This is a genomic window from Streptomyces sp. NPDC088261, from assembly GCF_044740805.1.
Classification (GTDB): Bacteria; Actinomycetota; Actinomycetes; order Streptomycetales; family Streptomycetaceae; genus Streptomyces.
Window position 1 is genome coordinate 134978 of record NZ_JBIURL010000017.1, and the last position, 44781, is coordinate 179758.

The window sequence follows — 44781 nt, forward strand, 5'->3', positions numbered from 1 at the left end:
CCTGGACACTCGCGAGAGGAGTGCCCCATGAAGCGACCGATGCCGCCACCGGAGCCCGATGAGCTCATCCGGTGGATGTTCAGGGCGACCACTCCAGAAAAGCTGTCCCTGATCCTTGAAAATCCCGGCGCAGGACCGGCTGACGAATATTTCCCGTGGGATAAAATCAGGCACAAGACCCCGCCGGATGGGCTCAACCACAAAGAGTGGTGGGCCGGCATCAAGTTCATCCGCCGTCAAATGAGTCGCAGCCTCCCCCTCACAGACGTTAAAGGTGAGCCGTTTACCTTTGCCCTCCCGGATAAAATCCTGAAAGCACTTGAGCAAATCACCCGTGACGCCAGCGGAAAAATCACAATCAGCGAAGAGGTGACCAATCCAGGAACAAGAGATCGCTATCTCGTAAATTCACTTATCGAGGAAGCGATCAACTCAAGCCAGCTTGAGGGCGCCTCTACCACTCGACGAGTCGCGAAGGAAATGCTGCGAGCAGGTCGCGCACCCCGCTCCCGCGACGAACGAATGATCGTGAATAATTACCAAGCCATGCGAATGATTGGAGAAATCAGAGACAGACCTCTAACTCCTGAGCTGATCTGTGAGATCCACAGGATCGTCACCGACGGCACGCTGGACAATCCAAGCGCGTCCGGAAGGTTCCAACTTCCGAACGAAGAGCGGGTCAGCGTCTACACCGACGACGGAGTCCTCCTGCACAGCCCTCCACCGGCTGAACTCCTGCCCGAGAGAGTGGCACGGTTGTGCCGGTTCGCCAACGGCGAGCTAGATGGAGGTGGCTACGTCCCACCGGTCCTTCGAGCAATGACCATTCACTTCATGATCGGCTATGACCATCCCTTCGAGGACGGGAACGGCCGTACCGCTCGGGCGCTGTTCTATTGGTCAATGTTGAATCAAGGATATTGGCTGACCGAGTTTGTTGTAATCTCACAGATCCTAAAGAATGCACCGGTCGACTATGCGCGGAGTTACCTACACAGCGAAGACGACGAAAATGATCTCACCTATTTCCATCTTTACCAGCTGCAAGTTCTTCGACGATCGATCGAGAATTTGCACAAATACCTTGCAGAAAAGACCAGAGAGGTGAAGGCTCTCCAGAAGAAAATCTCTCGTGCGGCCGAAGCGTTCAATCACCGGCAGATCGCACTCCTGGATTATGCGCTGAAAAATCCAGGCGCATCGGTGACCGCTCAATCTCATATGAGCAGTCACAATGTTGCCTACGAAACAGCTCGACAGGATTTGATCGGGCTTGAGAGCCGCGAGCTGTTCTTGAAGCGGCGCGCGGGCAGATCATTTACCTGGACGCCAGTTTCGGATCTCGATGTGAGGCTCCACCATCTGGACGACGCCTGAAAAAGGCCGCCACGATCGGATCTGAGAGCCGCAGCCGCAGGTCTGGGACTCGCCGCGCTCTACCGGGTGTCCGCTGGACGCCCCCGCGGCCCGGACTCATACGCTGAGGCGACGTCGACCAGAAGCGGAAGCTCAAGCCGCCCGTTCTCGGTGAAAGTCCACCGCCGTATCAATCACACCCGGATCATGACGGCAAGGTCCGACGGTACGGTCCGAGAGTTCAGCACTCTCGGCCCGTAGTCGTCAGACACATGGGATATAGCTGCTGGAACAGGGTTACAGGACCGGGAGGTTTTTGCGGAGTTCGAAGGCCGTTACCTCGCTGCGGTATTCCTCCCACTCCTGCTTCTTGTTGCGGAGGAAGAAGTCGAAGACGTGTTCGCCGAGGGTTTCCGCGACTAGTTCGCTGCGTTCCATCAGGGAGATCGCCTCGCCGAGGTTCTGCGGGAGGGGTTCGATGCCCATCGCGCGGCGTTCGGCGTCGGAGAGGGCCCAGACGTCGTCGTCGGCGCCGGCCGGGAGTTCGTAGCCCTCCTCCACGCCCTTGAGGCCCGCCGCGAGGAGGACCGCGTAGGTCAGGTAGGGGTTGGCGCCGGAGTCGATCGAGCGGACCTCCACGCGGGCCGAGCCGGTCTTGCCGGGCTTGTACATCGGGACCCGGATCAGCGCGGAGCGGTTGTTGTGGCCCCAGCAGATGTACGAGGGAGCCTCGCCGCCCGAGCCCGCGGTGCGGGTGGAGCCGCCCCAGATGCGCTTGTACGAGTTGACCCACTGGTTGGTGACGGCCGAGATCTCGGCGGCGTGCTTGAGCAGGCCGGCGATGAACGAGCGGCCGACCTTGGAGAGTTGGTACTCCGAGCCGGACTCGTAGAACGCGTTGCGGTCGCCCTCGAAGAGGGAGAGGTGGGTGTGCATGCCCGAACCCGGGTACTCCGAGAAGGGCTTGGGCATGAAGGTGGCGTTGATGCCCTGCTCCAGCGCGACCTGCTTCATCACCAGACGGAACGTCATGATGTTGTCGGCCGTGGAGAGCGCGTCCGCGTAACGGAGGTCGATCTCCTGCTGTCCCGGCGCGCCCTCGTGGTGGCTGAACTCCACCGAGATTCCCATGGATTCGAGCATGGTGATCGCCTGGCGGCGGAAGTCCATGCCGACGTTCTGGGGCGTGTGGTCGAAATAGCCGGAGTTGTCGGCGGGGGTGGGGCGCGAGCCGTCCAGCGGCTTGTCCTTCAGCAGGAAGAACTCGATCTCGGGGTGGGTGTAGAAGGTGAAACCCAGGTCCGAGGTCTTGGCGAGCATCCGCTTGAGGACGTACCGCGGGTCGGCGAAGGACGGCGAGCCGTCGGGCATCAGGATGTCGCAGAACATCCGCGCCGTGCCGGGGGCCTCCGCGCGCCAGGGCAGGATCTGGAAGGTGCCCGGGTCGGGCTTGGCGATCATGTCCGACTCGTACACGCGGGCGAAGCCCTCGATCGCCGAGCCGTCGAATCCCATGCCCTCGTCGAAGGCCTGCTCCAGCTCGGCGGGCGCCACGGCGACCGACTTCAGGAAGCCGAGCACGTCGGTGAACCAAAGGCGCACGAAGCGGATGTCGCGCTCCTCCAGTGTGCGGAGCACAAATTCCTGCTGCTTGTCCATATCGCTGTCCTACCCATCCTTGCTGGTCAGGCCACCTGCTCCCATGCCGAGGGGCACGTTGGGGCACACGAGCATCCCACCACACGATTTCCGGCGCGTTGCGAACCCCGGTCCAACGCCTTCCGTCGCGCGGATGTACGGGTCTCTGCCCATAGTGCCTGTTCGGCGGGTACGCCGGTACCTCCGGCGGCCGGTCGGTCCCCCGGTCCGGCCGTCGGCCGCTCGTCGCCTCAGCCGTCGGTCCGGTCGTCGGGCCGGTGGTGGGGGCGGTCGTCGGGTCGGTCGTCGGTCCGGTGGTGGGGTCGGTCGTCGCTCTGCCTCGTGTGGGTGTCCGACCAGCCCAGGGGGTACGGCTCCGAGTCCCCGACCGGAGCCGGAGGTTCCCCGCCCGCCTCGGTGAACGCCGTCAGCGCCGTGACCAGATCGGCGCGCTGTCCGGGTGGCAGCCGTTCGACGATGGCCGTGATCTCGCGGCGGCGGGCGGCCGAGACCCCGTCCACCAGCCGCCTGCCGTCCGGCGTGAGCCGCAGCAGGGTCTCACGGCGGCTGGCCGGGTTGCTCCGCCGGGCGGCGAGGCCCGCCGCGATCAGCCGGTCCAGCATGCGCATGGCGGTCGAGGGGTTCACGCCGAGCAGCTCGGCGACCTCCACGAGCTTGGCGTCGCCGTGGGTGTCGAGGACCACCAGCAGCCGGTACTGCGGGAGGGTCACCCGGTCCGGGACCGCCGCCAGCGCGCGTGCGGAGATGGCGACGAGCAGCCGGGAGGCGGCGAGCACGGCGTGCGTCACCGCGTCGACGTCCCCGGGGACCGCCTCGCGGGGGTCGGCGGCCGGCGCGGGGGTCGGGTCGGCGGTCCCGTCGGCGGCCGGATCAGCAGTCGGCGCGGCGGTCCGATCGGCGGCCAGGTCTGCGGCCGGGTCGGCGGCCGGTTCAGCGGCCCCACCGGCGGCCGGCGCGGCAGCCCGGTCGGCCGGTTTAGCGGTCCCACCGGCGGCTGGCGCGGCAGCCCGGTCGGCCATCGGGTCGCCGCCCGGATCCGGCCGCTCCTCGGCTCGGCGTGGTGGCTCTGCTCGGTCGGCCATGCCTCTTTGTACCGCGCCCGCGCCCGGTTCGTACCGCAACGGGTGGGCCCGTCGGCCCGATCCCCGGCCGGAAGCGGCTCCGCACTGCTGCTACCGGGGTGGTACGCACTACGATCTGCGCTCATGGGGGGAGCCCGCCGCACGCGCATCACGCGTCCCATGGCACTGCTGAGTGCCGTGGCGACGCTGTTCGCCGCGCTCTTCGTCTGTCTGGGTGCCGTCAACGGCCCCGCCGGGGACTCCGCCCGGGGCACCGGCTGGGAGAGCCACCACCGCGCCGCCGCCCCCTTCACCCCCGTGAACGAGCCCGTGGCACGGTACAGCTGCCCGTACGACGGCAACGACTGCGGATACTTCCCGCACCTGAGCCCGGCCGTGCTCACCGTACCGCCGCCGGCCGCCCCGCCGGCCGCCGGAGTCCCGCACGCACAGGTCGAGCCGGCGGCCCCCGATAGCCGGCTCCCCCGCCCCGGTGCGCGGGCCCGCGCGCCCGACCTCCACGTCCTTCAAGTACTGCGGACGTAGTCCACGACGCAGCCCAGCCGGGAACCCGGCGCCCCGGCGCGCGCGGGCTCCCGAGATCACCGCCACCCGTCACGTACGTACGCAGTCACCCCCAGAAGGACAGACACCATGGCTTCCAAGTCCCAGTCCGCCGAGCGCAAGGCCCGAATAGAGCAGATGCGCCGCGCCGAGCAGGCCCGCGAGCGGCGCAGTCGCATCATCACCATCTCGGTGAGCGCCGTCGTCGTCGCGGGTCTCGTCGCCTTCGGCGCCGTGATCCTGAACAAGGAGTCCGACCAGAAGGAACAGGAACAGGCCGCCGCCAAGGAGCCCGTGAAGGGCGAGAAGACCTGGGACGCCAAGAAGCTGACCCGTAACCACGTCACCGAAGCGGTCAAGTACCCGATGAAGCCGCCGGTCGGCGGTGACCACAACCAGGTCTGGATGAACTGCGACCGGAACGTCTACAAGGACGCGATACCGGACATGAACGCGGTGCACTCGCTGGAGCACGGCGCGGTCTGGGTCACGTACAACGACAAGGCCTCGGACGACGACGTCAAGACGCTGACCGACAAGGTCGAGAAGACCTCCTACACGCTGCTGAGCCCGTACAAGGACCAGGCCGGCACGATCATGCTGAGCGCGTGGGGCAAGCAGCTCACGGTCGACAAGGCGTCGGACCCGCGGGTCAACCAGTTCCTCACGAAGTACGTACAGGGCCCGCAGACCCCCGAGCCGGGCGCCGCCTGCACGGGTGGAATGGGCGCGCAGTGAGGCTCGGGGTCGTGGCCTCGGTGAACCGTACGCAGTGGGCGGCGATCGCGGCCGTCGTGCTGGCGCTGCTCTTCGCCGGCGCGGCGACGGTGGCCTCCGCCGGCCGGGACGACGGCGCGGGAGGCCCCCGTACCCCCTCGGCGGGTTCGCCGGACGCGGGCTTCGCGCGTGACATGGCGCTCCACCACCAGCAGGCGGTGGAGATGTCCTTCATCGTCCGGGACGGCACGGACGACGAGGACGTGCGCCGGCTGGCGTACGACATCGCCAACACCCAGGCGAACCAGCGCGGGATGCTGCTGGGCTGGCTCGACCTGTGGAAGCTGCCGAAGGTCGAGTCGGGCGCGGAGCCGATGGCGTGGATGCCGATGGACCTGCGGATGGGCACCGGGCACGCCATGTTCACGCCGCACGACGGCGCGCTGATGGAGGGCATGGCCACCACGGCGGAGCTGGAGCGGCTGCGCAAGGCGCGCGGCAAGGCGGCCGAGGTGCTGTATCTCCAGCTCATGACCGACCACCACAAGGGTGGCGTGATGATGGCGCGGGGATGTGTCGATCTGTGCGCGGCCGGTACGGAGCGTGACCTCGCGCAGGGCATGGTCACGGCGCAGGAGTCGGAGATACGGCTGATGGCGGACCTGCTGAAGGAGCGGGGGGCGAAGCCCCGGGCGTGACGGCGGCGCGGTGTCGCGGGGCGGGCGGGGGGCGGACGGGGGGCTTCTTCCTCGTCCGCCCGGCCCCGTACGGTCGCCTGCGCGGTCCTCCGTACGGTCGCGGTCGCGTCATCCGGACCGCCCCCGGAGAATGGTGTGTGGCTCGGGGAGTACGGCCAGGACACGCAGGAGGTACGACCCCATGACCACCGCCAAGGACATCATGCACCCGGGGGCCCAGTGGATCCCCGCCCACGAGACCCTCGACCGCGCCGCACAGCTCATGCGCGAGAAGGAGGTCGGGTCGCTGCTCATCGCCGACGAGCAGGAACGGCTCGCGGGCATCCTCACGGACCGCGACATCGTCGTCGACTGTGTGGCGAGGGGCCACGACCCGTCGAAGATCACCGCGGGCGATCTCGCCCAGGGCACTCCGCGCTGGATCGACTCGGACGCGGACGTGGGCGAGGTGCTCCGGGAGATGCAGACCCACCAGATCCGCCGGCTCCCGGTCATCCAGGACAAGCGGCTGGTCGGGATGATCAGCGAGGCGGACCTGGCCGGGCACCTGACCGAGGCGCAGATGGGCGCGTGGGTGGAGCAGGTGTACGCGCGGGGCTGAGGTCCCCGTGCCCCGCCCGGACACGGCTGAGATCTTCGTACGGTACGTGACCGGCCCGCCCGGCGCGGAGGCGGAACGCCCACCCCCGCCGGAGTGGGACCGGCCACCGGAGTGGGACCGGCCACCCGAGTGGGACCGGCCACACCCGCCCCTCCCCGCACGACATCGCGTCAGAAAGACGATTACACTGACACCGTGCCTCAACTACGCCTCGCTCTGAATCAGATCGACTCGACCGTCGGCGATCTCGCCGCGAATGCCGAGGCGATCGTGCACTGGACCCGGCACGCCGTCGAGCAGGGAGCGCATGTCATCGCGTTCCCCGAGATGGTGCTGACCGGCTACCCCGTCGAGGACCTCGCCCTGCGGTCGTCCTTCGTCGAGGCGTCCCGGGACGCCCTGCGCGCCCTCGCGGGCCGCCTGGACGCCGAGGGCTTCGGCGGGCGGCCGGTGATCGTCGGCTACCTCGACCGGTCCGAGAAGGCCCAGCCCCGGTACGGCCAGCCCGCGGGCGCGCCGCAGAACGCGGGCGCGGTGCTGTTCGGCGGGGAGGTGGTGCTGACGTTCGCCAAGCACCACCTGCCGAACTACGGGGTGTTCGACGAGTTCCGGTACTTCGTGCCGGGCAACACCCTTCCCGTCGTACGGGTCCACGGCGTCGACATCGCGCTGGCGATCTGCGAGGACCTCTGGCAGGACGGCGGGCGGGTCCCGGCGACCTGCTCGGCCGGTGCCGGACTGCTGATCTCCATCAACGCCTCTCCGTACGAGAAGGAGAAGGACGACACCCGCCTGGACCTGGTGCGCAAGCGCGCCCAGGAGGCCGGCTGCACCACGGCGTACGTCGCGATGATCGGCGGGCAGGACGAGCTGGTCTTCGACGGGGACTCGATCGTCGTGGACAAGGACGGCGAAGTCGTGGCGCGTGCGCCGCAGTTCGCGGAGGGCTGTGTGGTGCTCGACCTCGACCTGCCGGCCGCGCCCGCGGTGCCGCCGTCGGGTGTGGTGGACGACGGGCTGGTGATCGACCACGTGGTCCTCTCCGAGGAGCCGCTGCCGGCGTACGAGCGTGAGCTGTCCGGCGGGTACGCGGAGCGGCTGGAGGACGACGAGGAGATCTACTCGGCGCTGGTGGTGGGGTTGCGCGCGTACGCGGCGAAGAACGGCTTCCGGTCCGTCCTGATCGGGCTCTCCGGGGGCATCGACTCGGCGCTGGTCGCGGCGATCGCGTGCGACGCGGTGGGGGCGGAGAACGTGTACGGCATCTCCATGCCGTCCAAGTACTCCTCGGACCACTCGAAGGACGACGCGGCCGAACTGGCCCGCCGTACCGGCCTCCACCTGCGCACGGTGGTCATCGAGCCGATGTTCGACGCGTACATGGACGCGCTGGGGCTGACGGGTCTGGCGGAGGAGAACCTCCAGTCGCGGCTGCGCGGGACGACGCTGATGGCGGTGTCCAACCAGGAGGGCCAGATCGTGCTCGCGCCGGGCAACAAGTCCGAGCTTGCGGTGGGGTATTCGACGCTGTACGGGGACTCGGTCGGCGCGTACGGGCCGATCAAGGACGTCTACAAGACGACCGTGTTCCGGCTGGCGCGGTGGCGCAACCGCGCGGCGGAGGAGCGGGGGCAGACGCCGCCGATCCCGGAGAACTCGATCAGCAAGCCGCCGAGCGCGGAGCTGCGTCCTGGCCAGGTCGACACGGACTCGCTGCCGGACTACGACGTCCTGGACCGGATCCTGGAGCTCTACGTGGACCGGGACACGGGCAAGGACGGCATTGTCGCGGCCGGGTTCGAGGAGGAGCTGGTGACGCGGACGCTGCGGATGGTGGACGTGGCGGAGTACAAGCGGCGGCAGTACCCGCCGGGGACGAAGATCTCGGCAAAGGGCTTCGGCAAGGACCGCCGCCTCCCGATCACGAACCGCTGGCGGGAGTCCCCCTCAACCTGAGCCGGGCCCCCCGCCCGGGCCCACCCGGGTGCGGACTTTGTCCTCAAGCGCCGGACGGGCTGGATGCGGCCGCGCTCACGGCCTGGGGCGGGACGTCTGGCGCCTGGACGTTGGCTGGGGCGGGACGTTGGGCGCGGATCCGTCCGGATACCGGTTCGTCCTCAAACGCCGGACGGGCTGGAGGTGCTGGGAGGTGGCCGCGCGCGGGCTGCGGCGGGGCGGGGTGCGCCAGGCCCGCGGGCGAAGCCCGGGTCCGTCCCCGGTTGCGGTCTTGTCCTCAAGCGCCGGACGGGCTGGAGGTGGCCGCGCACGGCCTTCGGCGGGACCTCTTGCGCCGGGACGTCGGCCGGGACGAGACGTTGAGCGCGGATCCGTCCGGATGCCGGGCCGTCCTCAAACGCCGGACGGGCTGGGGGTGGCTGCGCCCGTTTTCTCGGGCGCGTTTTCAGCCCGTCCGGCGATTGAGGACGGAGGCGGCAGGTGTGACCGCGTCAACTTGACGGGGGGCGCGGCCCCCTGGAGCCCGTCCGGCGATTGAGGACGGAAGCGCCGGGCGTGGCCGCGTCACACTGACGGCCCGGGGGGGACCTTGAAGCCCGTCCGGCGATTGAGGACAGCAGGGGGACGGGGCGTCAGGGCGTGGTGAGGCGTTCGCGGGGGTGGGGGGTGCCCTCCGCCACCACGCGGGACGCGGGCGTGGGATCGGGGGTGTCCAGGTGGCCCGCTGTCAGGGCTATCGTCAGGCCCAGTACCGCCAGCACCGCCCCCACCAGCGTCGGCGACATCCAGCCCCAGCCCGCCGCGATCGCCGCGCCGCCCAGCCACGCGCCGCCCGCGTTCGCGAGGTTGAAGGCCGAGTGGTTGGACGCCGAGGCCAGCGTCGGGGCGTCCTTCGCCTTTCGCATGACCAGCATCTGGAGCGGCGTCGTCGTCAGGAAGCCCACCGCCCCCAGCACCACCACCGTCACCAGCGCCGCCCACCGCACGTGCGCCGTGAAGCGGAACGCGACCAGCACCACCGCGAGCGTGGCGAGCGACCCGTACAGTGTCGGCCGCAGCGCCCGGTCCGTCAGCGGGCCCGCCGCCAGCGCGCCCAGCGTCATGCCGATGCCGAACAGCGCCAGGACCACCGTCACCGACGACTCCCCGAAGCCCATGACCTCGGTGGTCATCGAGGCGAGGTACGAGTACACCGCGAAGACCCCCGCGAAGCCGAAGACCGCCGTGGCGAGGCCGAGCAGCACCTGACGGTTCCCCAGGGCGCGCAGCTCGCGCCCGAGGCTCTGGTGCGCGTCGACCGGTACGTACGGGACGAGCCGCGCCAGCGCGACCAGCGCCACCAGGCCGATCACGGTCACGACCAGGAACGTGGCGCGCCAGCCCAGGTGCTGTCCCAGCAGCGTCGCCGCCGGGACCCCCACGATGTTGGCGACGGTCAGGCCCAGGAACATCGTCGCCACCGCCCGCGCCTGCCGCCCCTCCTCCACCAGCCGCGACGCGACCACCGCGCCGACCCCGAAGAACGCGCCGTGCGGCAGCCCGGCGAGCAGCCGGCCCGCCAGCAGCCAGCCGAAGCCCGGGGCGAGCGCGGAGGCGAGGTTGCCGACGACGAAGAACCCCATGAGGAGCAGGAGCATCCGCTTGCGCGGGATCCGGGACCCGACGGCGGTGAGGAGCGGGGCGCCGAGGACCACCCCGATCGCGTACGCGGACACGAGATGGCCGGCGGTGGGCACGGAGGTACCGAGATCGTCCGCGACGTTGGGCAGCAGGCCCATCATCACGAACTCGGTCGTGCCGATGCCGAAGGCACTCACAGCGAGGGCCAGCAGCGCCAAAGGCATGGGGGGAGAGCCTTTCCGGGGAAGAAGGGAGTGGGTGAGGACGCGTTCGGTGAGTACTCGGCGGACACGCCCTAGTAAGTACCTCGACTGAACAAAGTCTCTCAGACGTTTTCTTCCCGCGGATGAACCGGCCGATGGACCAGCGGATGAACGCCCGGTTCCGGACCGGGGACCAGGTCCGCGTCTCAGCCCGCCCGCAGCTCCACCCGCGCCGCCACCGGCAGATGGTCGCTGTCCGTCCTCGGCAGGGTCCAGGACGCCGTCGGCTCGATGCCCTTCACCATGATCTGGTCGATGCGCGCCATCGGGAACGAGGCCGGCCAGCTGAACCCGTACCCGTCCCCCGCCGCCCCCTGCGTGGAGCGCATCTGGGACGTGACGGCGTTCAGGGAGCGGTCGTTCATCGTGCCGTTCAGGTCGCCGAGCAGGATGACCCGGCCGACGGGCTCGCGGCTGATGGCCACGCCGAGCGCGTCCGCGCTGTTGTCGCGCTGGTTGGCGGTGAAGCCGGCGTGCAGCTTGACCCGTACGGACGGCAGGTGCGCCACGATCACGCCGACCTGCCCCTCGGGCGTGGTGATCGTGGACCGCATCGCGCGGACCCAGCCCAGCCGGATGTCGACGGGACGGGTGCCGGACATCGGGTACTTGCTCCACAGGCCGACCGTGCCCTGCACGGAGTGGTACTTGTACGTCCCCGCCAGCGCCTTCTCGTACGTCGGTACGTCGGTCTCGGTCAGCTCCTCCAAGGCGAGGACGTCCGCCCCGGCCTCCGCGACCTCGCGCGCGGTGCCCGCCGGATCGGGGTTCTCCGCGTTGACGTTGTGCGTGGCGACGGTGAAGTCGCCGCCCCCGCCCGACTTGTCGGCGAGGAGGCCGCCGAAGAGGTTGACCCAGACGACGGCGGGCAGGAGGAGGGCGATCAGCGCGGTCGCGGACCTGCGCAGGAGGGCGAGGACGAGGATCACCGGAATGACCAGGCCCAGCCAGGGCAGGAAGGTTTCGGTGAGGCTGCCCAGGTTGCCGATGCGGTTGGGGATCTGCGCGTGCAGGATCATCAACAGCGAGGCCAGGACGGCGAGAACGGCGAGGACGATGCCGCGCCGCCAGACGTTCCGGCCATCACGCCATCGGGACAGCACGTTCCGGACCCGGGCTCCCGCACCCGCGCGCTGGTGTTCCGCGTCCGCGCCGGTCTCCACCGACTCCGCCGTGTACTCCTGCGTCATGTCCGCTGCCCTCACTGCCTTGCCGTGCACGCCCGCCCCCGACCCTAGGGGATACGCGGGCGCTTTCTCTGCCGTCCGGGACGGCCGTACTGCCACGAGGACGAAACCGGCGCGCGGAGGGGTTCCGATCACGGGCGGATCACGACCGGTTGTGACAGAACCCGCACGATTGTGGTGTTGCGAACGTCACGTGGGCGACCGGCGATCGGGGCGCCGTACGCCGTACCGGCGTCACGCCCCGAGCGGGCCGATGCCGCCCATCGCCGCCGCGATGATCTGCTCGGCCAGATCCTCGGGCAGCGGCGCGTCCGGGCGGTGCAACGTCCGTACGAGCATGGCGCCGGCCAGCAGGTCGTACATCAGGTCGACCGGGACGTCGTCGCGCAACTCCCCCTCGGCGACGGCGCGGTGGAGCACCGCGAGCGTCGCCTCGTGGCGGGGTTCGATGACGAGCCTGCGGTACTCGGCCCACAGCGCGGGCCGGCTCTTCATCTCCGCGAAGACGTTGTGGAGGAGCGCCGAGGAGCGCTGGGCGAGGCCGCGCGTGCGCAGGGACTCCAGCAGGGCCCTGAGGTCCGCGAGGGCGGACGTGCCGGGGAGGGTGGGCTCGGGGGGCTCCATGTCCCGTACGACGTCCACGAAGAGTGCCTCCTTGCCCTGCCAGCGCCGGTAGATGGTGGCCTTGCCGACGCCGGCCGTACGCGCGATGCGCTCGATGGAGAGCGTGCCGAGGGGCACGCCCTCCTCCAGGAGGGACACGACGGCGTCCAGGATGGCCCGTTCGGCCGCCTCGCTCCGGGGGCGTCCGCGCCGGTGCTCGGCGCCCTGTTCGTACTCCTGGTCCCGCACGTACGCCACCTCTCGCCGCCGGGCCCGTCCCCGGGCCCGGCCCAACCCCCGTCCGGCCCCCGATTCTCGCCCACCGGCGCGGACATGGCCGCCGGTCGCCGTACCGCGCGCGCCGACGGCGTCAGCCCCGTACCGCCGCCGTCATCAGCCGCCCGCCGGCAGCCGCGTACCGCCGCCGTCCAATCGCGAACCGCCCCCGGCCGGTCCCGTACCGCCGCCCGTCAGTTGCGGGCCGCCGGCTCCCGGTTCGAGGGGCGGTCCGACCGGGTGGGCTTCTCCGCCGGAGCGCGCCCCGGCAGGAACAGCGCGACCACCGCCACCCCGATCAGCGCCACCGCCGCCGAGCCGAGCGCGGTCAGGTGCATCGCGTGCAGGAACGCGTCGTGCGCCGACTCGACCAGCGGGCCGCCCGCCGGCCCCAGCTTGCCCGCGACCGTCAGCGTCGCCTCGATCGACTCCCCCGCCGCGTCCCGCGCCCCCGCCGGGAGCGCGCCGAGGTGGCTCTCGATGTCGCCGCGGTACGTGGCGGACAGCACCGACCCCAGGACCGCGACGCCCAGCGCGCCGCCCACCTGGCGGAAGGTGTTGTTGATCGCCGAGCCCGAGCCGGCCTTCTCGCGGGGCAGCGCCTGCATGATCGCCACGGTCACCGGCGGCATGATGTGGGCCATGCCCGTACCGAGCACGAAGTAGTCGACGCACAGCACCCACACCGGCGTGCCCGCCGTGAACAGGGCGAACGCCGCCAGGCCGCCGGCCACCAGCACCATGCCCGCCGTGCAGACGACCCGGGCGCCGAACCGGTCGACGACCAGCCGCGCGCGGGGCGCGAAGATCATCTGGGCGGCGGCGAGCGGCACGATCAGCAGGCCGGACTGGAGCGCGCTGTAGCCGCGCACGCTCTGGAGGTAGAACGCCGAGAAGAACGTGACGCCCATCAGCGCGAAGAACACCAGCGCGATCGCGGCCACGGCGGCGGCGAACGCCGGCTTCTTGAAGTACGTGACGTCGATCGCCGGGTGGCTGCTGCGCTTCTCGTGCCACACGAAGCCGGCCAGGACGGCGACCCCGCCCAGCAGCGGCGCCAGCACCGAGACCTCGGTGAAGTCGGCCAGCTCGCCGCCGCGGATGATGCCGTACACCAGCAGGACCAGTCCGATGATCGACAGCACCACGCCCACCGGGTCGAGCTTGCCCGGCCGGGGATCCCGGGAGTCCGGCACCAGCAGCACCATCGCGATCAGCGCCACGACCGCCACGGGCACGTTGACCAGGAAGATCGAGCCCCACCAGAAGTGCTCCAGCAGCAGACCGCCGGTGATGGGGCCGATGGCTATGCCGAGGCCGACGCTGCCCGCCCAGATGCCGATCGCCTTGGGCTGCTCGTCGCGCTCGAAGACGTTCATCAGGACGGCGAGGGTGGCGGGCATCACGAACGCCGCGCCGAAGCCCATCAGGGCGCGGTAGCCGATCAGTTCGGCCGGTGAGCCGGACATCGCGGCGAGCGCCGAGCCGGTGCCGAAGACGGCGATGCCGAAGAGCAGTACCTTCTTGCGGCCGACGCGGTCGCCGAGGAGTCCGGCGGTGAAGAGCAGCCCGGCGAAGACCAGCGTGTAGCTGTTGATCGCCCATTCGAGCTCGCTCTGGGTGGCGCCGATGCCCTCGGGCGCGGGGGCGGCGATGGTCTTGACCGCGACGTTCAGGATCGAGTTGTCCAGCACGACGATGAGCAGGCTGAACATGAGGACACCCAGGATCGCCCAGCGGCGGCGGTGGACGGCTTCGGGGACATGGGAGGCTGCGGCGGCGGCCGGCGCGCCGGAAGGTGTGGACATGACCAGCAGCGTAACGTCATTTCGATACGAGACCGTCTCGTATTGGAAAGTCTTTACCCGAGGCCGCCCGGGGTCCCACTTCCCGTGGACCGCTCCGGGATGCCACCATGGGTGTGGTCCGGGGACGCCGTCAGGGTGCCTCGAGATGACGAAAGGGCCATTGGCCATGACTGCTCAGGCTGCGCACAACCAGCAGGATCAGCAGGAACCGCGGAATCAGCGGGAAGAGCGGGATCAGCAGAACCGGCCGAAGAATCAGGCCGCTCCCGCGGGACGCCCCGGAGACGGCACCAAAACCCTCTACGGCGGTACGAGCTCCCGCCGCGTCACCGTGCACGACCTCTCCGCCGCCAAGGAGCGCGGCGAGAAGTGGCCGATGCTCACCGCCTACGACGCGATGACGGCCTCCGTCTTCGACGAGGCGGGCATCCCGGTCATGCTGGTCGGCGACTCCATGGGCAACGTCCACCTCGGGTACGAGACGACCGTGCCGGTCACGCTCGACGAGATGACGATGCTCTCCGCCGCCGTCGTACGGGGCACGAAGCGCGCCCTGATCGTCGCGGACCTCCCCTTCGGCTCGTACCAGGAAGGGCCCGTCCAGGCCCTGCGCAGCGCCACGCGCCTGCTGAAGGACGCGGGGGTCGGCGCGGTCAAGCTGGAGGGCGGCGAGCGCTCCCACAGCCAGATCGAGCTGCTGGTGCAGGCCGGCATCCCGGTCATGGGCCACATCGGGCTCACCCCGCAGTCCGTCAACACCCTGGGCTACCGGGTGCAGGGCCGCGGCGAGGAGGCCGCCCAGCAGATGCTGCGCGACGCCAAGGCCGTCCAGGACGCGGGCGCCTTCGCCGTGGTGCTGGAGCTGGTGCCCGCCGAGCTGGCCGCCGAGGTCACCCGCATCCTGCACATCCCGACGATCGGGATAGGCGCGGGGATCGAGACGGACGCGCAGGTCCTCGTCTACACCGACATGGTGGGACTGACCGGCGGCAAGGTGCCGCGCTTCACCAAGCAGTACGTGAACCTCCGCCAGACCCTCGGGGACGCGGCGAAGGCGTTCGCCGACGAGGTCGTCGGCGGGACGTTCCCGCAGGAGGAGCACACCTTCCACTAGCCACTGCCGCACGAGCGACGGCCCGCCGATCTTCCCCCGTCGGCGGGCTGTTGCGTGCCCGGGGACGCATGGTCGCCGAGGCGGAACGTTTCTGTCGGCGGAATGTCGGCCGCGCGCCGGGCGCCTGTCGGGAATCTGTCGGCGCGTTGTCGGTGGCACCTGGTCCCATAGGGACATGACGCGAATCGACAAGAACCCCAACGGCGGCCGCAGCGGCAACGCCGTCGAGGTGCGGGGGCTGGTCAAGCACTACGGCGACACGAAGGCCCTGGACGGCATCGACCTCGATGTCCGCGAGGGCACCGTCCTCGGTGTGCTCGGGCCCAACGGCGCCGGCAAGACGACGCTCGTCCGCATCCTCTCCACCCTCGTCCAGCCGGACGCGGGCACCGCCATGGTCGCGGGGTACGACGTGCTCCGCCAGCCGCGCCAGCTGCGCCGCACCATCGGGCTCACCGGTCAGTACGCCTCGGTCGACGAGAAGCTCTCCGGCTGGGAGAACCTGTACATGATCGGCCGGCTCCTCGACCTGTCCCGCGCGGACGCCCGCCGCCGCTCCGACGAGCTGCTGGAGCGCTTCTCGCTCACCGAGGCCGCGAAGAGGCCCGCGATGCAGTACAGCGGCGGCATGCGCCGCCGGCTCGACCTGGCCGCCTCGATGATCGGCCGCCCGGCCGTGCTGTATCTGGACGAGCCGACGACGGGGCTCGACCCCAGGACCCGTAACGAGGTCTGGGAGGAGGTGCAGCGAATGGTCGCGGAGGGGGCGACGGTCCTGCTCACCACCCAGTACATGGAAGAGGCCGAGCAGCTGGCGAACGAGCTGACGGTCATCGACCGGGGCCGCATCATCGCCAGCGGCGGCGTGGACGAGCTGAAGGCGCGGGTCGGCGGCCGTACGCTCCAGATCCGCCCGGCCGATCCGGCCCAACTCGCCCCCATGGCGCAGGCGCTCACCGACAGCGGACTGGTCGGCCTGGCCGGCGCCCAGGCCGATCCGGCCGAGGGGCTGGTGCAGGTGGCCATCCTGAGCGACGAGCAACTGACCGCGGTGATAGGCCTGCTGGGCGAGCGCGGCTTCGGCATCGCCAACATCGGGACCCATCTGCCCAGCCTGGACGAGGTGTTCCTGGCCATCACCGGCCAGAAGACCTCCCTCTCCGACGACACCACCAGCACCACCGATGCCGGCACCGGCACGACACCCGAGGAGGTCGCCGCATGAGCACCACCACGCTGCCCACATCCACCCCCGGGACGCCGGCCGCCGGACCGGGCGACCGGCTGCCGCGCGCCGCCTCGGCCGGTGTCGTGGACGACGCCCGGATCGGACTGCGGGCGAATCTGCGGCACATCGGCGCGCTCGTGCGCCGCAACGCGCTCCAGATCAAGCAGGACCCGGAGTCGATGTTCGACGTCCTGCTGATGCCGATCATCTTCACGCTGCTGTTCGTGTACGTCTTCGGCGGCTCCGTGGGCGCGAGCCTCGGCGGGAGCCGGGGCGAGTACGTCAACTACGTGATCCCGGGCCTGATGGCGATGATGGGCATGAACATCGCCATGGCCGTCGGCACCGGTGTGAACGACGACTTCCGCAAGGGGGTCATGGACCGGTTCCGTACGATGCCGATAGCGCGCTCGTCGGTCCTCATCGCGAAGATCGTCGTGGAGATGGGCCGGATGCTGGTCGCCACGGCCATCCTGCTCGGCATGGGCTTCCTGCTCGGTCTGGAGATCAAGTCCTCGGTGCTCGACCTGTTCGCGGCGATCGGGCTGTCCACGGTGTTCGGCGCCTCGCTGATGTGGATCTTCATCCTGCTGGGGCTGACGATGAAGACGGCGCAGGCGGTCCAGGGGACGGCGATGCTCGTCCTGATGCCGTTGCAGTTCGGCTCCTCGATCTTCGCCCCGCCGTCCACGATGCCGGGCTGGCTCCAGGCCTTCACGGACTACAACCCGCTGTCGAACCTGGCGGACGCGGCCCGGAGCCTGATCAACGACCAGCCGCTCGGGCACTCGGTGTGGATGACGCTGGCGTGGTCGGCGGGGATCACGCTGGTCTCGATGCCGCTGGCGGTGGCCAAGTTCCGCAAGAAGTCCTGAGGCGGGCGCGGGGCGGGGCGGTTAGGGGGACGCGGGGCGGGGCGGCTCCTGAGGCCGGGGTGGGGCGGGGCGGTCGTACGGGGCGAGGCGGCGCGGTCGTACGGGGCGGCCGCCTCCTCCCCCGTCCACCGGCCGCCCGCCTCGCCCCTCACACGCGGGCGACGGCCTCCTCCAGCGAGAGGCGGCCGCCTTCCGCGTACGCCGTCCCGAACGCGTCCTCGTCGCCGAGCGCGGCCAGCGCGGCGAGCACGGCCCGGCGCGAGGCGGCGAGCAACTCCCGTTCCGTCGGGGGCCGGAAGTGACCGGCGGGGGTCAGCGCATCGGACGCGCCGAGCAGCCGGGCCGCCTCGCGGGCCCGCTCCTTGTCGTCCCCCGCGAGGCCCGCCAGCGCCCACGCGGCCGTCGCCAGATAGCCCGCCGCCATGTGCGGGGCGACCATCTGGGACAGCACCGAGTGGGACTGCCGCAGCGCGTTCCGTATCTCTTCGAGCGCCTCCGCGTACCGGCCGTCCTCGCAGTCCAGCCAGGCGTACGTCCCCTGGATGAAGCCCTGGAACACGGCGAGCGTCTCGTGGCGGAAGGCCTCCGAGATCACGCCCAGATGCCACCTGGCCTCCTCCCCGCGCCCCGTACGGCCCAGCCGCAGCGCGAGGAAGAGCCGGGCCGCGATCAGCGACTCGTGCGAGACGTCGTGGCTGTCGTCCAGCACGGCGCGCAGTATCGCCTCGCCTTCCGCCGCGCGGTCGGTCTCGAACATGCTGCTCGCCATCCGGGCGCGCAGCACGGCGACCTGGCTCCGCGCGCCCAGGCTCTCGACGTGGCCGATCGCGGCGGCGAAATCGGCGACGGCGAGTCCGTACTCCCCGCGTCTCTCCCGCGCCTCGCCGCGCGCCGACAGCGCCTCGGCCCTGCCCCAGGCGTCACCGAGGGCGTCGTAGATGCGGAGGGCGCGGCCGGCGTCCCGGTCCGCGTCGTCGGCCCACGCGCCGCGGTTGGCGAGGATGTTGGCCCGCATCTGGAGTGCGCCGGCCAACTCCCAGTCGTAACCGAACCGTTCGCAGGCCGCCACGGTCTCGTCCAGTACGTGCCTGAGCCGTTCGTCGCCCCCGTGCATCAGGGTCGCGAAGAACCAGAGCGAGGCGGGGAACCGGCAGGTCTGGGGCAGCCCGGCCCGGTAGACGCGGGCGACGTTCCGCAGCCACTCCTGCCGTTCGGGACTCTCCCACTCGTCCTCGGCGTGCTCCAGGGTGACCATCTCGACGATCCGCACCTGGCGCCGGGCCTCGATCAGCTGGTCGTCGGCCATGGGCGGCGGGAGGTCCGTGCAGCGGAGGTGCAGGGGCGGGGCGGGTTCGGCGGGCGGGGCGAAGGGGTCGGGGCCGAGGGACGCGGCGGCGGCGGCCCACTGGCGGCCCTCGCCGCGCATGTCGCGCATCGACCAGAACCAGGCGAGCGACAGGACCATGCAGAGCACCTCGTGCTCGTCGCGGGCGGCGACGGCGCGGCGGAGGGCGGTGCGGAAGTTCTCGTGCTCCAGCTGGAGCAGGGCGATGGCGGCGAGCTGGCCGGAGCCGCGGAGGAGGGGGTCGGTGGTGCGGGCCAGCTCGCGGTAGTGGACGAGGTGCCGCCGCTCGGTGGCGGCCCGGTCACCGGCGTGGCCGCCGGCGTGGCGGCCGGCCTGGTCACCGCGCTGGTCACCCACCCCCTCACCCGCCTGGTCGAGGCGCTCGGCGGCGTACTCGGCGACGGTCTCCAGGAGCCGGTAGCGCATGTCGCCGTCCGGCGAGGGGGCGGCGACGACGAGGGACTTGTCGACAAGGGAACCGAGGAGGGCGGGGACGTCGGGGGAGCGTACGGGGTCGCCCGGCGTCGTACCGGCGCAGACCTCCTCCACCGCCGCCAGGCCGCAGCCGCCCGCGAAGACGGACAGGCGGCGCAGGACGGCGCGTTCGGCCTCGTCCAGCAGGTCCCAGGACCAGTCGACAACCGCGCGGAGGGTCTGCTGGCGGGGCAAAACCGTCCTGCTGCCGCTCGTCAGCAGTCTGAACCGGTCGTCCAGGCGGTCGGCGATCTGCCGGGGGGACAGCAACCGGAGGCGGGCGGCGGCCAGTTCGATGGCCAGCGGCAGCCCGTCGAGGCGGCGGCAGATCTCGGCGACGGCCGCCGGGTCGGCGTCCGGGTCGAAGTCGGGCCGCACGGACCGGGCCCGCTCGGTGAACAGCCGGTGCGCGGACCGGGGCGGCAACGGCTCGACGGGGCGTACGACTTCACCCGGCACCCCGAGCGGCTCCCGGCTGGTGGCGAGGACGGTCAGGTTCGGGCAGCGGGCGAGAAGTTCCTCGGCGAGGGTGGCGGCGGCGCCGATCACGTGCTCGCAGTTGTCGAGGAGGAGGAGCATGCGGCGGCGGGCGCAGTGTTCGGCCAACCGTACGAGCGGCTCACCGGCCTGCCGGTCGACGGCCCTGAACTCCTCGGCCCCCGCCCCGCGCAGCACGGTCTCCCGCGCCCCGAGCGAGGTCAGGACGGCGTCGGCGACGGTCTCCGGGTCGTCCACGGGGGCGAGTTCGGCCAGCCAGACCCCATCGGGCCAGGCCCCGGAGGCCCGTTCGGCGGCCTCCTGCGACAACCGCGTCTTCCCGGCCCCACCGGGCCCGAGAAGCGTGACGAGACGGGCACCGGAGAGGTCGGCGCGGATGGCGTCGATGTCCCCTTCCCGGCCGACAAAACTGGTGAGCCGGGCGCGGAGGTTGCCGGGAGCGGGGCCGCTGGGCGCGGCGACGCTGGGCGAGGGCGCGCTCAGCGAGGTGCCGCTCGGCGACGGCGCGGTGCCGCCGCGCTGCCGCCCCTGCCCGTGGCCCGGGCGCCCGCCCAGCCCCTCGCGCGGCCGATCGGGGGCCTGATGGCCCGACACCTGCCCACGCCCGAAGCCCGATCCGCCACGCCCCCCATTCCCATACGGCGACCCGTCGCCACCCGACGGGGCTTCGTCTGCCGGGGCTTCGTCCGCCCAACCCCCGTCCTGCCCACCCTCGTCCAACCGGTCGCCGCCAGACCGCCACAGGTCCGACCGGTCCGCACGCGACCCGTGTCCGTCCCACCCCACGTCGTCCGACCGGTTTCTGTCGGGCCGCCGCTGGTCCGACCAGGGACCGTCCGACGAGGCGTCGTCCCACCGGGCTTCTTCCGACCACCACTCGTCCGAGCCGGCCCTGTCCACCGCAGCCTCGTCCGACCGGGTTCTGTCCGACCCAGACCCATCCCGCCGGGCCTCCCTCGACCCGTATCCGCCTGGTCCGTATCCGCCCGACCCGCTTCCGTCCGGCCGCCGCCCGTCCGAGCGGGCGCTGTCCACCCCGGCCTGACCCTCCCCGGCCTCGTCCGACCGGGTTCTGTCCGACCCGGTCTCGTCCCGCAGGGCTCCGCCCGGCTGCACCTCGTCCGGCAAAGATCCGTCCGGCCGCCGCTCGGCCCACGGGGCTTCGCCCGACCCGGATCCGCCCGACCGGGAGCTGCCCGAGGGGGCTTCGGCCCACCGGGCCTTGTCCGGTCGGGTTCCGGCCGGGCGTCGCTCGGCCGGGTGGGCCTGAGGGTGGACGGGTTCCGGGGACGGCGAACCGTGGGGCTGTTGCCGCTTCTCGTCCCTCCTTTGCCGCGCCCGCCCCGTGTGGGGCTCCGGGCCCGTGTCCGCGCCGGTTGCCGGACCCGGTGCCGTACCGGACGGGCCCGGCGGGCTTCCGTACGGGCCGGGTTCCGGAGCCGGGGCCGTATCGCGACGGGGCGAACCCCGGCGCGGAGCCATGGCCGTGTCGCGTCGGCCGGAGGCCGGCCCGTGGCTCCCGTGCAGCAAGTCCTCGTGCAGCGCACGCAGTTCCGGGCCCGGGTCGGTGCCCAGGCGGTCCGCGAGGACGTGGCGGACCTCGTCGTACGCCGCCAGTGCCTCCGCCGTGCGGGACGCGTCGCGAAGGGCGCGGATGCGGAGCGCCTGGAGCGGTTCGTCCAGGGGGTACTCCTCGCAGAGCGCGGCCAGTTCGGGCAGGGTGTCCTCCGCGCGGCCCAGCGCGAGCGCGGCCGTCAGCCGGGCCCTGCGGGCCTCCAGCTGGCGGGTGTCCCAGCGCAGGGCCTCCGACGCCCGGTCGGGCAGATCGGCGAGCGCGGGCCCGTGCCACAGGGCGAGGGCCTCGTCCAGGAGTACGGCCGCCTTGCCCGCGTCCCCGTCCTCCAGCGCCCGCGCCCCCTCCCCCGCGAGGCGGCCGAAACGGTGCAGGTCCACGTCGTCCTCGTCGGCGGTCAGCCGGTACCCGCCCTCCGACGACACCACCGCGTCGCGCCCCAGCGCCCGCCGCAGGCGCCCGACCAGCGCCTGGAGCGCCGCGACGGCGTCCGCCGGCGGATCCCCGTCCCACACCTCGCCGACCAGCACCCCGACGGGGACGCTGCGCCCGGCCCGTAGCGCGAGCACGGTCAGCAACGCACGCAACCGCGCACCACCGAGCGCGACGGGGGTCCCGTCGTCCTGAAAAGCCTGGGCGGTGCCGAGGAGCCGGTAGCGCATCCCCCCATTGTCCCCGCCCGGCGCAATCCGCGACGTCGGCGGGGCCGCACCGCACCTCGCACCGCCCGCCCCTCGTACCCGCACCGCATCTCGTACCCGCACCGCACCTCGCACCCGCCGCCCGGCGCCCCCGCCCGCCCCGCGGGAACCGCCGTGCCCCGCGGAACGTTCCCCGGCCGTCACGAGTACGGTCGTTCCGCACCGGCAAGCCGCATCCGCGAGCACGCGTCCGCAAGCACCGGCTCCCACTCCCCAGGAGACCCACCCATGACCACCGCAGCCACCCGCAGCAGCGATCGGCGGATCTCCCCGGTCTTCCTCGGGATCGCCGCCGTCATGGCGGTGTCGGGATGGGCCGTGTGGACGGACTTCTCCGCCAACGCCGGGGTCGCCGTCTTCCTCTTCGTCACCGCCGCCTGGGTCGTCTCCCTCTGCCTGCACGAGTACGCGCACGCCCGCACCGCCCTGCACAGCGGCGACATCTCCATCGGCGGCAAGGGGTACCTCACCCTCAACCCGCTCAAGTACACCCACGCCCTGCTCAGCATCGTGCTGCCGGTGCTCTTCGTGATCATGGGCGGGATCGGCCTGCCCGGCGGCGCCGTCTTCATCGAGCGCAACCGCGTCCACGGCCGCTGGAAGCACAGCCTGATCTCGGCGGCCGGCCCCCTGACCAACGTCCTGTTCGCCGTCGTCTGCACCGCGCCGTTCTGGCTGCACGCGCTGGACGGCGTGCCGGCCACCTTCGTCTACGCGCTCGGCTTCCTCGCGCTGCTCCAGATCACCGCCGCGATCCTGAACTTCCTGCCGGTCCCGGGCCTCGACGGCTACGGCGTCATCGAGCCCTGGCTGTCGTACAAGATCCGCAGCCAGATGGAGCCGTACGCGCAGTTCGGACTGCTCGCCGTCTTCGGCATCCTCTTCATCCCGTCCGTGAACGCGGGCTTCTTCGACCTGGTCGACACCGTCCTGAGCGGCCTCGGCATCCCGGCCGACACGAACATCACCGCCTGCGGCCAGAACCTCTACCGCTTCTGGAGCGACCAGAGTCCGTTCTGCCAGCCGCAGTGAAGACAGCGAAAGACAGCGAGGGGCACGGCAGGGAAAGACGGCGCGGCGCGCCTCAGCCCGCCGCCGACACCCCGTCCGCCGCCCGCCGCGCCTTCGCGCGGCGCAGGTAGTACCACGCCATGTTGGACGAGAGCCCGGCCAGCAGCAGCCACACGACCCCGAGGAAGCTGCCCTGGACGAAGGAGACCACCGCCGCGATCACGGCGAGGGCGCAGACAGCGAGGGCGTACACAGCGAGGCGGGGCATGGCGGTCGGCTCCTGTCGGGGGCGAGCGGGGCGGTACTGCGGTACTGCGGTGCCGTACGTGTCGTACGTGTCGTACGTGGCCCAGTCTCCCCCACCCCGGGCCCGCACCCGGCTCCGGGGACCGTCAGACGTCCGTGACCCGCAGGCCCGCGTGCGCCTTGTACCGGCGGTTGACCGAGATCAGGTTCGCCACCAGCGACTCCACCTGGTGCGCGTTGCGCAGCCGCCCCGCGAAGACCCCCCTTATCCCCGGGATCCGCGCCGCCAGCGCCTGCACGATGTCCGTGTCCGCGCGGACCTCGCCCAGCACCATCACGTCCGTCGCGATCTCCTCGACCGCCGGGTCCTGGAGCAGCGGCGCGGAGAGGTGGTGGAAGGCGGCGGTCACCCGGGAGTCCGGCAGCAGGGCGGCGGCCTGCTCGGCCGCGCTGCCCTCCTCCGGGGTCAGGGCGTAGGCGCCCTTCTTGTCGAAGCCCAGCGGGTTCACGCAGTCGATGACGAGCTTGCCCGCCAGCTCCTCGCGGAGGGACGCGAGGATCGGGGCGTGCCCGTCCCACGGCACGGCGACGATCACCACGTCACTGCGCCGCGCGCACTCCGCGTTGTCGGCGCCCTCGACTCCGTACCCCAGCTCCGCCGCCGAGGCCGCCGCCCGGTCCGCCGCGCGGGACCCGATGATCACCTTCTGCCCGGCCCGCCCCAGCCGGTAGGCGAGCCCGCGCCCCTGGTCCCCCGTACCCCCGAGCACACCGACCACCAGACCCGACACGTCGGGAAGGTCCCAGGGGTCCTGGGCGGGGGGCTTGGGCGCGCTGCCACTGTCACTAGAAGTCATACGGCGGAGCCTACTTGTCGCACCGTCGACAACGGCTCCGGCCGGTCCGCGTCCCGTTCGGGTGAGGTGCGGCGGACCGGGGGCGGCGGGGGCGGAGGGTCGGGCAGGATGCGCCCCATGGATGCCGTGCGTGTCGCGCTGTTGCGTGAAGTCCTGGCCGGTACGGAGTGGTTGTCGGCGACCCGGCGGTTCGCGGGGACCCTGCGGTCCTCCGTCGTGCCGCACGGCGGGGGGCTGCTGCTGGTCGGGACCGAGGCGTACGAGCCGTGGCACCTGGCCGCGCATCTGGTGGACGAGGCCGCCTGGTCCGGGCAGCCCGAGCTGAATCCGACGCTCGTACGGCACCGGGTGCGGGACGGGGACCCGGCCCATCTGGCCGTCGGCCTGGGGCGGCTGGAGGCGGCGGGGCGCGGGGAGACGCTGCTGGTGGTGGCGCCGGAGCGGCCGGACGCCGGGCTGCTGGAGCGGGTGCACGACGCGCGGCGGGCGGGGGCGACGGTGCTGTCGCTCGACGGCGGGGACGTGGAAGTGCGCGGTCTGGCGCACGAGGCGCTGACGGTGGCGGCGGACGCGGCGCACGGCGTGGACCTGGACATCGTGCAGCACCTGGTGTCCGCGGCGGCCGGGGAGAACAGCCTGCCGGCCCAGCGGGGGAAGCGGCGCTTCCGCGACCGGCTGTCCCGGCTGGCCGACCAGCTGACGGCGCCGCCGCCGTCCCGTTGGTGAGATCCCGGGCGGCGGCGGGAGCGGAAGGCGGACCGGCCGCCGTAAACCGGTTGCCCTCTACAGGCTTCCGGCCGCAACATGGCCCCCTGTGACCAAGATGTTCGCCGCGCTCCTGCCGGATCTCTCCCCGCTCCGCTCCTCCCGGGACTTCCGGCTCCTCTGGGTCCAGGGGCTGGTGACGAACTTCGCGAGCTTCATGGCGATGATCGCCCTGCCGCTCCAGATCAAGGATCTGACCGACTCCCCCCTCGCGGTGGGCGCGATGGGCGCGGTCGAGCTGGTGCCGCTGGTCGTCTTCGGTCTGTACGGCGGGGCGCTCGCCGACGCCGTCGACCGGCGCAAGGTCATCCTGCTCACCGAGGCCGGGCTCGGCGTGCTGGCCGGGGTGCTGCTCGTGAACGCGCTGCTGCCGGAGCCGCTGCTCTGGCCGCTGTACGTGGTGGCCGCGGGGGTCTCCGCGCTCGCCGGGCTCCAGCGCCCCGCGCTGGACTCGCTGCTGGCCAGGATCGTCCCGCACGACCAGCTCACGGCCGCCGCCGCGCTGAACGCCGTGCGCTGGCAGATGGGCGCGATCGCGGGGCCGTCGCTGGCGGGCGTGGTCGTGGCGTTCGCCGGTCACGCCCCGGCGTACGGCATCACGATCCTGGGCTTCGCCGTCTCCGTACTGATGTGTCTGCGCCTGTCGCCCGCGCCGGCCGCGCACGACGCGCGGAAGCCGTCGCTGCGGGGCATCGCGGAGGGCGCGCGGTACGCGTGGAGCAGACCGGTCCTCCTCGGGACGTACGCGGTCGACCTGGCGGCGATGCTCTTCGCCTTCCCGAACTCGATCTTCCCGTTCCTCGCGGACGACCTCGGCGCGGAGTGGTCGCTGGGGCTGATGTACGCGGCGGGCTCGGTCGGCTCCGTGCTGCTCAGCCTGACCAGCGGCTGGACCTCACGGGTGCGGCGGCACGGGCTGTTCGTGGTGTGCGGCGCGGCCGGGTGGGGGCTGGCGATCACGGCGGCCGGGTGGTTCTCCCACGTGTGGGTGGTGCTGGTCTGCCTGGCCTTCGCCGGGGCGGGCGACATGCTGAGCGGCCTGGGCCGCTCGACGATCTGGAACCAGACGATCCCGGAGGAGCTGCGCGGCCGCCTGGCGGGCATCGAGGTGCTGTCGTACAGCGTCGGCCCCCAGCTCGGGCAGGTCAGGGCGGGTGCGATGGCCGGCTGGACCGGCACCCGCCCGGCGGTGTGGGGCGGCGGGCTGGCCTGCCTGGCGTCGGTGGGCCTGCTGTCGGCGGTCCTGCCCAAGCTGGTGACGTACGACGCGAGCACGGACGAGGACGCGATGCGCCGCCGCGCGCACCAGGAGGCGCTCACACCGCCGACCGCGCCCGCACCGCCGACGGCCCCGGCCCCGCCGACCACCTCGCTGCCCGCGGGGTGAGGGGGCGGGAGGGGCCGTACACGCTCCCCCGCCACCCAGACCCCACTTCGCGGACACGCCCTAGCTGCCGCCGCCCGGCCTGTCGTGCCACTTGGGGTCGTTCTCCCACTCCGTGTTCCGCTCCTTCGCCGTCTCCATCGCGTGCTCCGCCTCCTGGCGGGACGTGTACGGGCCGAAGCGGTCCTTGGCCGGGCACTCGGGGCCCTCCTCGACCTTGCCGTGCTCCAGGCAGTAGTACCACTCGCCCGGCTTGCCCACCGTGCGCTTCTTGAACAGGGCCATGCCCGGCTCCCTTTCTTCTCCGTCGTCGAGGACGTCGTTCGTGACGTCCTCGATGTCGTCGTCCATGTCGTCGTCCCTGACGCCATGCTGCCCCCCGGCCGCCGCCGCGACGCTGGATAGACTCGTTGGCATGTCTGGCCAGTCGCTGCTCGTACCAGGGGAGCTCTCTCCCGCACGTTCCGTTCCCGGAAACATCCGGCGCCCCGAATATGTCGGGAAACCCGCTCCTACCCCGTACACCGGGCCGGAGATCCAATCCGCCGAAACGATTGAGCTGATGCGGATCGCGGGGCGCATCGCCGCGCGGGCGATGGAGGAGGCCGCGAAGCACATCGCGCCGGGGGTGACCACCGACGAGCTGGACCGGGTCGCCCACGCCTACATGTGCGACCACGGCGCCTACCCCTCGACGCTCGGCTACCGGGGCTTCCCCAAGTCCCTCTGCACGTCGGTCAACGAGGTGATCTGCCACGGGATCCCGGACTCCACGGTGCTCCGCGACGGCGACATCGTGAACCTGGACGTCACCGCGTACATCGGCGGCGTGCACGGCGACAACAACGCCACCTACTTCTGCGGTGACGTGGACGAGGAATCGACCCTGCTCGTCGAGCGGACCCGCGAGGCGCTGAACCGCGCGATCAAGGCCGTGCGGCCGGGGCGCCGGCTGAACGTGATCGGGCGGGTCATCGAGTCGTACGCCAAGCGCTTCGGCTACGGCGTCGTCAAGGACTTCACCGGCCACGGGATCAACACGTCCTTCCACTCCGGACTGATCGTCCCGCACTACGACAGCCCGCACGCCACGACCGTCATCAGGCCCGGCATGACCTTCACCATCGAGCCGATGCTCACGCTCGGTACGTACGAGCACGACATGTGGGACGACGGCTGGACCGTCGTGACGAAGGACCGGAAGCGGACGGCGCAGTTCGAGCACACCCTGGTGGTGACGGACACCGGCGCGGAGATCCTCACGCTTCCCTGAGCCTCCGCGGCAGGTCTCCCCGGCCTCCCGGCGGGCCTCTCCGGGCGAGCGCCCCTGGTGGGAGGCGGGTAGCGTTTTACCGACAGGACGTCGGGAACCAGTTGACTTAGGTAAGCCTAAGTAGGAGGATCCGTGGTGGCAAGCCCCCGTGCTGCCACCGTGGGCACTTCCGGTGCTCCCGTCCCCCTCGGTCCCCGGAGGCCCGCCTTGGACGCACGCACCGTCACCGTCGGTACACCGTTCTCCACCCTGATCCGCGTCGCGTCCCACGAACAGCACACGCGGGCCGAGACCTCGCCCTTCATGGGCGACCTGCTGGGCGGCCGGCTCGGGGTGGACGCGTACACCCGCTACACCCAGCAGCTGTGGTTCGTGTACCGCGCGCTGGAAGGCGCCTCCGACGCGCTCGCGGACGATCCGGTCGCCGGGCCGTTCATCCGGCGCGAGCTGGCGCGCACGCCGGAGCTGGAGCGCGATCTGGCGCATCTGTGCGGTACGGAGTGGCGTACGGGCCTCGAACCGCTCCCCGCGACCGCCGCGTACGCGGCGCGGGTGGAGGAGTGCGCCCGCGTGTGGCCCGGCGGATACGTGGCGCACCACTACACCCGCTATCTGGGTGACCTGTCCGGCGGCCAGATCATCCGCGACCGGGCGGAGAAGGCGTGGGGCTTCGCGCGCAAGGGGGACGGGGTCCGCTTCTACGTCTTCGAGGGGATCCCGAACCCGGCCGCGTTCAAGCGCGACTACCGCGAACTGCTGGACGCGGTGGCGGCCGACGACCTGGAGAAGCAGCGGATCGTCGACGAGTGCAAGCGGGCGTTCGACTTCAACGGCGCGGTCTTCCGTGAGCTGGGGGACGAGTTCTCGCGCAGCGCGTGAGGCGTGACGCGTGACGGTGCCGGCCACCCCCGGCCGCGCCTAGCGCTCCTGATGCAGCCGCACCCGGCCGCCGATCTCGATCTCGCCCCGGGGAGCCGGCGCGGTGAGGATCTGCGAGCCCCGGCCCTGCGTGATGTTCAGCGCGCGGCCCAGCTGTTCCGTGAGCAGCAGCGCCGCCGCCCCCGTCGCCTCGTCCTCCACGATGCCGTCGTCCCGGCGCGGGAAGCCGCGCGCCCTGACCCGTCCCGCCGCCTCGTCCTGCCACGCCCAGGCGTAGAGCCAGCCCTCGCCGGGCGGCGGGGCGGGCAGGGCGTCGACCTCGGCGACGGAGCCGTACTGCCGGAGCTGCCGCGGCGGCGCCCATTCGGGGCGGGCGGTGATCCAGGTGAACTCGCCGTCCTGGCGCACCCACACCTCGCCCGCGGGCGGGTTCACCGACTCCAGGTCGAGCAGCCAGGCCGTCCCGACGAGGGGGTGGCCGGCGAACGGCAGCCGCAGGCCCGGGGTGTAGATGTCGACCACACCGCGCTCGGGGTCGTCGACGAACACGGTCTCGCTGTAGCCGAGTCCGGCGGCGATCGCCTGCCGGTCGGCGCGGTCGGGGTGGTCCCGGCCCTCGCGCACGACGCCGAGGGTGTTGCCGTGCCGGCCGTCGGCCCCGCAGAAGACGCTGAGTACGTCGATGTCATTCACCCGCGCGATGTCAGTCACCCGCGCATTCAAACACCCGGGGCCCCGCACTTTCGAACAGGACATCGACGCCGCGGAACGGCCTCGGTGAACGGCACCTCGAACCAGGCGAATCGGACTCCTTGACCTCCGCTTGACCCAACCGTGGGCGGCCCGTGGAGCACCCGTGATCCCGCCGTGTCCGGGCGCGGGGAGTGAGATCCGAATCACTGGACGAAGGGGGCAAAGCCAGGTAAGCCTTCGTTAAGTTAGGTCTGCCTCACCCACGTCCCGTCCCTCGTCACCACCCTTGTGGAGTCCCGCATGCGCCCTGCCCGCCTCTCCGTCGTCTCCGCGATCGCCGCGGTGGCCGCCCTGACCGCCGTCACGGGATGTGCCGACAAGAGCGACGCCAAGGCCGGCGGCGACGCCGTCCGGGTCACGGCGAAGGACACCTCCTGCGAGGTGTCGAAGAAGGAGTTCCCGTCGGGCCACGTCGAGTTGGCCGTCGAGAACAAGGGCTCGAAGGTCACCGAGGTCTACCTCCTCTTCCCGGACGACCGCATCGTGACGGAGCGCGAGAACATCGGGCCCGGCACCAAGGCCACGCTGACCGCCGAGGTGAAGTCCGGTTCGTACGAAATCGCCTGCAAGCCCGGCATGAAGGGCGACGGCATCCGCCAGAAGGTCACCGTCACCGGCGGTACGGCCGTCGCGCGCAGCCCGGAGAAGGACGCCGCGGTCGCCGCGTACCGCAAGTACGCCCAGGAGCAGGCCGATGCCACGCTGCCGAAGGTGAAGGTCTTCACCGACGCCGTGCGCGCCGGGGACCTCGAGGGCGCGAAGAAGGCATACGCGCCCTCCCGCATCGGCTGGGAGCGCACCGAGCCCGTCGCCGAATCCTTCGGTGACATCGACCCGTTGGTCGACACCCGCGCGGACGGCCTGGAGAAGGGCCAGAAGTGGACCGGCTGGCACCGGCTGGAGAAGGAACTCTGGCAGGACAAGAAGCTGAGCCCGGACGCCCCGGCCCTCGCCGACGAGCTGGACAAGGACCTGGCCGACTGGCAGAAGCGGGTCGGCAAGGCCGTCATCACGCCGACTTCCATGGCCAACGGCGCCAAGGAACTGCTCGACGAGGTCGCCTCCGGCAAGATCACCGGCGAGGAGGACCGCTACAGCCACACCGACCTGGTCGACTTCAAGGCCAACGTCGAGGGGGCGCAGCAGTCGTACGAGCTGCTGAAGCCGGTCGCGGGGAAGAACGACGCGGCGCTGGTGACGGAGTTGGACAAGCAGTTCGCCGCGCTGAACACGCTGCTCGACAAGTACCGTACGGGCGGGGCCGATTCGTACGAGTTCGTCTCGTACGACACGGTCCGTGAGCCGCAGCGCAAGGAGCTCTCCGACGCGGTGAACGCGCTCGCGGAGCCGCTTTCCCGGCTCGCCGCCGCCGTCGTCAAGTAGTCGGGCCTCAGGCATCAGGCACGGAAAGGGAACGGGTACGCCGTGAACGACCAGACGACCGAGAGCTCTCCCGAGCCCGAGCGCGGGCCCGGACCCCAGAGCGAGCGCGGGCCCGCCGCCCGGGCGGCCAACGCCCCCGCGCCCTCCCGCCGTTCCCTCCTCGGCTGGGGCGGCGCCGGGCTCGCGCTCGGTGCCGTCGCGGCCGGCGGCACCGTCGCGGCGGTGCGCGGCGGGGACCCGACCGAGCCCGCCGCGGAGAGCGGCGCGGCGGTCCCCTTCCACGGCACGCACCAGGCCGGGATCGCCACCCCCGTACAGGACCGTCTGCACTTCGCGTCGTTCGACGTGACGACGAAGGACCGCGCCGAGCTGGTCCAGCTCCTCAAGGACTGGACGCGGGCCGCCGAGCGGATGACCGCGGGCCAGGCGGTCGGCGACGGCGCGTACGGCGGGCTCGCCGAGGCGCCGCCCGACGACACGGGCGAGGCGCTGGGGCTCAAGCCGTCCCGGCTCTCCCTGACCGTCGGCTTCGGCCCCTCGCTCTTCGCCAAGGGCCGGTTCGGCCTGGAGGGCAGGCGGCCCGACGCGCTGGTGGACCTGCCCGTGTTCCCCGGCGACAACCTCGACCCGGCGCGCACCGGCGGCGATCTGTGCGTGCAGGCGTGCGCGGACGATCCGCAGGTCGCCGTGCACGCCATCCGCAACCTCGCCCGCATCGGCTTCGGCAAGGTCGCGGTCCGCTGGTCCCAACTGGGCTTCGGCAAGACGTCGTCGACGACTCCGGGCGCCCAGACCCCCCGTAACCTCTTCGGGTTCAAGGACGGCACCAGCAACATCGACGGGACGGACACGGCCGCGCTCGACCGGCACGTGTGGGTGTCGGCGAAGGACGGGGCCGGCTGGCTGGCCGGCGGGTCCTACCTGGTCGCGCGCCGGATCTCGATGCGGATCGAGAGCTGGGACCGCACCTCCCTCCAGGAGCAGGAGGACATCTTCGGCCGGGACAAGGGCGAGGGCGCGGCGGTCGGCAAGGCGCACGAGCACGACAAGCCCAACCTCAAGGCGATGCTGCCGACCGCGCATGTGCGGCTCGCGCACCCGGACTCCCATCACGGGGTACGGATGCTGCGGCGCGGCTACTCCTTCACCGACGGTACGGACGGGCTCGGCCGGCTCGACGCGGGCCTGTTCTTCCTGGCCTACCAACGGGACGTGCGGGACGCGTTCATCCCCGTACAGCAGTCCCTCGCGCGCTCCGACGCGCTCAACGACTACATCCAGCACGTGGGTTCAGCGGTCTTCGCGATCCCGCCGGGCGTCCGGGACAAGGACGACTGGTGGGGCCGGACGCTGGTCTCCTGAGCAGAGAGAGCAGAAGGGACCCGCCGTGTTCGGCAATTACCTGATCGGTCTGCGAGAGGGCCTGGAGGCCAGTCTCGTCGTCTGCATCCTCGTCGCGTACCTCGTGAAGACGGGCCGGCGCGACGCGCTGCGGCCCATCTGGATCGGGATCTCGGTCGCGATCGTGCTGGCGCTCGCCTTCGGCTTCGGGCTCGAATACGGCTCGCAGGAGCTGACGTTCGAGGCGCAGGAGACGCTGGGCGGTTCGCTGTCGATCGTCGCGGTGTGCCTGGTGACGTGGATGGTCTTCTGGATGCGGCGTACGGCCAGGCACCTCAAGGCGGACCTGGGGGCGAAGCTCGACGCGGCGCTGGCGATGGGCACGGGCGCGCTGGTCGCGACGGCGTTCCTCGCGGTGGGCCGCGAGGGCCTGGAGACGGCGCTGTTCGTCTGGGCGTCGGTGCGCGCGTCGCAGGACGGCACGTACGAGCCGCTGGCCGGCGTCCTGTTGGGGCTCGCCACCGCCGTGGTGCTGGGGTGGCTCTTCTACCGGGGCGCGCTCCGGATCAACCTGGCGAAGTTCTTCACCTGGACCGGCGGGATGCTGGTCGTCGTCGCGGCGGGTGTGCTCGCGTACGGGGTGCACGACCTCCAGGAGGCCGACCACATCGGCGGCCTGTCGGACAAGGCCTTCGACATCAGCTCCACGATCCCGCCGGACAGTTGGTACGGCACCCTCCTCAAGGGCGTCTTCAACTTCCAGCCGGATCCCACCGTGGTCCAGCTGGTCGTGTGGCTGCTCTACCTGGTCCCGACACTCGCGCTGTTCCTGGCCCCGGTATGGTTCGGACGGTCAGTTGGAGGCGGGGGCGGGGCCGAGGAGCAGAAGGCGACCGATGATGAGGCCGATGCGGGCAGTGGTGGGGCTGGCGGCGGTCACGTCGCTGTCACTGACGGCGAGCGGGTGCGTGACGGTGCACGGGGAGCTGGCGGTCGTACCGTCGGCGACGCGGAGTGAGGCCGCGCGGGCGCTGAAGGTCTTCACCGACGCGTACAACGCCTCGGACCTGGCGTTCGATCCGGCGCTGGACGCGGAGCAGGTCACGGGCGCGCTGGGCGCGATCAACCAGGCCGGGCTGAAGTCGCGGAGCGTCACGGATCCGGGCGGCAACCCCCGGCACGTACCGCTGGAACTGACCGAGGCGAAGTTCACCATCCCCAAGAAGGCGGGCTGGCCGCGGTTCTTCCTCGCGGACACCGACAGCAACCGGGACGTGGACGGCGGGCCGCAGGACAACAACTGGGTGCTGGTGTTCGTACGGAACGCCAAGGACCGTCCGTGGGAGGTCGCGTATCTGGCGATCCTGTCCAAGGGCGCGGTGCCGGCCTTCAAGACCGACAAGGACGGCTGGGGCGAGGCGATATCGCCGGAGGACTCGAACTTCGCGGTGGCGCCGAAGGTGCTGAGCACCGAGTACACCTCGTACCTGCGGACCGGGCGGCCCGCCCACTTCGCGCCGGGGCCGCACACCACCGAGTGGCGGGCGGACCGCCAGAAGCGGGCGCGGGTACCGGGGTTCACCCAGCAGTACGTCGACCAGCCCCTGAACGGCGGGGACTTCGCGCCGGTCGGGCTGGCGACGGAGGACGGGGGCGCGTTCGTCTTCTTCGCCACGCGCTTCTTCGAGCGGCAGACGGCGGCGAAGGGGCTGCGGCCGCAGGTGAGCCCGGACGTGAAGGCGCTCATGACCGGCACGGTGACCAACACCGTGACGAAGGAGTGGATGTCGAACCAGGCGGTGGTCGTCCCGCGCGCAGGGGCGGGCGGGACGGCCTCCGGCCAGGTCGACGTCCTGGGCCGCTTGCAGGGCGTGACGGGGGCGGTGGGCTCGTAACGCGGCCCGCCGGCGCGGTCGTTCAGCGGCCCAGGGGCCAGGCCACCGCGTGCGGGTCCAGTTCGCCGTTCTCGCCCGCGTACCGCGCGCACGCGTCCGTCAGGGTCTCCAGCAGCGTCAGGGGATCGGGGAGCGGCAGCTCGGGGCCGCGGATCCAGCGCACCGCCAGGTCGCCGGGGAGCCGCGCGGGCGGTACGAGGACGTAACTGCCCCGGCAGTGCCAGCGCAGCCCCGGGTGCTCGTCCATCGTCTCGGGGTGGCAGTCCAGTTCGCAGGGCCACCACTCGTCCTCGTCCTCCGGGGTGCCCCGGGTGGCGGTGAAGAAGAGCATGCGGTCGCCGCCGGAGTCGGCCACCGGGCCGACGTCCACGGACCGTTCGAGGAGCCGCTCCAGCGCCCGGCTGCCCGCCTCCAGCGGTACGTCCAGCACGTCGTGGATCATGCCGGTCGCGGTGATGAAGTTGGCCTGGGGCTGGTTGCGGGCCCACCGCTCGATCTGGGCGCGGTCGGTGGTGGACTGGGTCTGCCAGGCGAAGGAGATGGGGTGCCGGGCCGGGGTCGGACAGCCGATCCGCTCACAGGAACAGCGGTAGCCGACGGGATGGGCCGCGGGCGAGACGGGCATACCGGCGTCGGCCACGGCGAGCAACAGTGCCTCACGATTGGCCGCCGCCCCGTCGAGCGCCTCGGCGCTCTTCTTGGCACGCCTGCGCAACCACTGGGGAATCCTGCTGTCCGTGCCGCGGTAGCGGCCGAAGTCGTCGCCCATCTATCCCCTCACACACCTCACGCCGGCCCCTGCGGCCTCTTCCATGGTCGCACCATCCTGCCTCCCGGGTGGCCGACCTCCCCAGCCGGGGGTCGGCCACGGACGAGCCGCCGGTGGTCCGCCGGGTCGTCGCCGGTCGTCCCCCGGTCAGCCGCGCGGGGCGAGACCGTACAGGGCGTAGTCGGCGACGGCGTCCGCGTAGGCGTGGGTGAGCGGGAGGGTACGGAGCAGCCAGCGGTGCGCGAGGGGGCCCGCGAGGAGTTCCAGGGCGATACGGAGGTCGAGGTCCCGCCGTACGTCACCGGCCTCCTGACCGGCCCGCAGCCGCTTCACGTAGAGCTGGAGCTGGGGTTCGAGGAGCTTGCGGGCGAACTCGGCGCCCAGTTCGGCGTTGACGATCCCCTCGGCGGCGAGCGCGCGTGAGGGGAGGTCGAAGGCGGGATCGTTCATCTCGTCGACCGTGGCGCGCAGCACCAGCTTGAGGTCCGCGGCCAGGTCACCGGTGTCGGGGATCTCGTACGTGGCCGCCCCGTCGGCGGCGGCGCGGGCGGCCTGCTCGGTGAGGTCGAGGAAGGCTTCGAGGAGGACGGCGGCCTTCGAGGGCCACCACCGGTAGATCGTCTGCTTGCCGACTCCGGCCCGGGCCGCGATGCCCTCGACGGTGGTCTTCGCGTAGCCGACCTCGGTGACCAGGGCGAGCGCGGCGTCATGGATCGCCCGGCGGGACCGGTCGCTGCGGCGGGTGGAGTCGGGTGCCCTGCTGTCGGCCATGACGTGAATCTACCAACGGGAGGAGGCGAGACGTATCGTCTCACCACCGCCGGGACACCGACCGAGGGAATCACCCGAACGAATCACGACCGAAGCGAGGTGTCCGCCTATTCGCCCTGCTTGTTCTACTCGCCCTGCTCGTGCGCGCCACCGGCCCCGGGGCCGGGCGGGGGCCACGCGTCGCCCCACGCCGTGTCGCGAGCCGCCCGGTACAGCTCGCCGTGCCGCTTGGTGACCGTCTCGCCGCGCAGCCCGTCCGCCGGGGTGCACAGCTCCAGCAGCACCTGACCCTTACGGATCTGCGGCTTGCGGACGACCCGGTTCCGCACGGGCTGCGGCTCGAAGCGAACCGCCGCCACATAGCTGAACTTCTCGTCCTCGTACGGCAGCGAGCCCCCCTTCACCTGCCGGTGCAGGGAGGAGCGGGCGACCCGGGCCGCGAAGTGGCACCAGTCCGTGCCCGGTTCGATCGGGCAGGCGCCGTCGTGCGGGCAGGGCGCGGCGACGCGCAGACCCGCGCCGATGAGCTGCCGCCGGGCCTCGATGATCCTCAAGTAGCCGTCGGGGGTGCCCGGTTCCACGATCACCACGGCCCGCGCCGCGCGCGCCACGTCGGCGACGAGCGCGCTCCGGTCGCGCCCGGTCAGTTCGTTCAGGACGTACGAGACCGTGATCAGGTCGGTGTCGGGCAGGGCGAGCGGGGTGCCGATCCTGGCGCGCCGCCACTCGACGGTGCGCAGCGCGGGGAGGCCGGAGCGTTCGGCCAGCTCCCGGCCGAGCGCGAGGGCGGGTTCCGCCCAGTCCAGGACGGTGGTGGTACGGGGCTCCGCCCACGTCGCGTCCGCCGCCCACACGGCCGCGCCGGTGCCGCCGCCCACGTCCAGGTGGCTGGCCGGCACCCAGCCGGGCGCGGCGTCCGCGAGCGCGTCCAGCGCGGCCCGTACCGCCTCGAACGTCGCGGGCATCCGGTACGCGGCGTAGGCGGCGACGTCCGAACGGTCGCGCAACAGGGGCGTGCCGGTGGGGGTTTCCCCCCGGTAGTTCGCGATGAGCCGCTCCACGGCTTGCGCGGCGGTCTTGGGCGGGAGGCCGTCGAGGAGCCCGGCGAGGGTTGCGCGCAAGGTGTTCGTGGTGGAGGAGGTGTCGGCGTTCACCGCCAAATGGTACGCACCGCCGCGAGGTGTCCGTGGCGCTCACTGTTGTCCTCGCGCCGGACGGGCGTGTGCGCCCCGGTGGGGGGCGCGGCCCACTGCTTGTCCTCAAGCGCCGGACGGGCTGGGTTTGTGGCGTCTGCCCGGGGCGCGGGCGCGGCTTACTACTTGTCCTCAAACGCCGGACGGGCTGGGTGTGTCGTGGTGACGGGGGGCGGGGCCTCCGGAGGCACGTATGTCCGGACTGCATGTTTTACGGCGCGTGCAAGGTCTTGTTTTGCGTAACGGTAGCCATGCGCCACAAAACACGCTTTACGTCCGGCCACACGCACCTCCTCCGACCCCACCCCCCTCACGCCGAGGGTGAACTGAACGACCCCGCCCGCCCCCGGGGTCCTGCGGTCCGTTGCGCGGGCCCGGCTCACTGATAGTCCTCAAACGCCGGACGGGCTGGGGGTGCGTCCGGGCGGGCTGGATGGTGCCCCTGCGCGGTGCGCCGGTGCGGGTCAGGGATGTCCTCAAACGCCGGACGGGCTGGGGGGTACGTCGGAACGGGCTGGAGAGGGGCGTCCGGGCAGGTCGGGGTGCGTCGGGACGGGCTGGAGGTTCCTCCGGGAGGGCCCGGGTTGCCCCCGGGCGCGGGGCACTCGGCTCCGCCCCTCGCCCGACGGGCCGTCGGTTGTCTTGTGCGCGGGCCTGGAAGGGGGACGGGCAGGGGTCGTGTCCGGAACGTAAAGCGTGTTTTGTGTCGCATGACTACCGTCAAACAAAACGAGGGCGCGCACGCGACGTAAAACATGCAGTGCAGGACACGACCCCTGCCCGGCCCCCGGCAACAACCCGCACCGGAAAAGACGGCCCGCAGCGGGCACCACCAAGCCCGTCCGGCGATTGAGGACATCAGTAAGCCGCGCCCGCGCCCCGGGCAGACGCCACAAACAGAGCCCGTCCGGCGCGAGGACAAAGAAGGAAGCCGCGCCCCCCACCGGGGCGCAGACGCCCGTCCGGCGCGAGGACAAAAGGCGAGGACCACGCCTACGCTGACGAACGCCGCCCCCGCCGCACCCGCGGCCCCGCGGCCGATCTCACCCCGGGGGAACCATGAGACAGCGGGCGTTACGCCTGTCCTTGCTGGCCGGCGCCATCGTGGTGGCGTTCGTCGTCCTCCTCGCCGCCTACCGCGACGGCGCCAGAGAGAACGGCATCGAAGCCAAGGGCGCCCGGGCGGACCGGAAGCCGGGGGCCGGGAGCGCCGCACCCCTGGCCCGGCTCACCGTCCCGCCCGCCTACGACCCCGCCCACGGCTGGGAGATCGCCGGCGCCCCGCCCACCGACGCGCCCGCGAACGCGCTCCCGTACGCGCTCGCCGGCTCCGGCACCGCGACCCGCCTCGCCCACCTGGAGAGCGCCGGAGGCAACCGCTTCCGGCTCCGGACGCTCGACCCGGCGTCGGGGAAGCGCGGTTGGGACGGCGCGCCCACCCGCCCGCTGTTCGCCCCCGGCCTCGCCCCGCGCCTGCTGAACGTCACCGCCGCCGACGGCCGCGCCTACTTCGTGACCTGGTCGTACGGAAAGCTCGACGCGACCGCCCCCGCCCCCGCCCCCTCCGACACGATCGTCTCCCTCGACGTGTACGACGCGGCCACCGGCGCCCGCCACCGCGTCGAAGTGCCCTGGCCCGCCGCCCCCGTCGTGACCACCGCCGGCTCCCGCGTGCTGATCAGCGACGGGAAGGCCACCGGCGCGGTGGTCGACCCGGCGACCGGCGCCGTGTCCCGGGTGGAGCCCGGCGCGCTCGGCCGGCCGAAGGGCTGCCGGGAGTGCGGCCGGCTGACCGAACTGCGCGCCGTGACCGAGCAGGGCGTCCTCGTGGGCGGCGCGGCCGAATTCTGGGTGCGCGGCGGCTGGTTCAGCCGTACCGTCGCCCCCACCGGCACCGCGCCCGCCTCCGGAGTGCTGTCCTCCGTGGCACCGGGCCGGATCCTCGCCCGGTGGCAGGGCAGGAAGGGCGCCAAGGACACGGCCACGCACGAGACCTGGGCGGTCCACGACCTGACCACCGGCAAGGTGCTGGCCCGTACCCGCTGCCGCAGGCCCGCGCTCGCGCCCGTCGACGCGCCGCAGCCCGCCCTCTCCCCCACCGGCCGCTACCTGATCGCCGGCCGCCTCGCGTTCGACCTGGCGACCCGGAAGGGCCACTGCTTCGAGGAGGCGGACGGCACGGGTCCGCTGACCCTCACCGCCGTAACAAACGAGGGCACGGCGTACGGCGCGGCCCTGGCCCGCTCGGTGACGGACGCGCTGGCGGGCGGCGGCAGCCCGGTCGTGGTGGACCTGACGGCCGGGGAGCCCGAGCCGGTGGCGCTGGCCCCCAACGTACGGCTGCCGGGCGGGAGTACGGCGGGCATGGGGCTCTTCCCCTGGACGGACGCCCGCGACCGGCCGCACCTGACGGCGTACCCACTGCGCGCCTAGGGCGTGTCCGCAAAGTGGGGTCGTCCGCCCGGAGGGCGGGGCTCGCGGCATCTGGTGCGTGCGATCGCAAGGCGGAGGACCCACCCCGTACTGGACGTACGGGGTGGGTCCGACAACGCCGCGAGCGCGCGTGCCAGACGCCGCGAGCCAGACCCCACTTCGCGGACACGCCCTAGCGCGTCGGCCGACGCCAGGGCCGTACCAGCCCCAGGAAGCAGCCGATCGCACCGGCCGCGCTCACCACCTGGACCAGGGCCATCGGCGCCGCCGTCCCCTCGCCGCCGATCCCGACGAGCGGCGAGGCCACGGCCCCGATCAGGAACGACGACGTACCGATGAGCGCGGACGCCGAACCGGCCGCGTGCGGAGTACGCATCAGCGCCTGCGCGTTGGTGTTGGGCATCGCCAGGCCCATCGCGGACATCAGGACGAACAGGCCCGCCGCGACCGGGAAGAGCCCCACCCGGCCGAACACCCCGGTCGTCATGAGCAGCAGCGCCACCCCGGCGAGCAGGATGACCGCCAGCCCGAAGCCGAGCACCCGGTCCAGGCTCACCCGGCCGACGAGCAGCTTGCCGTTGATCTGGCCGACCACGATCAGCCCCACGGAGTTGACGCCGAAGAGCAGGCTGAACATCTGCGGCGAGGCGCCGTAGATCTCCTGGACGACGAAGGGCGAGGCCGCGATGTACGCGAACAGCGCGGCGAAGGCGAGACCGCCCGCCAGCATGTAGCCGGTGAACACCCGGTCGGCGAGCAGCCCGCGCATCGTACGCAGCGCCTCGCCGACACCCCCGCTGTGCCGCTTCTCCTCGGGCAGGGTCTCGTGCAGCCACTTCCACACCACGAACGTGAGCAGCGCGCCGATCACGGTGAGGACGAGGAAGATGCCCCGCCACTCGGTGAGCCGCAGCACCTGGCCGCCGATCACCGGCGCGATGATCGGCGCGACACCGGAGATCAGCATCAGCGTGGAGAAGAACCGCGCCATCTCCACCCCGTCGTACAGGTCGCGCACCACGGCCCGGGCGATGACGATGCCCGCGGAGCCCGCCAGCCCTTGGAGGAGGCGGACGCCGATGAGGAGTTCGACGTTGGGGGCGACGGCGCAGAGGGCGGTGGCGAGGACGTAGACGACCATGCCGAGGAGCAGCGGTCTGCGTCTGCCCCACCGGTCGCTCATGGGCCCGACGACGATCTGGCCGAGCGCCATGCCCATCAGGCAGGCGGTGAGGGTGATCTGGACGGTGGCGGCGGGCGCGGCGAGCGAGCCGGTGACGTCGGGCAGCGCGGGGAGGTACATGTCCATGGAGAGCGGCGGAAGGGCCGTGAGCCCGCCCAGGACGAGGGTGACGAGGAGCCCGGCCCGGCGGGCGGTGGTGGGATTCTCCGTGAGCGGATGCGCGTCCTGGGGAGGTGCCTGGCGCTGTCCCGGCAGCTTCCCCGCCGTCCCGGCCGGGTGCGAACCCGCCTCCCGCGGCGGCCTCTTGGCCGCGTCCGGCAGGAGTCGCGCCGGTCCTATGTGGCCTTCTCGTCCTTCGGTGGTCCGCCCGCCGTCAGGCATCCGCATCTCCATGTCGTTGAATCCTTACCTATGCTCTCAGCTCAGGCGGAGTGGTCAGGACCTCTTTGTCCGGGATCCATGCGAAACCCGTGAACACCTGAACCCGTGAACACCTACGAATGAGGCGGGCAGCACATGACAGCCGAAGCGGAACAGCCCATACCCGCGACACCGGGCGCGCGGGCGACACCCGTGGCGGCCGGCCGGGCGGTGCGCTGGGGTGTCCTGGCGACGGGCGGCATCGCCGAGCGGTTCGTCACCGAGGTCGGTGCTCTGCCGGACGCCGAGATCGTGGCGGTCGGCTCGCGCGGTGACGCCTCGGCGAAGGAGTTCGCCGGACGGCTCGGGATCCCGCGCGCGTACGGCAGCTGGGCGGGGCTCGTCGCCGACGAGGACGTCGACGTCGTGTACGTGGCCACCCCGCACTCCGCGCACCGCGCCGCCGCCGGGCTGGCCCTCACCGCCGGGAAGCCGGTGCTCTGCGAGAAGGCGTTCACGCTCGACGCCCGGGAGGCGGGCGAGCTGGTGGCGCTGGCCGGGGAGCGGGGGCTCTTCCTGATGGAGGCCATGTGGATGTACTGCAACCCGGTGATCCGGCACCTGGTGGAGCTGGTACGGGACGGGGCGATCGGCGAGATCCGTACCGTACAGGCGGACTTCGGCCTGGAGGGCCCGTTCCCGCCCGAACACCGGCTGCGCGACCCGGCGCTGGGCGGGGGCGCGCTGCTCGACCTCGGCGTCTACCCGGTGTCGTTCGCCCACCTGCTGCTCGGCGAACCGGACCGGATCCAGGCCGACGCGCTGCTCTCCCCCGAGGGCGCCGACCTCAACACGGGGATCCTGCTGGGCTGGGACGCGGGCGCGACGGCGCTCCTCACCTGCTCGGTGACGGCCGAGACACCCCGTACCGCCACCGTCACCGGCACCAGGGGCCGGATCGAGATCCCGGCGGGCTTCTTCGCCCCGGACCGCCTCGTCCTGCGGCGGACGGGCGCGGAGCCGGAGGAGATCACGGAGGAGCGGCTCACGGGGGCGGGCGGGCTGTGGGGGATGCAGCACGAGGCGGCCGAGGTGATGCGCTGCCTGCGGGCGGGCGAGACGGAGTCCCCGCTGGTGCCGCTGGAGGGCACGCTGGCGGTGATGCGGACGCTGGACGCGGTGCGTTCGCTGATCGGGGTGCGGTTTCCGGCTGTCGCCGGGGGGTGACCGTCCGCGATCGCGGGGGCTTCGTGCCGGACGGGCGTCCGCGGACCGGTGGGGGCGCGGCTCACCGATGTCCTCAATCGCCGGACGGGCTGGAGGGCCGGCGTAATGGGCGGCGGACTGGAGCAGCAGCCGGTCAGGCCGGGGTCAGGCCCGGGCCGCCCGCCTCCGTCACGAAGGACGCCGCCGTCCTGACCGGGCTGTCCGGCGCCGTGACCACGTCCACCGTACGGAAGTCCGCCCTGGCGCGCGTGAGGCCCAGCTCGACGTTCACGTAACCGCGCCGCCCGCTGTAGAACTTCATGTGCGGATTGGCGGCCATGAAGGTCTCCCAGTCGGCGGGCCGGTCCCGGCCGTCCCTCCCGCTCGTGACGGACGTCGCCACGATCTCCGTGCCCAGCGTGCGGGAGTCCGGGTCGTCCCAGTCCTTCTTGAGGTCGTACGCGTGCCCCGTGTGCACGTCCCCCGACAGCACCATGAGGTTCGCGAGACCGGCCGCCTCCGCCCCGTCCATCAGCCGTTGCCGGGACGCCGGATAGCCGTCCCAGGAGTCCATCGACAGCTTGTAGCCGGCGGTGGGGGCGGTACGGCGCCGGGCGAAGGTCACCTGCTGCGGTACGACGTTCCAGACCGCCGTCGAACTCCGCCAGCCGTCCAGCAGCCAGCGCTCCTGGGTCTCGCCGGTCAGCGTGCGCGAGGGGTCCTCGGACTTCGGGCCCGGCACCTGCCAGCCGTCGCCGTACGCCTGGTCGGAGCGGTACTGCCGGGTGTCGAGCACGTCGAACTGGGCGAGCCGCCCGTACTGGAGCCGCCGGTAGAGCCGCATGTCCGGGCCCGAGGGCGCCTGGAGGGGGCCCAGCGGCTGGTTCTCCCAGTACGCGCGGTACGCGGCGGCCCGGCGCAGCAGGAACTCCTCCGGGGACACGGAGTTCTCGGGGATGTCGCCGGCGTAGTTGTTCTCGGTCTCGTGGTCGTCCCAGGTGACGACGAACGGGTGCGCGGCGTGGGCGGCCATCAGGTCGGGGTCGGACTTGAAGAGGGCGTAGCGCAGCCGGTAGTCGTCCAGGGTCACCGTCTCGCGGTTGAAGACGGCGGGCAGGGTGCGGTCGGTGTAGTCGCGGGCGCCGCCGGCGGACGACACGGCGTACTCGTACAAGTAATCGCCCAGGTGGAAGACGACGTCCAGGTCCTCCTCGGCGAGGTGCCTGAACGCGGTGAAGTAGCCGTCGTGGTACGCCTGGCAGGAGACGGCGGCGAACCGGAGGCGGCTCACCGACGCGCCGGGCGCGGGGGCGGTACGGGTCCGGCCCGGTGGACTGATCCACGTACCGGTACGGAAGCGGAACCAGTACACGCGGTCGGGGTCGAGCCCCCGTACGTCGACGTGCACGCTGTGGTGGAACTCGGGATGCGCGGTCGCCTGGCCCCGCGCCACGATCCGGGCGAAGCCCGCGTCGGCGGCGACCTCCCAGCCGACGGGGACACGCTCGGGGGGCAGACCGCTGTCGGGTACGTACGGGTCGGGCGCGAGCCTCGTCCAGAGCAGGACGCCGTCGGGGCGGGGGTCGCCGGAGGCCACGCCGAGGGTGAACGGGTCGGCCGCGACCCTGCGGGCGTCCAGCTCGGCGGCGCCCGCGACGCCGGCGAGGGGGAGGCCGACGGCGAAGGCGAGCGCGGCGGCGCCGGCGAGGAGGCGGCGGCGCGGAAGGCTTCCGGCCCGCGCCAGGGCCGCGAGGCGCTGGGCGGCGGCCCTGAGTTCGGGTGCGTGGCGGTCTGCGGCTGTCATGTGCCCCTCCCCTGACGGCTCCCCCGGCGACGGTCCGTGCCTCGCCTATCTGTACCTCAACTACACTGCGGGCCCATGAACGCCATGCGGGAGATCAACTCCAAGCACAAGATCGCACTAGTGACGGGCGCGGGCTCGGGCATCGGGCGCGCGGTGTCGCTCGCGCTGGGCGGTGCGGGGTGGTCGCTGGTGCTGGCGGGCCGGACGGCCTCTTCGTTGACGGAGACGGCCGAGGGGGTCGCCTCCGCGGCGGGCGCCTCCGCGGCGGGCGGCGGCGTCCTGGTCGTTCCCACGGACGTGACCGTCCCGGAGGAGGTGGACGCGCTCTTCGCGGCGGCGCGGGAACGGTACGGGCGGCTGGACCTGCTCTTCAACAACGCGGGTACGTTCGGGCCCGGCGGCGTGCCCGTGGACGAGCTGCCGTTCTCGGCGTGGCGGAAGGTCGTGGACACGAACCTGACGGGCACCTTCCTCTGCGCGCAGGCGGCGTTCCGCCAGATGAAGGCGCAGGATCCGCGGGGCGGCCGCATCATCAACAACGGCTCGGTCTCGGCGCACGCGCCCCGCCCGGACTCGATCGCGTACACCGCCACGAAGCACGCCGTGACGGGCCTGACGAAGTCCCTGTCCCTGGACGGCCGCGCGTACGGGATCGCGTGCGGCCAGATCGACGTCGGCAACGCGGCGACGGACATGACGGAACGCATGCGGAGGGGGGTGCCGCAGGCGAACGGGGAGGTGGCGGTGGAGCCGGTGATGGACGTGGGGGACGTGGCGGGCGTGGTGACGCACATGGCGGAGCTGCCGCTGTCGGCGAATGTGCAGTTCGCGACGGTGATGGCGACCGCGATGCCGTTGATCGGGCGAGGCTGAGCTTCCGCCCCGGTGGTGGGCGCGGCTTCCTTCCGCGTGGCGTCTGCCCGGTGCGCGGGCGCGGCTTACTGATGTCCTCAAACGCCGGACGGGCTGGGTGTGTCGTGGTGACGGGGGGCGGGGCCTCCGGAGGTACGTATGTCCGGACTGCATGTTTTACGGCGCGTGCGAGCCCTTGTTTCGTTAACGGTAGCCATGCGCCACAAAACACGCTTTACGTCC

At 71.9% G+C, this 44781-nt stretch carries 37 protein-coding genes; 21 read left to right on the plus strand and 16 right to left on the minus strand.

The window, feature by feature from the left end; translation table 11 throughout:
* Positions 1–27 precede the first annotated feature (27 nt).
* On the plus strand, positions 28–1380 hold the full coding sequence (locus ACIODU_RS27760; RefSeq protein WP_401770762.1) for a Fic family protein: 1353 nt from the start codon (positions 28–30) through the stop codon (positions 1378–1380).
* Between the two features lie 276 nt (positions 1381–1656).
* Here ACIODU_RS27760 and ACIODU_RS27765 read toward each other — a convergent pair whose 3' ends face one another.
* A complete protein-coding gene (locus ACIODU_RS27765; protein ID WP_161310949.1) occupies positions 1657–3018 on the minus strand; it encodes a glutamine synthetase family protein in 1362 nt (453 codons plus the stop codon).
* Between the two features lie 230 nt (positions 3019–3248).
* A complete protein-coding gene (locus ACIODU_RS27770; protein WP_401770838.1) occupies positions 3249–3806 on the minus strand; it encodes a MarR family winged helix-turn-helix transcriptional regulator in 558 nt (185 codons plus the stop codon).
* A 453-nt stretch (positions 3807–4259) separates the two neighbouring features.
* On the opposite strand from ACIODU_RS27770, the gene ACIODU_RS27775 reads away from it, so the two are divergent.
* From ACIODU_RS27775 to ACIODU_RS27795, 5 genes are all read left to right on the plus strand, one after another.
* The gene (locus ACIODU_RS27775; RefSeq protein WP_401770765.1) at positions 4260–4625 is read left to right on the plus strand and encodes a hypothetical protein; all 366 of its coding nucleotides are present in this window, start codon (positions 4260–4262) and stop codon (positions 4623–4625) included.
* 108 nt (positions 4626–4733) lie between these two features.
* A complete protein-coding gene (locus tag ACIODU_RS27780) occupies positions 4734–5381 on the plus strand; it encodes a DUF3105 domain-containing protein (RefSeq protein ID WP_356430368.1) in 648 nt (215 codons plus the stop codon).
* 20 nt (positions 5382–5401) lie between these two features.
* Positions 5402–6058 carry a DUF305 domain-containing protein gene (locus ACIODU_RS27785; protein WP_401770840.1) on the plus strand — a complete coding sequence of 219 codons (657 nt, stop codon included), beginning with the start codon at positions 5402–5404 and terminating at the stop codon, positions 6056–6058.
* A gap of 181 nt (positions 6059–6239) precedes the next feature.
* On the plus strand, positions 6240–6659 hold the full coding sequence (locus ACIODU_RS27790) for a CBS domain-containing protein (protein WP_401770768.1): 420 nt from the start codon (positions 6240–6242) through the stop codon (positions 6657–6659).
* Positions 6660–6854: 195 nt separating this feature from the next.
* The gene (locus tag ACIODU_RS27795; RefSeq protein WP_356430374.1) at positions 6855–8615 is read left to right on the plus strand and encodes an NAD+ synthase; all 1761 of its coding nucleotides are present in this window, start codon (positions 6855–6857) and stop codon (positions 8613–8615) included.
* Between the two features lie 632 nt (positions 8616–9247).
* Here the strand turns inward: ACIODU_RS27795 and ACIODU_RS27800 are convergent.
* The 4 genes from ACIODU_RS27800 to ACIODU_RS27815 all read right to left on the minus strand — a co-directional run bounded on the left by ACIODU_RS27800 (position 9248) and on the right by ACIODU_RS27815 (position 14372).
* On the minus strand, positions 9248–10459 hold the full coding sequence (locus tag ACIODU_RS27800) for an MFS transporter (RefSeq protein WP_401770771.1): 1212 nt from the start codon (positions 10457–10459) through the stop codon (positions 9248–9250).
* 185 nt (positions 10460–10644) lie between these two features.
* The gene (locus ACIODU_RS27805; protein ID WP_401770773.1) at positions 10645–11688 is read right to left on the minus strand and encodes an endonuclease/exonuclease/phosphatase family protein; all 1044 of its coding nucleotides are present in this window, start codon (positions 11686–11688) and stop codon (positions 10645–10647) included.
* Positions 11689–11919: 231 nt separating this feature from the next.
* Positions 11920–12537 (minus strand): TetR/AcrR family transcriptional regulator, encoded by a 618-nt coding sequence (locus tag ACIODU_RS27810; protein ID WP_401770776.1) that lies wholly within the window; start codon positions 12535–12537, stop codon positions 11920–11922.
* A 221-nt stretch (positions 12538–12758) separates the two neighbouring features.
* Positions 12759–14372, minus strand: a complete 1614-nt coding sequence (locus ACIODU_RS27815; RefSeq protein WP_401770779.1) for an MFS transporter — start codon at positions 14370–14372, stop codon at positions 12759–12761.
* 166 nt (positions 14373–14538) lie between these two features.
* On the opposite strand from ACIODU_RS27815, the gene panB reads away from it, so the two are divergent.
* The 3 genes from panB (at position 14539) to ACIODU_RS27830 (ending at position 17589) form a co-directional block, all read left to right on the plus strand.
* Positions 14539–15486 (plus strand): 3-methyl-2-oxobutanoate hydroxymethyltransferase, encoded by a 948-nt coding sequence (gene panB / locus ACIODU_RS27820; protein WP_401770782.1) that lies wholly within the window; start codon positions 14539–14541, stop codon positions 15484–15486.
* 175 nt (positions 15487–15661) lie between these two features.
* Positions 15662–16711 carry an ATP-binding cassette domain-containing protein gene (locus tag ACIODU_RS27825; RefSeq protein WP_401770785.1) on the plus strand — a complete coding sequence of 350 codons (1050 nt, stop codon included), beginning with the start codon at positions 15662–15664 and terminating at the stop codon, positions 16709–16711.
* On the plus strand, positions 16708–17589 hold the full coding sequence (locus tag ACIODU_RS27830) for an ABC transporter permease (protein WP_356432304.1): 882 nt from the start codon (positions 16708–16710) through the stop codon (positions 17587–17589). The genes ACIODU_RS27825 and ACIODU_RS27830 overlap by 4 nt, the downstream gene beginning before the upstream one ends.
* Before the next feature lie 148 nt (positions 17590–17737).
* Here ACIODU_RS27830 and ACIODU_RS27835 read toward each other — a convergent pair whose 3' ends face one another.
* On the minus strand, positions 17738–22141 hold the full coding sequence (locus ACIODU_RS27835) for a BTAD domain-containing putative transcriptional regulator (protein WP_401770789.1): 4404 nt from the start codon (positions 22139–22141) through the stop codon (positions 17738–17740).
* 267 nt (positions 22142–22408) lie between these two features.
* Between ACIODU_RS27835 and ACIODU_RS27840 the strand changes: the two genes are divergently transcribed.
* A complete protein-coding gene (locus tag ACIODU_RS27840; RefSeq protein ID WP_401770792.1) occupies positions 22409–23212 on the plus strand; it encodes a site-2 protease family protein in 804 nt (267 codons plus the stop codon).
* A 52-nt stretch (positions 23213–23264) separates the two neighbouring features.
* Here the strand turns inward: ACIODU_RS27840 and ACIODU_RS27845 are convergent, their stop codons facing one another.
* Together ACIODU_RS27845 and npdG are read right to left on the minus strand one after the other, a co-directional pair.
* Positions 23265–23459, minus strand: a complete 195-nt coding sequence (locus tag ACIODU_RS27845; protein WP_401770795.1) for a hypothetical protein — start codon at positions 23457–23459, stop codon at positions 23265–23267.
* Between the two features lie 124 nt (positions 23460–23583).
* A complete protein-coding gene (gene npdG, locus ACIODU_RS27850; RefSeq protein WP_401770797.1) occupies positions 23584–24294 on the minus strand; it encodes an NADPH-dependent F420 reductase in 711 nt (236 codons plus the stop codon).
* Positions 24295–24411: 117 nt separating this feature from the next.
* Here npdG and ACIODU_RS27855 point away from each other — a divergent pair, with 117 nt between their 5' ends.
* Both ACIODU_RS27855 and ACIODU_RS27860 read left to right on the plus strand, forming a co-directional pair.
* Complete coding sequence (locus ACIODU_RS27855; protein ID WP_401770800.1) at positions 24412–25020, plus strand: hypothetical protein; 609 nt, start codon at positions 24412–24414, stop codon at positions 25018–25020.
* Between the two features lie 97 nt (positions 25021–25117).
* Positions 25118–26446, plus strand: a complete 1329-nt coding sequence (locus ACIODU_RS27860) for an MFS transporter (protein WP_401770843.1) — start codon at positions 25118–25120, stop codon at positions 26444–26446.
* 60 nt (positions 26447–26506) lie between these two features.
* Here ACIODU_RS27860 and ACIODU_RS27865 read toward each other — a convergent pair whose 3' ends face one another.
* Positions 26507–26728 (minus strand): hypothetical protein, encoded by a 222-nt coding sequence (locus ACIODU_RS27865; RefSeq protein WP_356432316.1) that lies wholly within the window; start codon positions 26726–26728, stop codon positions 26507–26509.
* Between the two features lie 130 nt (positions 26729–26858).
* On the opposite strand from ACIODU_RS27865, the gene map reads away from it, so the two are divergent.
* Together map and ACIODU_RS27875 are read left to right on the plus strand one after the other, a co-directional pair.
* Complete coding sequence (gene map, locus ACIODU_RS27870) at positions 26859–27716, plus strand: type I methionyl aminopeptidase (RefSeq protein ID WP_161308582.1); 858 nt, start codon at positions 26859–26861, stop codon at positions 27714–27716.
* A gap of 207 nt (positions 27717–27923) precedes the next feature.
* Entirely contained in the window at positions 27924–28595 is a 672-nt protein-coding gene (locus tag ACIODU_RS27875) for a heme oxygenase (biliverdin-producing) (protein WP_401770803.1), read from the plus strand.
* A 39-nt stretch (positions 28596–28634) separates the two neighbouring features.
* Here the strand turns inward: ACIODU_RS27875 and ACIODU_RS27880 are convergent, their stop codons facing one another.
* Entirely contained in the window at positions 28635–29306 is a 672-nt protein-coding gene (locus ACIODU_RS27880) for a PhzF family phenazine biosynthesis protein (RefSeq protein WP_401770805.1), read from the minus strand.
* Positions 29307–29588: 282 nt separating this feature from the next.
* Here ACIODU_RS27880 and efeO point away from each other — a divergent pair, with 282 nt between their 5' ends.
* The 4 genes from efeO to ACIODU_RS27900 are packed head-to-tail and all read left to right on the plus strand — an operon-like array spanning position 29589 to position 33967.
* Positions 29589–30731 (plus strand): iron uptake system protein EfeO, encoded by a 1143-nt coding sequence (gene efeO, locus ACIODU_RS27885; RefSeq protein ID WP_356432292.1) that lies wholly within the window; start codon positions 29589–29591, stop codon positions 30729–30731.
* A 42-nt stretch (positions 30732–30773) separates the two neighbouring features.
* The gene (gene efeB, locus ACIODU_RS27890) at positions 30774–32093 is read left to right on the plus strand and encodes an iron uptake transporter deferrochelatase/peroxidase subunit (protein ID WP_401770809.1); all 1320 of its coding nucleotides are present in this window, start codon (positions 30774–30776) and stop codon (positions 32091–32093) included.
* A 25-nt stretch (positions 32094–32118) separates the two neighbouring features.
* Complete coding sequence (gene efeU, locus ACIODU_RS27895; protein ID WP_356432288.1) at positions 32119–33090, plus strand: iron uptake transporter permease EfeU; 972 nt, start codon at positions 32119–32121, stop codon at positions 33088–33090.
* Positions 32981–33967: a hypothetical protein gene (locus ACIODU_RS27900; protein WP_401770812.1), complete on the plus strand. Its 987-nt coding sequence runs from the start codon at positions 32981–32983 to the stop codon at positions 33965–33967. Before efeU ends, ACIODU_RS27900 begins: the two co-directional genes overlap by 110 nt.
* A 22-nt stretch (positions 33968–33989) precedes the next feature.
* Here ACIODU_RS27900 and ACIODU_RS27905 read toward each other — a convergent pair whose 3' ends face one another.
* The 3 genes from ACIODU_RS27905 to ACIODU_RS27915 all read right to left on the minus strand — a co-directional run bounded on the left by ACIODU_RS27905 (position 33990) and on the right by ACIODU_RS27915 (position 36661).
* A complete protein-coding gene (locus tag ACIODU_RS27905) occupies positions 33990–34736 on the minus strand; it encodes a bifunctional DNA primase/polymerase (protein WP_356432287.1) in 747 nt (248 codons plus the stop codon).
* 147 nt (positions 34737–34883) lie between these two features.
* Positions 34884–35507, minus strand: a complete 624-nt coding sequence (locus ACIODU_RS27910) for a TetR/AcrR family transcriptional regulator (RefSeq protein WP_401770815.1) — start codon at positions 35505–35507, stop codon at positions 34884–34886.
* Between the two features lie 125 nt (positions 35508–35632).
* Entirely contained in the window at positions 35633–36661 is a 1029-nt protein-coding gene (locus ACIODU_RS27915) for a small ribosomal subunit Rsm22 family protein (protein WP_401770817.1), read from the minus strand.
* A 1098-nt stretch (positions 36662–37759) separates the two neighbouring features.
* On the opposite strand from ACIODU_RS27915, the gene ACIODU_RS27920 reads away from it, so the two are divergent.
* Positions 37760–39133, plus strand: coding sequence for a hypothetical protein (locus ACIODU_RS27920; RefSeq protein WP_401770819.1), 1374 nt, complete (start codon positions 37760–37762; stop codon positions 39131–39133).
* Between the two features lie 172 nt (positions 39134–39305).
* On the opposite strand, the gene ACIODU_RS27925 is transcribed toward ACIODU_RS27920, so the two are convergent.
* Positions 39306–40703 carry a multidrug effflux MFS transporter gene (locus tag ACIODU_RS27925; RefSeq protein WP_401770846.1) on the minus strand — a complete coding sequence of 466 codons (1398 nt, stop codon included), beginning with the start codon at positions 40701–40703 and terminating at the stop codon, positions 39306–39308.
* Positions 40704–40832: 129 nt separating this feature from the next.
* Here ACIODU_RS27925 and ACIODU_RS27930 point away from each other — a divergent pair, with 129 nt between their 5' ends.
* Positions 40833–41903 carry a Gfo/Idh/MocA family protein gene (locus tag ACIODU_RS27930; RefSeq protein ID WP_401770821.1) on the plus strand — a complete coding sequence of 357 codons (1071 nt, stop codon included), beginning with the start codon at positions 40833–40835 and terminating at the stop codon, positions 41901–41903.
* A 133-nt stretch (positions 41904–42036) separates the two neighbouring features.
* Here the strand turns inward: ACIODU_RS27930 and ACIODU_RS27935 are convergent, their stop codons facing one another.
* Positions 42037–43686 carry an alkaline phosphatase D family protein gene (locus tag ACIODU_RS27935; protein ID WP_401770823.1) on the minus strand — a complete coding sequence of 550 codons (1650 nt, stop codon included), beginning with the start codon at positions 43684–43686 and terminating at the stop codon, positions 42037–42039.
* Between the two features lie 75 nt (positions 43687–43761).
* On the opposite strand from ACIODU_RS27935, the gene ACIODU_RS27940 reads away from it, so the two are divergent.
* Positions 43762–44559 (plus strand): SDR family oxidoreductase, encoded by a 798-nt coding sequence (locus tag ACIODU_RS27940; RefSeq protein WP_401770825.1) that lies wholly within the window; start codon positions 43762–43764, stop codon positions 44557–44559.
* The last annotated feature ends 222 nt before the right edge of the window (positions 44560–44781 follow it).

Bases quoted from the DNA above. Each gene is read 5' to 3' on its own strand.
- ACIODU_RS27760 (WP_401770762.1), top strand. From the start codon at position 28: ATGAAGCGACCGATGCCGCCACCGGAGCCCGATGAGCTCATCCGGTGG.
- ACIODU_RS27765 (WP_161310949.1), bottom strand. From the start codon at position 3,018: ATGGACAAGCAGCAGGAATTTGTGCTCCGCACACTGGAGGAGCGCGAC.
- ACIODU_RS27775 (WP_401770765.1), top strand. From the start codon at position 4,260: ATGGCACTGCTGAGTGCCGTGGCGACGCTGTTCGCCGCGCTCTTCGTC.
- ACIODU_RS27780 (WP_356430368.1), top strand. From the start codon at position 4,734: ATGGCTTCCAAGTCCCAGTCCGCCGAGCGCAAGGCCCGAATAGAGCAG.
- ACIODU_RS27790 (WP_401770768.1), top strand. From the start codon at position 6,240: ATGACCACCGCCAAGGACATCATGCACCCGGGGGCCCAGTGGATCCCC.
- ACIODU_RS27800 (WP_401770771.1), bottom strand. From the start codon at position 10,459: ATGCCTTTGGCGCTGCTGGCCCTCGCTGTGAGTGCCTTCGGCATCGGC.
- ACIODU_RS27805 (WP_401770773.1), bottom strand. From the start codon at position 11,688: ATGACGCAGGAGTACACGGCGGAGTCGGTGGAGACCGGCGCGGACGCG.
- ACIODU_RS27815 (WP_401770779.1), bottom strand. From the start codon at position 14,372: ATGTCCACACCTTCCGGCGCGCCGGCCGCCGCCGCAGCCTCCCATGTC.
- panB (WP_401770782.1), top strand. From the start codon at position 14,539: ATGACTGCTCAGGCTGCGCACAACCAGCAGGATCAGCAGGAACCGCGG.
- ACIODU_RS27825 (WP_401770785.1), top strand. From the start codon at position 15,662: ATGACGCGAATCGACAAGAACCCCAACGGCGGCCGCAGCGGCAACGCC.
- ACIODU_RS27830 (WP_356432304.1), top strand. From the start codon at position 16,708: ATGAGCACCACCACGCTGCCCACATCCACCCCCGGGACGCCGGCCGCC.
- ACIODU_RS27835 (WP_401770789.1), bottom strand. From the start codon at position 22,141: ATGCGCTACCGGCTCCTCGGCACCGCCCAGGCTTTTCAGGACGACGGG.
- ACIODU_RS27840 (WP_401770792.1), top strand. From the start codon at position 22,409: ATGACCACCGCAGCCACCCGCAGCAGCGATCGGCGGATCTCCCCGGTC.
- ACIODU_RS27845 (WP_401770795.1), bottom strand. From the start codon at position 23,459: ATGCCCCGCCTCGCTGTGTACGCCCTCGCTGTCTGCGCCCTCGCCGTG.
- npdG (WP_401770797.1), bottom strand. From the start codon at position 24,294: ATGACTTCTAGTGACAGTGGCAGCGCGCCCAAGCCCCCCGCCCAGGAC.
- ACIODU_RS27855 (WP_401770800.1), top strand. From the start codon at position 24,412: ATGGATGCCGTGCGTGTCGCGCTGTTGCGTGAAGTCCTGGCCGGTACG.
- ACIODU_RS27860 (WP_401770843.1), top strand. From the start codon at position 25,118: ATGTTCGCCGCGCTCCTGCCGGATCTCTCCCCGCTCCGCTCCTCCCGG.
- ACIODU_RS27865 (WP_356432316.1), bottom strand. From the start codon at position 26,728: ATGGCCCTGTTCAAGAAGCGCACGGTGGGCAAGCCGGGCGAGTGGTAC.
- map (WP_161308582.1), top strand. From the start codon at position 26,859: ATGTCTGGCCAGTCGCTGCTCGTACCAGGGGAGCTCTCTCCCGCACGT.
- efeO (WP_356432292.1), top strand. From the start codon at position 29,589: ATGCGCCCTGCCCGCCTCTCCGTCGTCTCCGCGATCGCCGCGGTGGCC.
- ACIODU_RS27900 (WP_401770812.1), top strand. From the start codon at position 32,981: ATGCGGGCAGTGGTGGGGCTGGCGGCGGTCACGTCGCTGTCACTGACG.
- ACIODU_RS27905 (WP_356432287.1), bottom strand. From the start codon at position 34,736: ATGGGCGACGACTTCGGCCGCTACCGCGGCACGGACAGCAGGATTCCC.
- ACIODU_RS27910 (WP_401770815.1), bottom strand. From the start codon at position 35,507: ATGGCCGACAGCAGGGCACCCGACTCCACCCGCCGCAGCGACCGGTCC.
- ACIODU_RS27920 (WP_401770819.1), top strand. From the start codon at position 37,760: ATGAGACAGCGGGCGTTACGCCTGTCCTTGCTGGCCGGCGCCATCGTG.
- ACIODU_RS27925 (WP_401770846.1), bottom strand. From the start codon at position 40,703: ATGCGGATGCCTGACGGCGGGCGGACCACCGAAGGACGAGAAGGCCAC.
- ACIODU_RS27930 (WP_401770821.1), top strand. From the start codon at position 40,833: ATGACAGCCGAAGCGGAACAGCCCATACCCGCGACACCGGGCGCGCGG.
- ACIODU_RS27935 (WP_401770823.1), bottom strand. From the start codon at position 43,686: ATGACAGCCGCAGACCGCCACGCACCCGAACTCAGGGCCGCCGCCCAG.
- ACIODU_RS27940 (WP_401770825.1), top strand. From the start codon at position 43,762: ATGAACGCCATGCGGGAGATCAACTCCAAGCACAAGATCGCACTAGTG.